Origin of the sequence: Lwoffella lincolnii, assembly GCF_002014765.1 — a bacterium.
Classification (GTDB): Bacteria; Pseudomonadota; Gammaproteobacteria; order Pseudomonadales; family Moraxellaceae; genus Psychrobacter; species Psychrobacter lincolnii.
Genome location: NZ_MUYT01000015.1, coordinates 55,830 through 102,193 on the forward strand (window position 1 = coordinate 55,830; position 46,364 = coordinate 102,193).

General features: G+C 44.9%; 32 protein-coding genes (1 of these 32 only partly in view). 14 read left to right on the forward strand and 18 right to left on the reverse strand.

Annotation, left to right across the window (positions count from 1 at the left end; translation table 11 throughout):
* Positions 1–2,641 carry the 5' portion of an excinuclease ABC subunit UvrA gene (uvrA, locus tag B0682_RS08630; RefSeq protein WP_078308274.1) on the reverse strand. 248 nt of this gene lie to the left of the window's left edge, so the window shows 2,641 of its 2,889 coding nt (coding positions 1–2,641); the start codon lies at positions 2,639–2,641; its stop codon lies off the left edge, out of view.
* Positions 2,642–2,754: 113 nt separating this feature from the next.
* On the reverse strand, positions 2,755–2,898 hold the full coding sequence (locus B0682_RS09530; RefSeq protein ID WP_158077890.1) for a hypothetical protein: 144 nt from the start codon (positions 2,896–2,898) through the stop codon (positions 2,755–2,757).
* A gap of 162 nt (positions 2,899–3,060) precedes the next feature.
* Here B0682_RS09530 and B0682_RS08635 point away from each other — a divergent pair, with 162 nt between their 5' ends.
* The 3 genes from B0682_RS08635 to smpB all read left to right on the forward strand — a co-directional run bounded on the left by B0682_RS08635 (position 3,061) and on the right by smpB (position 5,472).
* Positions 3,061–4,164: an RNA-guided endonuclease InsQ/TnpB family protein gene (locus B0682_RS08635; RefSeq protein WP_078308275.1), complete on the forward strand. Its 1,104-nt coding sequence runs from the start codon at positions 3,061–3,063 to the stop codon at positions 4,162–4,164.
* Between the two features lie 144 nt (positions 4,165–4,308).
* Positions 4,309–4,974 carry a single-stranded DNA-binding protein gene (gene ssb, locus B0682_RS08640; protein WP_078308276.1) on the forward strand — a complete coding sequence of 222 codons (666 nt, stop codon included), beginning with the start codon at positions 4,309–4,311 and terminating at the stop codon, positions 4,972–4,974.
* 27 nt (positions 4,975–5,001) lie between these two features.
* On the forward strand, positions 5,002–5,472 hold the full coding sequence (smpB, locus tag B0682_RS08645; protein ID WP_078308278.1) for an SsrA-binding protein SmpB: 471 nt from the start codon (positions 5,002–5,004) through the stop codon (positions 5,470–5,472).
* Between the two features lie 6 nt (positions 5,473–5,478).
* On the opposite strand, the gene B0682_RS08650 is transcribed toward smpB, so the two are convergent.
* The 3 genes from B0682_RS08650 to B0682_RS08660 form a co-directional block, all read right to left on the reverse strand.
* A complete protein-coding gene (locus B0682_RS08650; protein ID WP_143823342.1) occupies positions 5,479–5,838 on the reverse strand; it encodes a DUF423 domain-containing protein in 360 nt (119 codons plus the stop codon).
* Positions 5,839–5,848: 10 nt separating this feature from the next.
* Positions 5,849–6,838, reverse strand: coding sequence for an RNA polymerase sigma factor RpoH (gene rpoH / locus B0682_RS08655; RefSeq protein WP_240494950.1), 990 nt, complete (start codon positions 6,836–6,838; stop codon positions 5,849–5,851).
* A gap of 181 nt (positions 6,839–7,019) precedes the next feature.
* Positions 7,020–7,424 carry a sulfurtransferase TusA family protein gene (locus B0682_RS08660; RefSeq protein WP_143823343.1) on the reverse strand — a complete coding sequence of 135 codons (405 nt, stop codon included), beginning with the start codon at positions 7,422–7,424 and terminating at the stop codon, positions 7,020–7,022.
* A 349-nt stretch (positions 7,425–7,773) separates the two neighbouring features.
* Here B0682_RS08660 and B0682_RS08665 point away from each other — a divergent pair, with 349 nt between their 5' ends.
* Together B0682_RS08665 and B0682_RS08670 are read left to right on the forward strand one after the other, a co-directional pair.
* Positions 7,774–9,318: an outer membrane protein transport protein gene (locus B0682_RS08665; protein WP_078308281.1), complete on the forward strand. Its 1,545-nt coding sequence runs from the start codon at positions 7,774–7,776 to the stop codon at positions 9,316–9,318.
* Between the two features lie 155 nt (positions 9,319–9,473).
* Complete coding sequence (locus B0682_RS08670; RefSeq protein ID WP_078308283.1) at positions 9,474–10,379, forward strand: LysR family transcriptional regulator; 906 nt, start codon at positions 9,474–9,476, stop codon at positions 10,377–10,379.
* Positions 10,380–10,463: 84 nt separating this feature from the next.
* Here B0682_RS08670 and tsaD read toward each other — a convergent pair whose 3' ends face one another.
* Positions 10,464–11,507: a tRNA (adenosine(37)-N6)-threonylcarbamoyltransferase complex transferase subunit TsaD gene (gene tsaD, locus B0682_RS08675; protein WP_078308284.1), complete on the reverse strand. Its 1,044-nt coding sequence runs from the start codon at positions 11,505–11,507 to the stop codon at positions 10,464–10,466.
* Between the two features lie 212 nt (positions 11,508–11,719).
* Positions 11,720–12,286, reverse strand: coding sequence for a c-type cytochrome (locus B0682_RS08685; RefSeq protein WP_078308286.1), 567 nt, complete (start codon positions 12,284–12,286; stop codon positions 11,720–11,722).
* A 199-nt stretch (positions 12,287–12,485) separates the two neighbouring features.
* On the opposite strand from B0682_RS08685, the gene B0682_RS08690 reads away from it, so the two are divergent.
* Positions 12,486–13,379, forward strand: a complete 894-nt coding sequence (locus tag B0682_RS08690; RefSeq protein WP_143823344.1) for a DNA/RNA non-specific endonuclease — start codon at positions 12,486–12,488, stop codon at positions 13,377–13,379.
* A gap of 10 nt (positions 13,380–13,389) precedes the next feature.
* A complete protein-coding gene (locus B0682_RS08695; RefSeq protein WP_240494951.1) occupies positions 13,390–13,725 on the forward strand; it encodes a hypothetical protein in 336 nt (111 codons plus the stop codon).
* Positions 13,726–13,820: 95 nt separating this feature from the next.
* On the opposite strand, the gene B0682_RS08700 is transcribed toward B0682_RS08695, so the two are convergent.
* Positions 13,821–15,482, reverse strand: a complete 1,662-nt coding sequence (locus tag B0682_RS08700) for an electron transfer flavoprotein-ubiquinone oxidoreductase (RefSeq protein WP_078308288.1) — start codon at positions 15,480–15,482, stop codon at positions 13,821–13,823.
* Positions 15,483–15,717: 235 nt separating this feature from the next.
* Between B0682_RS08700 and murI the strand changes: the two genes are divergently transcribed.
* The 3 genes from murI (at position 15,718) to B0682_RS08715 (ending at position 18,427) form a co-directional block, all read left to right on the forward strand.
* Complete coding sequence (murI, locus tag B0682_RS08705) at positions 15,718–16,701, forward strand: glutamate racemase (RefSeq protein ID WP_240494952.1); 984 nt, start codon at positions 15,718–15,720, stop codon at positions 16,699–16,701.
* Positions 16,702–17,017: 316 nt separating this feature from the next.
* Positions 17,018–18,055, forward strand: coding sequence for a DUF4062 domain-containing protein (locus B0682_RS08710; RefSeq protein WP_078308291.1), 1,038 nt, complete (start codon positions 17,018–17,020; stop codon positions 18,053–18,055).
* A gap of 81 nt (positions 18,056–18,136) precedes the next feature.
* The gene (locus tag B0682_RS08715) at positions 18,137–18,427 is read left to right on the forward strand and encodes a hypothetical protein (protein WP_078308292.1); all 291 of its coding nucleotides are present in this window, start codon (positions 18,137–18,139) and stop codon (positions 18,425–18,427) included.
* Positions 18,428–18,652: 225 nt separating this feature from the next.
* On the opposite strand, the gene B0682_RS08720 is transcribed toward B0682_RS08715, so the two are convergent.
* The 3 genes from B0682_RS08720 to plsB all read right to left on the reverse strand — a co-directional run bounded on the left by B0682_RS08720 (position 18,653) and on the right by plsB (position 24,612).
* Positions 18,653–19,930, reverse strand: coding sequence for a lytic murein transglycosylase (locus B0682_RS08720; protein ID WP_078308320.1), 1,278 nt, complete (start codon positions 19,928–19,930; stop codon positions 18,653–18,655).
* Positions 19,931–20,043: 113 nt separating this feature from the next.
* A complete protein-coding gene (locus B0682_RS08725; protein WP_078308293.1) occupies positions 20,044–21,597 on the reverse strand; it encodes a DEAD/DEAH box helicase in 1,554 nt (517 codons plus the stop codon).
* A 369-nt stretch (positions 21,598–21,966) separates the two neighbouring features.
* A complete protein-coding gene (gene plsB / locus B0682_RS08730) occupies positions 21,967–24,612 on the reverse strand; it encodes a glycerol-3-phosphate 1-O-acyltransferase PlsB (RefSeq protein ID WP_205760131.1) in 2,646 nt (881 codons plus the stop codon).
* Positions 24,613–24,967: 355 nt separating this feature from the next.
* Between plsB and B0682_RS08735 the strand changes: the two genes are divergently transcribed.
* Positions 24,968–26,026: an acyl-CoA thioesterase gene (locus B0682_RS08735; protein WP_420845518.1), complete on the forward strand. Its 1,059-nt coding sequence runs from the start codon at positions 24,968–24,970 to the stop codon at positions 26,024–26,026.
* A gap of 29 nt (positions 26,027–26,055) precedes the next feature.
* On the opposite strand, the gene B0682_RS08740 is transcribed toward B0682_RS08735, so the two are convergent.
* Together B0682_RS08740 and B0682_RS08745 are read right to left on the reverse strand one after the other, a co-directional pair.
* Complete coding sequence (locus B0682_RS08740; RefSeq protein WP_078308296.1) at positions 26,056–26,832, reverse strand: PAP2 family lipid A phosphatase; 777 nt, start codon at positions 26,830–26,832, stop codon at positions 26,056–26,058.
* Between the two features lie 48 nt (positions 26,833–26,880).
* Positions 26,881–28,617 carry a phosphoethanolamine transferase gene (locus tag B0682_RS08745; RefSeq protein ID WP_078308297.1) on the reverse strand — a complete coding sequence of 579 codons (1,737 nt, stop codon included), beginning with the start codon at positions 28,615–28,617 and terminating at the stop codon, positions 26,881–26,883.
* A 197-nt stretch (positions 28,618–28,814) separates the two neighbouring features.
* Between B0682_RS08745 and B0682_RS08750 the strand changes: the two genes are divergently transcribed.
* Positions 28,815–29,267 (forward strand): diacylglycerol kinase, encoded by a 453-nt coding sequence (locus B0682_RS08750; protein ID WP_078308299.1) that lies wholly within the window; start codon positions 28,815–28,817, stop codon positions 29,265–29,267.
* A 13-nt stretch (positions 29,268–29,280) separates the two neighbouring features.
* Here B0682_RS08750 and B0682_RS08755 read toward each other — a convergent pair whose 3' ends face one another.
* The 4 genes from B0682_RS08755 to B0682_RS08770 form a co-directional block, all read right to left on the reverse strand.
* Positions 29,281–31,161, reverse strand: coding sequence for an amino acid ABC transporter ATP-binding/permease protein (locus tag B0682_RS08755; RefSeq protein ID WP_078308300.1), 1,881 nt, complete (start codon positions 31,159–31,161; stop codon positions 29,281–29,283).
* Positions 31,158–33,032 carry a thiol reductant ABC exporter subunit CydD gene (cydD, locus tag B0682_RS08760; RefSeq protein ID WP_078308302.1) on the reverse strand — a complete coding sequence of 625 codons (1,875 nt, stop codon included), beginning with the start codon at positions 33,030–33,032 and terminating at the stop codon, positions 31,158–31,160. Before cydD ends, B0682_RS08755 begins: the two co-directional genes overlap by 4 nt.
* 217 nt (positions 33,033–33,249) lie before the next feature.
* The gene (mutY, locus tag B0682_RS08765) at positions 33,250–34,485 is read right to left on the reverse strand and encodes an A/G-specific adenine glycosylase (protein ID WP_240494954.1); all 1,236 of its coding nucleotides are present in this window, start codon (positions 34,483–34,485) and stop codon (positions 33,250–33,252) included.
* A gap of 304 nt (positions 34,486–34,789) precedes the next feature.
* Entirely contained in the window at positions 34,790–42,148 is a 7,359-nt protein-coding gene (locus B0682_RS08770; protein ID WP_078308303.1) for a YadA-like family protein, read from the reverse strand.
* A 520-nt stretch (positions 42,149–42,668) separates the two neighbouring features.
* Between B0682_RS08770 and B0682_RS08775 the strand changes: the two genes are divergently transcribed.
* Both B0682_RS08775 and B0682_RS08780 read left to right on the forward strand, forming a co-directional pair.
* Positions 42,669–43,523: a thymidylate synthase gene (locus B0682_RS08775; RefSeq protein WP_078308305.1), complete on the forward strand. Its 855-nt coding sequence runs from the start codon at positions 42,669–42,671 to the stop codon at positions 43,521–43,523.
* Positions 43,524–43,638: 115 nt separating this feature from the next.
* Complete coding sequence (locus B0682_RS08780) at positions 43,639–44,253, forward strand: dihydrofolate reductase (protein ID WP_078308306.1); 615 nt, start codon at positions 43,639–43,641, stop codon at positions 44,251–44,253.
* A 51-nt stretch (positions 44,254–44,304) separates the two neighbouring features.
* Here B0682_RS08780 and B0682_RS08785 read toward each other — a convergent pair whose 3' ends face one another.
* Positions 44,305–46,206 carry an aminopeptidase P family protein gene (locus tag B0682_RS08785; protein ID WP_078308308.1) on the reverse strand — a complete coding sequence of 634 codons (1,902 nt, stop codon included), beginning with the start codon at positions 46,204–46,206 and terminating at the stop codon, positions 44,305–44,307.
* Between the last annotated feature and the right edge of the window lie 158 nt (positions 46,207–46,364).

Below are 46,364 nucleotides of genomic sequence, written 5' to 3' on the forward strand. Positions count from 1 at the left end.
TGGGCTCATCAAGAATATACAGCGTTTGCCCTGTGTCACGTTTGGCAAGTTCTCGAGCCAGCTTGACACGTTGGGCTTCGCCTCCTGATAACGTTGGGGCAGATTGTCCTAGACGGACATAGCTTAGTCCTACGTCTGTTAAAGCTTGTAGACGGCGATGAATGGCAGGAATGGCGGCAAAAAATTCAGTTGCATCTTCCACCGTCATCTCCAACACATCGCTGATGGTCTTGCCTTTATAATGGATTTCTAGCGTTTCACGGTTGTAGCGTTTGCCATGACAGCTGTCACATGGTACGTACATATCAGGTAAAAAGTGCATTTCTACTTTAATCAGCCCATCACCTTGGCAAGTTTCACAGCGACCACCTTTGACATTAAAACTAAAACGCCCCGCTTGATACCCCCTTGCTCTGGCTTCTGGCACTTGGGCGAACAGTTCACGAATGGGTGTGAACACGCCTGTGTAAGTGGCGGGGTTGGAGCGTGGGGTACGCCCAATGGGACTTTGGTCAATGTCTACCATTTTGTCCAAATGCTCAAGCCCTGTGATGCTCTCGTACTGTTCGGGAACGAGCGTGCTGGCGTTGTTGAGTTGGGTGGCAGATATTGGCATTAAGGTGCGATTAATCAAGGTGGACTTACCAGAGCCTGATACACCAGTGACACAAGTCATGACTCCGATGGGTAATTTTAAATCCACAGATTTTAAGTTATTACCCATCGCACCTTTGAGTTCAATGTACATTGGCTGTTGTTTGGTTGCTTTTTGTTTGCCTGTGCCAATCTGTTGCTCTTGAGTTTTGGCAGAATGACGCACTTTGGGAACAGCGATTGATTTTTCTCCAGACAAATATTGTCCTGTTAAAGATTCTTTGACCTTAGCGATTTGTTTGGCATTGCCTTCGGCAATCACTCGCCCTCCATGCACGCCTGCCCCCACACCAATGTCAATAATATGGTCAGCTTGGCGAATGGCGTCTTCGTCGTGCTCCACCACCAACACCGTATTGCCCAAATCTCTTAATCGAGTTAAGGTCTTAAGCAGGCGGTCGTTGTCTCGCTGATGCAGACCAATGGACGGCTCATCAAGCACATACATCACTCCCATCAATCCTGCCCCAATCTGACTGGCTAAGCGGATACGTTGAGCTTCACCACCTGATAAGGTTTCAGCACTTCTTGCCATGGTTAAATAATCCAACCCCACACTGACCAAAAAACCCAAGCGTTCGTTTATCTCCTTAATGATTTTATCGGCAATCTCACCACGATGGCCATCAAGCTTAAGGTTGGCATGGTGGTTTTTGGCATCACCAATCGATAATTTCACAATATCGGCGATGGTGCGACCATCTACTTTCACATTGCGGGCAATTTCGTTCAGTCTTGACCCATCACAGACGTTACAGGTGGTGTCAGCCAAATATTTTGCCAACTCATCACGCACCAAATTGCTGGTGGTTTTGACATAACGACGCTCAAGATAAGGCAAAATACCTTCAAATGGTACGGTTTTATCCGTTTTGCGTCCACGTTCGTCGGTGAATTTAAAAGCAATTTTATCTTTACCAGAGCCTTGTAAAATGATGTTTTGCTGTTTTTTGGATAACTCTTGCCAAGGCTTGTCCATACTGATGTCATAATGCTGACAGACAGTGGTTAATAGCCCAAAATAATAGGCATGGCGTTTGTCCCAACCATGAATTGCCCCTTGGTTTAGGCTTTTTTCTACATGGGTAATGAGCTTATCGGCACTAAAATATTGACGTTTGCCCAAACCATCACAGGCAGGACATGCCCCATAAGGGTTGTTAAAACTAAACAATCGTGGCTCAAGCTCACCCACCGCACGGTCACAAATGGGACAAGAATGTTTGGCAGATAACAACTGGTCGCCCCCATCAGCGTCATCAGCCCTGTCCATATGGTGCAATATCGCCAAATCTTGCCCCAACCGCAGGGCGGTCTCTAAGCTTTCTGCCACTCGGTTGCCCAAATCTTCACGCACCTTAAAGCGGTCAATCACCACTTCGATGCGGTGCTTTTTATTCTTCTGTAAGACTGGCAAGTTATCCATGTCATAGATATGACCATCAATACGCACTCGCACAAAACCTTGACCCATCAATTGTTCTAACAACAGCGTATGTTCTCCTTTGCGGTCTTGTACCACAGGTGCCAATATCATCAGCTTACTGTCGATTGGTAACGCCATGATGTCATCTACCATCTCACTGATGGTCTGTGCCACCATCGGCTCGCCATGCTCAGGACAGTATGGGGTGCCTACACGGGCATACAACAGGCGTAAATAGTCATAAATCTCAGTAATTGTCCCTACCGTAGAACGTGGATTGTGGTTGGTGGATTTTTGTTCAATGGCAATGGCGGGTGATAAGCCCTCAATGCTGTCCACTTCTGGCTTTTCCATTTGTGATAAAAACTGGCGTGCATAGGCTGACAAACTCTCGACATAACGGCGTTGCCCTTCAGCATACAGGGTATCAAAGGCAAGTGAGGACTTGCCAGACCCTGACAGGCCAGTGATGACCACAAACTTATCTCGTGGAATGTCAAGGTCAATGTTTTTTAGATTATGGGTGCGCGCCCCACGGATTTTGATGTGTTCATGTGCCATAAGAGAATCTTTTGTTGGGTGTTTTGTTCATTTTGTTCAGTGAGCCATTGGGCAGATATGGGGTTAATGGGGGTAAACTCTGTTGCTTCAAGCAAAAAAAATAGATGACAAACCTAGGGCGTGCCTGTCATTGACATTTTATCCAGCGTTGCCGTAAAACCACCCACTTCAGGGGGTGGATATAAGGCAACTCCGTAACCATGCTTACGCATCGACCGCTGTTTAGTGTGGCGTCCTTGCGTGTCAGCGACACTCATGTTCAATATACTGGCGGATAATCTCTACCTCCGCATCGCCACAACTGCCTACAAAATAAAATGCACATAAAGATTGTACATAACTTGCCTACCACGTCTTAAATCGTTTGATACATAATTAGACCAATGTATAATTAAAATACTACAACCATACCTAAACCCATGAAAACCCTCAAGCTACGCATCAAAGACAAACACGCAAATCAGCTAAACAAAATAGCTGGCAGTGTTAACCATGTGTGGAACTACGTTAATGAATTAAGTTACAAGCACCTACAACGCACAGGCAAATTCTTTAGTGCCTATGACCTAAATCAATACACCAAAGGCAGCGGTGAGTTATTGGGCTTACACTCCCAAACCATTCAAGCCATCAACGAAACCCATGCCAAAAGCCGTAAGCAATTTAAAAAGGCTAAACTTAACTGGCGAACCAATAACCCAAAAGCCAAACGCAAATCACTCGGTTGGCTACCATTTAAACAATCCGCCATTAAACACATCGCTACCCACCAAACAGGCAAAAAAGGATTAAAATCAACCCTACAGCTTAGTTTAGCCAAAGGGCAAAAGCTAATCATTGACCTATGGGACAGCCACAACCTATCACCATACCAAATCAACACCCTTGAGATAGTACAAGACAGCCGTAACCGTTGGTATGCCTGTATCACCGTCAAAGACTACCCAAAACAGCCTTGTGGAACAGCCAGCGTTGGCATTGACCTAGGACTAAAAGACAGTGCCACCACCTCAAACGGTGACAAGCTGATAACCAAACAAACGCAAAAATGGGCTAAAAAGCTTGCCATCGCCCAGCGTGCTAACAATAAAAAACGTATCAAAGCAATCCATGCCAAAATCAAAAACACAAGATTAGACTTAATTCATAAATTCACCACCCAATTAGTCAAAGACAATGCCCTAATTGTGGTCGGTGATGTTAAATCACGCTCATTCACGAACAAGAAAACCAAACTCGCTAAATCAACATACGATGCAGGTTGGTTTGAACTTAAACGACAGCTGGATTATAAATGCAAGCATGCAGGTTGTCGTTTTGAAATCGTAAATGAGAAATACACTACCCAAACCTGTTCGCACTGTGGCGATATGTCCAGTAGTCCGAAAGGTAGAGCAGGTTTGCGAATAAGAGAATGGACTTGTGCAAAGTGTGGCACATGGCATGATAGAGACATCAATGCCAGTCGGAACATTCTTGCGGTGGGGCTTCACCGTCTTGCAGAAGGAATCCCCGAACGATAGGGAGGGGAGGAAGTCAACAGCACCAAAACATCATCACACACCGCTAGATTTTCATGTCAATTTGCGTTAAAGTGAGGGTATATTTTTGATAATTTTTTTTGATAAACTTTTGATAAATTACTTTTGATAAATTAAGGAAATTTTATGCGAGGCGTTAATAAAGTCATCATCGTTGGCAACCTTGGGGCTGACCCAGAAGTACGTCAGTTTAATAATGGAGGCAATGTTACCAACATATCCGTTGCCACCAGTGAGCAATGGAATGACAAACAAACAGGAGAGCCTCGTGAAGCCACCGAATGGCATCGCATCAGTCTGTTTAACCGTCTGGGTGAAGTCGCTGCTCAATATTTGCGTAAAGGCAGTAAAGTGTATATCGAAGGCAGTCTGCGTACTCGTAAATATCAAGACCAAAATGGACAGGAGCGTTACATCACCGAAATCCGTGCTGACAACATGCAAATGCTTGACAGTGCCAACAGTGCCAGAGGCGGAGTCGCTAACCAAAATCATCAAGGCGGTTATCAAAGTGGTTATCAAGGCGGCCATCAAGGCTATGGTAACTTCCAAAACCAAAATGGCAACCCAAATGGCAATCAAAGTGGATTTCAAAACCATCAAAACACTGCCAATGCCTATCAAAATAACAATAACAATAACAACTTTAACAACAACAATAACAATAACAACTTTAACAACACCGACAATCACTCAGCCCAACAAGCAGGGCAAAACAATCAAAATCAACCCAAACCCAATAACGCCGTTGCCATGCAGCCAGCACCTGCCGATGAAGACATTCCGTTTTAATGGTGGGTGTTAAGCGAGGATAATATCATGGCAAAAAAGCCAGACAATCAGATTTGTGCCAATAAAAAAGCTCGGCACGAATATTTTATTGAAGAGAAGTTTGAGGCGGGGATTGCCCTACAAGGTTGGGAAGTCAAAGCCATTCGAGCAGGTAAGATGAGCATCACAGAAGCGTATGTGGTCTTCCGTGATGGTGAGGCATTTTTATTTGGGGCACATATTCAGCCGCTGTTATCCAGCTCTACCCACATCAACCCTGATAGCATTCGTACCCGTAAGCTGTTACTTCACCGTAAAGAGATTGATAAGCTGTTTGGTGCAGTCAATCAAAAGGGGTTTGCCTGTGTGCCGTTATCTTGCTACTGGAAAAAATCCATGGTCAAATGCCAAATTGCCTTGGCCAAAGGCAAAAAATTGCACGACAAACGCAAAACCCTAAAAGACAGAGACTGGGAACGCAGTAAAGAGCGTGGCTTTAAACAGCATTTGAATGGATGACTTGATTTAACCGTTTTGAATTGCTGCCCACGCCAACCACAACCACGCACCCATCATCAGTATGCCTCCGATGGGGGTGATTGCCCCCAACCACCTTGGCAAGCCTAAGGTCATGGCAAATAAACTGCCTGAAAAAATCAACATGCCCAGCTGCATCATCCACGCCATGCCCTGTGGATAATGCCAGCCCTTTATCAGTATGCCCATCATAAGCAAGCCTAAGGCATGAAAAAACAGATACAGCGTGCCTGTGTGCCACCATGCTAACTGCTCTGAGTTGACGATGGATTTTAGCCCATGAGCCCCAAATGCCCCAAGAGCGACAGCAACGCTAAGATTGATGCCAGCGATGGCAATCCAGTTCATCAGTTGCCCCTTAATAATCTGGCATGACCAAGCTGTCGATGGTCATGGCATCACGGATTTTATCCATGGCGTTTTTTTCGATTTGGCGAACTCGTTCAGCAGAAATGTCATAGACTGCTGCCAGTTCGTGTAACGTTGATTTTTGCTCAGACAACCACCGCTGTTCAACGATGTCTCGTGAGCGGTCGTCTAGGGTATCCATGGCTGCCATCAGTGCATTGGTGTTATTGGCTTCCCAATCAGCCTCTTCAACCAACTCAGCAGGGTCAACACCATCTTCTAAAAATAACTGGGGGGCGTAGCGTCCTTCATCATCATCGTCATTTTGGGTTTCAAAAGATGCGTCATACGACGTCAGGCGAGATTCCATTTCCAGCACCTGTTTGCGAGTCACGCCTAAGTCTTTGGCGATGGCATCGGCTTCGTCTAGGGTAAGTTGGTTGTTGCTTTTTTTTAGGCTTCTAAGGTTAAAAAACAGTTTACGGTGAGCCTTGGTGGTGGCAACCTTGACAATCCGCCAGTTGCGAATGACAAATTCATGGATTTCAGCTTTTATCCAATGTACAGCAAAGGACACCAGACGCACGCCTTTATTAGGGTCAAAACGTTTGACCGCTTTCATCAGTCCTAGGTTGCCTTCTTGGATAAGGTCGGCTTGTGGCAGTCCATAGCCTGAATAACTGCGGGCAATGTGAATGACAAAGCGTAAATGGGACATGACCAACATACGAGCAGCCTCAACATCGCCGTCATCATAATAGCGGTGAGCCAACTCTTGCTCTTGCTCTGGGGTCAGTATGGGGATTTGATGCACCGTATTGATGTACGCACCAAGATTAACCCCAGGGGCAGTCAAGTGCATGGGAATGGCAGGCACAACGGCATGGGTGGGCGTGCCTGCATAATCAATCTCATCTGTATCAATCTTTTGAACGTCTTTGTGATGGTCTTTGTGATGGTCTTTGTTATGTCTGGTGTCGATGGGGTGGATGCGTGCCATGGCGTAACCTTTAGGTAGGGGTTGATTGGGTTTTTAATATTGAGCATTGAATGTTGGGCGTTTTTTGGTTGTCAGGCCATTGGTTGGGTTATTGTGTTGATTGTCAATGAGATTTTGTCATTATATGAATTTGATGAATGGATGTTAAGTGTTGTCGTGTAAGTAAATTGTGATGATGTGATTACCATAAGATAAAGTGGTATTGGCTGGTGTCAGTGTTGTTGCCGATGTCTATGTCGCTGTCTATGTTGTCATTGTCCATGCCATTGCCATGGGCTTGCCAAAGCTGTCGGTTGGCATGTTTGGCAAAGGCAGCAATGTCGTGGATAGAATTTTTATCAGACGCAAGTAAATAAACCGCCTGTCCTTGTGGGGTGTGTTTAAGTGCCATTTTGGCTTTTAGAAGTGGCATGGGACAAGCCAAACCTTGAGCATCAATCACCTGATAAATGGTGATGGCATCGGTCGCTTGACCGTTAATGATTAACTGCTTTTTGGCAAGCAAATCAGTTGCCAGTTGTGGCAGATGTTGTGATTGTTCGGACAAAGTAATGGTTAAGGTATTTTTGGTTAAGGTATTTGGCATGAGTGTGCTTAATTTGTGGGCAGTAACATAAATAAAGCATGATAGCAAGGTCATTTGATGCTGGCAAGCCATCTTATCTTTGACTGTGTCAATATGAAAAATTAGGATTTTTATCCATGATACTGAATATGTTATTTTTACAATAACCAAACAATGTATGACATTAAGGTCATTTTTTATGCAATTTTGTTGGTTTTTTTATTGCCATTACAACCAAATTTGTTTAAGATAATTCATATTAATGATTGCAAGTTCCTTGCTAATCCATCACGTCAAGTAAACCAACTTGATTTTTCATCAATCAAATATCCCACAACGTTTCATTTTATCCATTTATCAAGGAAGACCCATGTCTCACTTCTCACTGACCAAACTTACCCTTGGTGTTACCACCGCTTTAACATCATCTTTGAGCTTTGCCGCTGCCATGGACCGCTCAGGGCAAGATGTGACCGCTTTTTTACAAGATGGCACTTACGCCGAAGCCGTTTATACTCATATCGATGCCAATGTTACAGGTCATGATAATGCTCACTTAACAATTGACGACCTAAAAAAATACACAAAAGGCAATCCTGTGAATGATGCCGCCAAAGAATATGATTTTTTTCGTTACGGCGTTAAAGCAGATGTGAATGACACCTTTAGCGTGGGTGTCTTATATGACGAGCCGTTTGGTGCAGCGGCTCAATATGAAGGTAATAGTAATTTTGTCACTGAAAGCGCTGATTCAACTTATGCTGCCTTGGTTGCAGGCACACCTTTGGCACTTAAACCCAGAGCTGAAATCGTTCAGACTGCTCAACAATACCAAAATGCTGGTAGTCTGATTAAGCGACAAATTGCCAGTTTTGTCAAAAAAGAATTAACCGAAGCTGTCAAACTACAAATCCGTGCCCAAAATTCAAACTTACCTGCTAATCAAGTCAATGAATTGGCTAGAAAGGCGGTTACTGAGAAAGTTGTTGACGATGCATTGAACAAAATCGTCGCTGTCGGCAATATTGCAAAAACTGCTGAAACTCACGAAGGTCAAGGTACCAATGTTGAAATTCGCACCAACAACCTAACCATGTTAGTCGGTGCCAAATTTGGTGCTAATAAAAATTTGCAAATCTATGGCGGTCCTGCCCTACAACAAGTCAAAGCAGATGTGGCGTTACGTGGGCCTGCCTATCTGACTTCAGCTGGCTACGATGCTCACGTCAGCCCACAAACAAAGCTCGGCTGGGTGGCAGGTGCCGCTTATAGCATTCCTGAGATTGCCTTTAGAGCCGCTGTGACGTATCGTTCTGAAATTGATTATGAAGCACCGATTGGTGAAAGCTTACCTTCTTTAAATTATCTGTCTCCCACCATGAAATCAGGCATTGAGGCAAATGTGGTGAATGCAGATAAAGTCAAAATCACCACGCCACAATCAGTGAACTTCAACCTACAGACTGGCATCAGTCGTGAACATCAATTATTAGGTACGCTTGATGTGCGTTGGGTACCTTGGAGTGACTTTAAAATCACTCCGCCTTTATATCATGCCGCATCTAAAGTCCAATATCCTAAAGGGTTAAATTTGGTTCAATACAGCAAAGACCAATGGAAAGTGGATTTGGGACTGGGCAAACGCTTTAATGACAAACTCTCAGGCTCGGTTAATGTGGGCTGGGACTCTGGTGCTGGTAACCCTGTCAGTTCATTAGGTCCTGTCAATGGCTATTACAGCGTTGGTGGTGGGGTGAAGTACAATTTCACACCTGAGTGGGCATTATCTGTTGGTGGCAAATACTTAAAATTTGGTGATGCCACTGCCGAATTACCTAATGGTAAAGTCGTGGGTGAATTTAAAGATAACGATGGCTATGCCGTGGGTGTGAAGCTTGCTTATCAAGGCAAATAGCTTATCAAGATAAATGATTTATTAAGATAAATAACTGCCCATTTGTCTAAAAACAGCTCATTATTGAGCTGTTTTTTTGTCTGTTATTTAAAAATATTATTGTATAATAACACCATTCATACCTTGTCTTAACCATCAGCATCATCAGGCATTTTATGCTAGAGTTACGCCACTTATACACTTTAACCGCATTGCGTTCTCATGGCTCTTTGGCAGCTGCTGCTGATGAGCTACATGTAACGGCTTCGGCGGTTTCGCATCAACTCAAAGAACTTGAAGGTTATTATGGTGTCAACCTGATCAACCGCAGTCGCCCTGTCAGCTTTACCCCTGCTGGCAATGAAGTATTAAAGCTTGCTGATAAAATTTTACCGCATGTTACCAAGACCAAAACCGCCATTCATCGATTGGCACATGGACAGACAGGACGGTTACGTTTGGCATCAGAATGCCACAGCTGTTTTGATTGGCTAATGCCAATATTAAATGCCTATCGACAAACGTGGACAGATGTGGAGTTGGATTTTGCCAGTGGTTTTGAGCCAGACCCACATCAGCTATTATTAGATGAAGAAATTGACGTACTGATTACCACACACAACGCCCCGATAACAGGCATTCAATATCAGTTTTTGTTTGAATACGAAAGCCGTTTGACACTCGCCCCCACCCATTCATTGGCAGATAAGTCTGACATACAGCCCAATGATTTATCAGACCAAACACTCATCGCCTATCCTGTTGATAGCAACCGCTTAGATGTGATTGCTCATTTTTTGAACCCTGCTCAAGTAACACCAGCCCATATCCGTACCACAGAGTTAACGCCCATGCTCATACAGTTGGTTGCCAGTGAGCGAGGCGTGGCGGCACTGCCTGACTGGGTGGTGAAAGATTATGAAAAAAAAGGTTGGGTGGTCTCAAAACCTTTAGGCAAAGGAGTCATGTGTCAGTTGTATGCTGCCACTCGCAGTCATAGCCAAGAAGTTCCTTATATGCAAGGGTTTGCTGAGTTGTTGACTTCAATGGTAGGCCACACCCTAGCAAATGCCACACTCTAGCATTGGCTTATTTGTGTTGATGTCATGCTGGTTCATTGACACTTAAACATTGGCACTTAAACATTGGCACTTAAACATTGGCACTTAAACATTGACACTTGGCAAATCACTGATGGGCCAGCGTGGAACACAACTGACGGCTAATCCATCTTGTTGCCCTGCTTGTAAGCGTTTATAACCAGCATAGGCAATCATTGCCCCATTGTCGGTACACAAGGCAGGCGGTGCATAATGTACTTGTGCGTTTATTTTGTTAAGGGCTTTTGTCAACTGCTCTTGTAGATACGTATTGGCACTGACTCCGCCAGCGATGACCAAATGGGTTAAGCCAGTTTGTTTAAGGGCTTTGACGCATTTTTGTGTTAAGGTATCGACCATTGCCTGCTCAAAACTTGCGGCGATGTCTGCCCTGATTTTGCAGTCGTGGTTAGCTCCTTTGGTGTCTTTAATCAGATTATGCACAGCGGTTTTCATGCCACTAAATGAAAAATCCAATCCCTTATGTTGCATGGGTCTGGGCAAATCATAGGCGTGTCGATTGCCATTGTTTGCCAATTTGGCGATATTAGGTCCACCCGGATAAGGTAAACCCAACATTTTGGCAGTTTTATCAAAACATTCACCTGCCGCATCATCTATGGACTCGCCAAGCAGTTCATATTTACCCAAACCATGAGCCGCCAGCAGTTGTGTGTGTCCACCAGAGACCAATAAGCAGACAAACGGAAAGTTTAAGTTTGGGTTAGCGATGAGCGGAGCAAGCAGGTGTCCTTCCATGTGATGCACACCGATGGCAGGCACGCCCAAACCATACGCCAAACTGCGACCAAATAACGCCCCTGTCATCAATGCCCCTATCAGCCCCGGCCCTTTGGTAAAGGCAACGGCATCAATATCAGACTTGTTTAGCTCACAGTGTGCTAATAACTCATTTAACAGTGGCACAAGCTTGCGAATGTGGTCACGACTGGCAAGCTCAGGCACAACGCCACCATAAATGGCATGTAGCTCCACTTGTGAATACAGCACCTGCCCAAGCAGTCCGTGATGTGGCTTGCTCATCTGCTCACTGTCAAAAATTGCCAGTCCTGTCTCATCACAAGATGTCTCTAATCCCAGTACTTTCATGCTATCCACACACTCTTTTTGTCCACACAATCTGTCTTTATCCACACAATTTTTGCCCAAATGGCTGCATCAGCCGTTATGCAAAAAGTCGCCAGTGCTGACACAATGGCGACCTTACTTGCAACCAAAGAACACAACCAAAGAACAATCAACCAAATAACAACCAATGTTTGGCTGACCGTTTGATTCATTCAGTGGCATTATCTGACCAATTACTTGATGACCTGACCAGTCATATAGTCAACCGCTGCTTTTAACTCTGCGTCTGTTGCATCGTTGGCAGTGGCACGAGGTGGCATCGCCCCTTTGCCATTGATGACGCTTTGATATAAGACATCTTGACCTTGTGCCAAGCGAGCTTGCCAAGCAGCTGCGTCATCTAGCTTAGGAGCACCTGCCACACCAGCGTTATGACATACTGAACATTTGCTGTCGTATAGCTCTTTACCCACGCCTGCTGCCGCTGCTTGTACATCACCCCCTGCATCGGTAGCGGTGGGTTCGGTGGTGGCTGCTGATTCTGGCGGTTCACTTACGGTATCAGCTGTTGCCACGGCAGTGTCAGCAGGTGGGGTGTTGGCAGTGATGGTGGCAGGTTCATCAAGCACTGGCTCTGGGGTGGCTTCACGAGCGGCGGCGGCGGCTTCATCAACTTTATCAACGGCGGCGGTATGTTCATTACTGCCACCACATGCAGTCAATGCCAATATCATTGCCAATGTACCACTTTTACAGGCTAAGGCAAGTTTATTTGATTGGGTGGGTTGCGTTGTTTTCATAACTTTATCCTTTTATCTACATAAGCATTTTATGCACATAAGCATTTATTAAAATCACAATTTATTAAAACCACAATGTTTATATTGCTATCATAACATAATTTATCAGATGCTACCAATGCTTGGGATAAGGCGTGTTATACTACTTGTTATAATGTGATACCTGAAGTTTGCAATGTAATATTTACAATGTGATACGATGATGATGTTGATAAATAAGATATGCCAAGTGGGGGCGGTTTTTGGGTGTGTGTTGTTCATGCTGGTGTTGCCCATGATTGCCCATGCCCAGCCGTTTGCTGATTGTCAAAAGATGTTTGCCATGGGGCAACCACCAGCTTATTCACAGGATAAGTTGACTGTACAGACTGTACCGCTTTGTTTTTCTGGCTTTGCGGTGATGTATTCAGGGGTGGCACGCACGCCGTTATGGTCTGCAGAGTATCTTGACCGTCGGCGATTGACAGCGGCTGGCAAGCTTGAGCGTCGTGATAACTTCCATGCAGAAAGCCGTCTACCGATTAACAAGCAAGCAACTTTGGCTGACTATAAAGGCAGTGGTTATGACAGGGGGCATATGGCACCCAATGCAGACATGGCAACGCTGACCCAACAATATGAAAGCTTTAGCCTTGCCAACATCACCCCACAAACGCCTGAGTTAAACCGTTATGTTTGGCGAGATGTTGAGAGCCATACCCGTTATCTGACCCAAAAGCATGGCTCAGCGTATGTGGTAACAGGTGTGGGCTATGCCACAGCAAACTTGACCCAGATTAATGGGCGTGTGCTTGTTCCCAGTCATTTATTTAAAGCCGTTTATGTGCCAGAATTGAACCAAGCAGCCGCTTATTATGCCAGTAATGATGCGTCTGGGCGGGTGGTGGTCGTTAGCCTTGATGAGCTGGCGATGCTGACAGGCATAGATGCCATGCCTGCACTGGATAAAGCGGTGAAAGCTCAAGCGATGCTGTTGTCATTGTCCAATCAACATTCAGACGCACAACATGATGACATGACAGCTCAAGATGCCCCTTGGTGGATCATTGTCATCACCAAAGTGGTGCGGTGGCTATTGCACCAGTTGGGTTAATCCGTGGGTTTTGTTCAATATTTTTAGCCATCTGCTCAGTATTTTGGGCATCAAATGTCAGTCAGGTTGGTGGAGAGATGCCATGATAGACCCTTATCAAAACAATGCCCAAAGCATGCAGGTGGGCAACCTTATCATTGAAAATCAAGAAGACAAAATCAGCATCTATGGTGATATTGACTTGTACCAAAATGCCCAAGGATTAAAAGATGCCAAAACGCTACAGACATTGATAAACCGCATTGTGCAGGTGTTAGGAACACAGCATTTTACCACCAATCATGAGCCACAGAGTCAAACTACTCTGTCCTTAAACACCCAACAAGTCAGCAATCCTTTTTTGTAATCTACAGGGTTAACTTGACAAAAAATCCAATAAATAAATAATTTGAAAGGTTCAATCATTGGGTTTTTGATGTCATGTCAAATTTTATATAAATTTTACATGTTAGGATAGTTCGGTCCACCACCCCCTTCTGGCGTTACCCAAGTGATGTTTTGTGATGGGTCTTTGATGTCGCATGTTTTGCAATGCACGCAGTTTTGGGCATTGATGACAAATTCAGCACCATCTGCTTTTTGTACCACTTCATACACCCCAGCAGGGCAGTAACGCTGGGCAGGCTCAGCATAAATAGGTAAGTTTACTCCAATCGGCACACTCGAATCGGTTAATTTTAGATGCACAGGCTGGTCTTCGGCATGGTTGGTGTTGGATATGAACACCGAAGACAGCTTATCAAAGGTCAGCTTGCCATCAGATTTGGGATATTTTGGTATAAACGCATGTGCTGAGCGTTCTAGTTGAGAATAATCTGGCGTGGTGTCATTGATGGTCAATGGCATCTTACCACCCAAAAGGTTATGCTCAACAAACGTAAAACCACCGCCCATAAACATTCCCATGCGGTGCGTGGCAGCGGCAAAGTTGCGAGCTTCATAATTATCTTGATACAACCAAGAGTCTTGATACAGTGTGGTATAAGCGATGACTTCGTCATGCTGGCGACCAGCACTGACCGCTTCATAAATGGCTTCAGCCGCCAACATGCCTGATTTCATTGACGTGTGTGTGCCTTTAATTTTGGCGGCGTTTAAAAATCCTGCATCATCACCAACCAGTACCCCACCAGGGAAGGTCAGTTTGGGCAGTGAGTTTAACCCACCTTTGACCAATGCCCTTGCACCATAGGACACCCGTGTGCCTCCTTGTAAAATATCACGGATAACAGGGTGGGTTTTTAGTCGTTGTAGTTCGTCAAAGGGGGACATGTATGGGTTATGGTAAGACAAATCGATGACCATGCCAAAGCTGACTTGGTTGTTTTCATCATGATACAACCACCAGCCTCCTGTTGAACCAGTCTCGGTCAATGGCCAGCCCAAGCCGTGCATCACCAAACCTTCTTGATGTTTTTCAGGTTTGATGTCCCACAGCTCTTTAAGTCCGATGCCATAATGTTGCGGGTCGGTGTCTTTATCCAGATGAAAACGACTGATTAAGCGTTTGCCCAGATGCCCACGGCAACCTTCGGCAAATACCGTATATTTGGCAAGTAGCTCATAGCCGGGTTCATAGCCAGCTTTATGTGAGCCGTCTGCTGCCACCCCCATATCACCTGTCAACACACCTTTGACTGAGCCATCATCGTTATACAATATTTCAGCAGCAGCAAACCCAGGGAACATCATCACGTCAAGTTCTTCGGCTTGCTCCGCCAGCCAACGCACCACATTGCCCAATGAAACAATGTAGTTGCCTTCATTGTGCATGGGTTTGGGTATCAAAGCATCAGGCACTCGGGTGGCTTTGGTGGCAGAACGTAAATAGTAAAATTGGTCTTCGGTTGCTGTTACACGCACAGGGGCATTTTTGCTTTTCCAATCTGGGATAAGCTCGTCTAATGCCCTTGGCTCAATCACCGCACCTGACAAAATATGAGCCCCAAACTCAGAACCTTTTTCAACCACACAAACCATAAACTCTTCATTGCCTGCTTGTTGTGCCAGCTGACGTAAGCGAATGGCAGTAGACAATCCAGCAGGTCCACCACCGACGACGACAACATCGAATTCCATCGACTCTCGTTCTATAGCCTGCATAATAACTCCTTATAATTTATAATCAATTTTCTGTATATGGTTGTTAAAACGTTTGGTAAATTTAATAAAAACATCACATTCATCAGCTATTATAAAAGATAAACATCATTTTCACGAAAAATATGCTATAAAAGCGTGACTAAAGGGTTACTGAATTTTTAGATGACATATTTTCTTTATCAACATCAGCAATAAACATGAATGCCATCAACCATAACAGGGTATGTCCTTAGCCATGTCAAAAACCAACCTTTTGCTTGATGCTCACCTATTACGTATCGCATGCACAACACCGACAGCAGATAGCCCCATCGGTGTGTTTGATTCGGGGGTAGGTGGTCTATCGGTATATCGACACTTACGCCAACAACTGCCTTACGAGCGTTATCTGTATTATGCCGATACCAAGCATGTCCCCTATGGCAGTCGCACCGCCGAAGACATCAACCATTTGACCTTAACTGGCATTGATTGGTTAATAGCGCAGGGGTGCAAGCTGGTGGTGGTGGCGTGTAACAGTGCTTCTGCCCATGCGTTGAATCAAGCACGCTTGCGATATCTAACCATACCCATCGTGGGTCTTGTGCCAGCATTAAAACCTGCTTTGGCTTATGTGCAAGCCAAAAACGCCCAACTGACCCAAGCATCTGCCAACTTGAGCAACCACTTGAGCAGCCATGTGGCAGTATTGGCAACCATGGCAACCTTGCATGGACAACTACTTAATGATGTGATGGCTCAATTTGCCACACCCTATGGCATCAGGGTGAGTAGATGGTATGAACCAGCGTTAGTGCCTTGGGTAGAGAGGGGCATGCCACCGACAGATGCCACCGCTGAGCGACTTCGTAAGATGCTGATGCAATTTGCCAAACAAGGGGTACAAGCCATTGTGCTGGGCTGTACGCATTATCCATTTTTTAAGGAATTTTTATTAAATCAAATGGTGGTTCAAGGACATGACATGGCGTTGTTTGACTCTGGCGATGCCGTCGCACGGCGAGTGAAGCAATTATTGGCTGAGCAAGGCTTATTGATAGCACAAAAAAACATACCACAAAAAAACACCTTAGCGGTCAGCAACCACTTTGGCAATCGACACAGCAAACCCAATCCACATCAGTTGCAATTTTTTGCCACGGCAATGACGCAAGGCTTGAGTGAATTGGTGATAAAGCTCTGTGGTGAAGAGGTGATGGTTGATGCCATTGATGGTTGATAAAAATGATGGTTGATAAAATTAGGATTAAATAAGAATGATGGGTCGATTAAAAAAGTGACACAAAACAAATGATACAAAAAAATTGATAAATGTTTGTCATTTGCCATTCGCATTTTGCTGGGGCTATGTTAGAATTTTATATTTAACTTAATAACAGTACGGTATTGATAAATAACACGGTTTGTTTTATTTATCGTTTTTTATCGTCTTTGTTTTTTGGGCATGGTGTACCATTTAGCCATTTGAAAATGGCCATTTAAAAATTTAGCACCTTGCCAATCTCGCTAACTGCTTTTTGTTTCCATCAGTCACCATGCTTGAGGTTACTTTGCCAAACCGCCGTTATCATATTCATGTCATATGTGCCAATGATGACCAATCATCATCATTGGACGCATTGGTGTTGTATTTTGAACACCGAGCATTTTTGACTTTTGATTTGGCGTTGGGTGATGTGCTGGCAAGCAATCACAGTCGCCGTCGCATTGATGAGTGTGATTATGTGTTGCTGTTAATCGGTGACAGCTATGGCAAGCCGAATAATACAGGTGTCAGCCAACTGCACTTAAGCTACATCAATGCCAGAACCAAAAATAAATCCATGCTGATTTTGCGAAAAATCCACAGTGGTCGTGGCACACAAAAAGGTCTGTCACGCCAGCTGACAGATTTAATCCGCTTGATTGAACAACAAAATTCAGGGAAAATCTTGTACTATGATGACCAAACAGACCTTGAACAACTGCTTGAATTCCCTTATTTACAAATGCTTTCTGAACACCCTGCCAAAGGTTGGATAAGAACAGAAAACATCATCGAAGAGACGCTATTAACCACCTTTAATGCCATCAAAAAAAGCGAAGCACCACCGACCCAAAGCTTCATCTTTGATGTCAAGACACTTAATGGCAAAATGACAGACCATGATGATCAAGCCCAAGATCTGTCATCTGAACTCTCTGACATCGTCATTGATTTGAGTGATGACATCATGCTTAACTTCTCCACCCATGCTTATGAAGGTGGCAATCTAAGCGAAGTGTCATTTTTAGCGGTGGTGGCGTGGCGAGACATTGTCACAGCGTTGAATGACCTACAGACGCAATTCACCAGCACAGGCATTCAACGGTGTGTTAATGACTTAGTGCATGAACAAGCCTTAGATTTGGTTCAAGATGTCAGACCCAATGCTCATGCGGTGTCACGCACGCAAGTTGCCACGGCTGAGCAGGAATGGGTAAAATCGCAACTATTGGCGGCAGGTTGGATTGTGGTTGCTCAAATGGGTGGGCGTGGCAAACGCAACTTTTATCAAGTGACAGATAAAGCCAAAAAGGCTTTGGCTGAGTAAAAGATTGATTATCATCACCATGACCATCATCATTGGTACGGTTATTGGTGCGGTTATTGGTACGGTTATCGGAGAAACATCATGACAAATACACAAAACACTGACACACAAAATACTGACGCACGCATTCAAAAGCTTGATGAGTTGGCAGAGACCATGCGTCAAGCTGACCAATATCATACCTTAGAAGAACAAACCGCTGACATGAAGCGTCGTGGAATTAATGCCACTGAACAATACGCCGAATGGGACGACGAAGACGCCACCAAAGACGATTGGGGCGATGCGACTTGGCAAGAAAATGGCAAATGGGAATCCAAAACCCCAGCAGATTTAGATGATGATAATGTGACACCACCGCCAATCGTTTAATATTCAGTGTTGAATGTTAAGATGAACTGCTAATTTGGCTAAAACAGTACCCAAACAAAAAACCCCCAACTGATTATTTGGGGGTTTTTTGTTTGGGAATTTTGTCATTGGGTATTTTTTAGACATTTGTCTAATGGTTGTCTAAGTATTGTTGATTTTAAGCATGGTTAATCATGATTTAATGGGATTACCTTGGCTTGTGTGTGGTTGGTGATTGAATTGTGGCTATCGAAGCGAACTTTTATCAGACCAATCAGATGAGTTGCCCATTATCAGTTGATAAAATTTTTGCCCAGCCCGACCATCAGCAGGCATCACCCCATGACGGCGTTGGTAATCTTGGATAGCACGGCGGGTATTGTCACCAATGATGCCATCAACGTCACCAATGTCATGGCCTGCATTTAATAACGCTTGTTGAATTTCTCTGGCTTGGCGACGGCTGATGCCAGCATCATCAGTTGGCCATGCACGGACAAAGCCAGTTGAATTTGGGTGGACATTGGTCTGCCCTGTTTTAATCAAATGTGATAGCTGAGCGATGCCTAAGGCATAATTCTCTGACGCATTATAAGAATAAAAAGTGTCAAAGTTTTTGCCCACCAAAAACGCAGGACCATTCAATCCAGCAGGCAACAACAACCCTGCATGGTTTAAGTCATTGGGTAAAGGGCGACCATCGGCCAGGGTGATGCCTTGATTACGCCAGTGACTCATGGGTTTTTTGTTTTTACGGTTACTGACTGCCCAATAGCCAGCTGGCAATTTGACTTCATAGCCCCACGGCTCGCCATAACGATAGCCCCGTTTTGCCAAAAAGTTAGCGGTAGAAGCCAGTGCGTCAGGCACGCTGTTGACCAAATCTTTGCGACCATCACCATCAAAGTCAACCGCCAATTCCAAAAAAGTGCTGGGCATGAATTGCGTTTGCCCAAATGCCCCTGCCCAAGAACCTGTCATGTCATGTATGTGAATGTCGCCACGCTCAAGGATTTTTAACGCATTGGCATACTCACCCCGAAAATATGACTGACGGCGATCAAAGCAAGATAAGGTTGCTAAAGATTTAATCAATGGTTTTTTACCCAAAGTTTTGCCAAAATTGGATTCCACACCCCACACGCCCAGCACGTCTTCAGCCTTAACCCCATAACGCTGTTCAATTTGGCTTAAGGTGTTTGCCCACTGACGGCGGGCTTGAACGCCATCTTGTACCCGCTCTGCGTCGACCAATGCAGACAAATAATCCCAAACATTCTTTTGAAACTCTGGCTGATGGTTAAGCGACTGTATGACGCTGGGGTCAGGTTGGCTTGGGCGATAACGAGCAAAGCTTGAGCGGACGCTGGCAAACTGATTGCTGTTTTGTAAACGGCTCAAGCACTGCTGAAACTCGGCATTGGACAGATTGGGAGCAGGCGGTTTGGCGGCGGCGTGGCTGGTCAGCATCATCGCCGTGATTGCTGTGATTGCCATGGGCAAAACAGCAACATGGACATTGATATATTGACGCTTAGGGCGAACATCAAAGTGAGCGTCATTGGTGTGAGAATGAATAGACATGACAAAATCCTTCAGTACAAAATAAATGGGCCATGGGTAATGTCGATTGGTTTTTAATGATGTTGTTTACCAAATTTTGCCTTAGCTGATTTTCTGCCTTTGGCAGCCAATTCTTTGGTAAAAAATGGCACATCACCAAACTTGTCAGATTTGCCATTTCTGCTGACTTTGTTTGGACGGTTCAGATGATTGTGGCGTTTGAATTGTGAGCCATCTTGCCTGTTGTTGGTTTTTTTTGTGTTAAAAGTTTGTTCGTTTCTGTTGTCGCTTTTGCTGTTGTTATTGCTTTTGCTATGGTTGTTGCCATGACTGCCACGACTGTCATTGGCAAAGCGGTTTCGTTGACTGGCACGGCGACCACGGTTACGCCCTTTTTTTTCTTCATCAAAACGGCGGTCAGCGGTGTTGATACTCGGTTCTAAGCCGTCTATTTTGGCGATGGTCATATGACGTTTTAAATAACGATTGATGGCATCGAGCTGTTTGCGGTCATCAATGCCACATAAGTTCATGGCGATGCCTGTACGACCAGCACGCCCACTGCGTCCGATGCGATGGACATAGTCTTCAACTTGACGGGGCATGTCATAATTGATGACGTGGGTGATGCCACTGATGTCGATACCACGGGCGGCCACATCGGTGGCGACCAAAATGTCCACTTTACCTGCTTTAACATCGCTTGTGATGTGGTTGCGTTTGGATTGTGGTAGGTCTCCATGCAAGTAGCGGACTTTATGCCCTTTTTCGTTTAAGCGATTGGCAAGGGTTTCACTGCTGTGTTTTGTGGCAGTGAAAATGATGGTTTGCCCACGATTTTTGTCATTGAGCAGGGCATCTAGTAAGTTGTTTTTATGATGCAAATCATCACAATAATAGGCGAACTCTTCAATATGAGCAGACTGCACCTTAATGGCGATGCGTTTAGGGTCAGTGGTGAAGCTTTCGGCGATTTTCCCCACCGCTCCGTCCCAAGTGGCAGAAGACATGATGGTTTGACGGCTGGTAGGTGTGGCGGTCATAATGGCTTTGATGTCATCGGCAAAACCCATGTCTAACATGCGGTCAGCCTCATCGAGTATCAACATGTTAAGAGCAGATAAATCGATGCGACCAGCGTTCATATGGTCAATAAACCGCCCTGGGGTGGCGATGATGATTTGTACGCCTTTTTTTAAGGCTCGGATTTGTCCATGATAAGGAGCACCACCAACCAATGGCACGCTGAACACATCTTTCATCTGTGAGCTATAACGGCGTACGCTGTCACTCACTTGGTTGGCAAGTTCACGAGTGGGGGTTAAGATGACGGTATGTACCTGAGATTTTTTGGGTTGGTTACGGATAATGGTGTCCAAAACAGGTAACACAAATGCTGCTGTTTTACCACTGCCTGTTTGGGCAGACAACAGCAAGTCCTTACCTGCCAGGGCAAGGGGAATGGCTTGGGCTTGAATGGGTGTGGGCGCATCATATCCACTGTGATTCAATGCTTTGAGTAGTTGCTTTGACAATGCCAAATCAGCAAAGCTTATGCAGTCTGTTGGGTTAGCATTGGCATTGGTATGGATTGTGGGGTTGCTATTTATGGTTTGGGTGTTGTGCATGATATGTCCATGATGGGGTTTGCCAGCTGATATTGGCAAAAAATAATGGCACAACAGCGATAAGCGTCAATTCACAAGAAGCTTGTTTGATTTAAAAAAGCTTAAATAAAAAACTTAAACTAAGGACAAGCAAGCATAAATCAAGACAAAAACAACGGACATTCCTTGGATAATTTGTCGTTGTTTTAAGACGTATTTTGAGTGTTGTTACCAAAGAATGGTTGGCAAACTGCCAACAGCAAAATCATCGGCAACAATTATTAAGGCTTGTGCAGGCGTGTGAGCCTGACAAATCAAGCCAATAGGTCGTCTCCAGACCCAATCGGTGGCGATGTTATCAATCAGCAAAAACAGATTATAACACAGACATCACCGCTTTAAGGCAAATTTCTTTTGTTTTTTTGCCGTCATCTCATTGATGGCGTATTCAATCTCGCTGTCATCTAAATCAGAGATTTGATGCAACATTTGCATGGTGTCCGCCTTTAGCACATAACGGGCATAGTGGGCGATGTTCTTGATGCGTTGGTCAAATTGCAAACACTGGCTGTCGGCATCAGTGTGTAGATAGTTTAGGCGGATAAGGGCATTGATAAAACTGGTGAACAAGGAGCGGTCAAAGGCATCAGGAATGTCATCGGCATGTAACACTGATAGGCGTTGCCCCAGTAGCTGGCTTAAATCAACCACCTGCTCAGCACTGAGCTTACCTGAGCCTTGCTGTGCCAGTAATGCCAAGGTCATAAAATAGCGTTCAAGGCTTTGCTCCACAGGTGAGCCAAGCAGTTTCAGCTGTTGGTATGGCTCACTGTGCTGTTCAGGGGCTGCCAATATGTCTGTTCCCAAATCCACCATCAAGCCCAGCTCAATTAGGTTATCCAGCTGGCAATCAATGGTTTTGTTAAGATTGCGAGAAGAATATTTTAAAAACAGTTCACTTTGTAAAAATGGATACAACAAACTGGTGATGTCATGTACCAGTGTTCTGCTTAAGCGTCCATTGCCTGCCATCAATGCTGCTAAAAATGAGGGCAAAATGAACACATGCAAAATGTTGTTCCGAAAGTAGCTTAATAAAGCCGCTTGATTGTTCGCCACTTGTATCATATCGCCTAAGATGTGCGGTGTCCGCTCAATCAGCTTAAGTTTGATGCCATAATCAATGATGGCTTTTGGGGTCATTTGGGTAATGGTGGTGTCGGCATCATAAGGCATTTCCCTTGCAAGGCGTTGATACAATGCAAGCTGTTTTTGACAACTGTCTTCGTCCAGTGCTGATTTTGGGGTGGATAACAGCACCAGCCCAAGCAGTGATACTGGCGTAACCACGGCGGCTTTGTTGATGTTTTGTAAGATTTTTACCCCAATATTTTCAACCATTTGAGTGATGGTGTTTGTTAACACAATGATGTCAGCATCATCAGTGTCTTTGTTGGTTCGAGCATGGTTTGCTTGAACATTAAATTTATCCATAAAGTCTTGCAAATACAGTGGGCTACCAAAGCTCAGATGTACCGTGCCAAAGATGCGTTCTATCTTACGGCTGACCTTTAACAACCCAAGTAGGGACTCGCTTTCTTTGGGCTTGCCTTTGAGTTCTCCCACATAAGTTGCCCCTTCCATGATGCGTTCATAGCCAATATAGGTGGGGATAAACACAATCGGCTTGCTTGCTTGACGCAAGTGACTTTGCACTGTCATTGATATCATGCCAAGCTTGGGTGGCAGTAATCGACCTGTGCGTGAGCGACCCCCTTCAATAAAGTATTCAATGGGCTGATTGCGACAGATGATGCTGTGTACGTATTCTTTAAACACAGTGGCGTATAATTCATTGCCTTTAAAGCTACGACGCATAAAAAACGCCCCAGCACTTCTGAGTATTTTACCCAAAATAGGAATGTTTAGGTTATTGCCTGCCGCCACATAAGGAATGGATAAGCCATGTTTATAGATGATAAAGGACAATAGTAGATAGTCAATGTGGCTGCGATGGCATGGTACATAGATGATTTCATGGTCATCTGCCAATTCACGAATCCGTTCAAAATGCTGTACCTGCACACCATCATATAGTTGCGTCCATAGCCAATTTAAAAAATGCTCAAAAAAACGGATAACAGGATAAGAATAGTCGGTGGCAATTTCATTAAGATAACTGCGGGCCTTTTGGCGGACGCTGGCGATGGGTTTGTCTGTTTTTTGGCTTTCTTGCTCAATGGCGTGGCGAATGGCAGGCGAGTATAACAGCTTGTCAATGACATTGCGTTTGTCTGATAAGTCAGGGCCTAAGATGCTGGCACGGCGTTTATCCAAAAAGACAGTCAGCTGATGATGAATACTAAGGGTTAATGACTGTTGGGCTTGTTGTGTGGTTAATAGAGCTGTGCTGGCAGATGGCTTATGTGGTTGGGTTGCGTTGTCGGTATTGCCGTGTGTGCCACTTTGGGCAATCAAGTCCTTAAGGTACATGGGCTTGTGAAACTGCACATAAGTGTCTCGCCCCATGATGCCAATGTTAAACAGCTGTTTGCTGATGCTAGGCTCTTGCCAGTTATCAGCCACCAACAGCTTAAACAGTGAGTCTTCTTTTTCAGGTGCTCTTCCCCAAATGATGGTAACAGGCACCAAACGAATGGTCAGCTCTGGGTGAGCCAAACTTGCCGCCACCAATCTTGCCAGTCTTGGTGATAATTTGCCTGATGCCAAGTTAGCTTTGCTGGTATTATTGCCATTATTAGCATTGGGGTGATGTAAAAACAAAATTCCTGCATGTTCATCAATGCCAAAACGGGCATCTTGCACCCCCACCAATGCGGGAGGCAAATGATGTTCTTGGGTTTGTAAATCAATCAACACGCTGTTTGAGCGAGAATAGTCCTTTAGCACATAAAAGGTTAGGGTATCTTTGTTGGGGCTTAAATCAGGCAATTCACCAACCAGTTGCGGTTTGACCGCCACCGCCAATGCCTGCCCAGATGCCTTTCGGTATAGGTTTTTAAATAAAGATGGCATAAAGACAGATGAACGGTCATCTGATTTTGATTGGCTTGATGATGGGGAAAGGTGTCTGTTACGTCGGCGATTCAGCATGGGTTACCTAAAAATGTGTTCACAACATGATATGATGCTATGATGCCATAATTGCAATAAAAATCCCAACAAAAAAGGCAGACGCAGACCTATCACGGTAAAACGTTGGTTTCCGATTAGCCACATTCACAGACCTAATTCACAGACCTAGTCAAAAATGGCATATTTGGTTAATATGACCACGTTAGACCATGTGAATAAGCCCATTTCAATAAGCCCATGTATCAACAAACGTAGCGATATTTCTATGAACAGCACTCACCCCCACGCCAATAAAATGTCCAGACAAGCCAAACTGGTCAAACAGCTGATAGACACACTGACGCTGATGGAAATTGAGCGGACAGCGGACAACACAACAGCAGACGTTGATGCTCCTGTGCATCTGTTGCCAGAGCATGATGCTCATCATCACCGCTTATTCATCGGACAAAGCCGTGATTTTGTCGGCCCACGGATTTTTGGTGGGCAAGTCTTGGGGCAAGCCTTGATGGCAGCGGCGTTAAGTTTACATCAGCCTTTACATCGGCTCACCACTCAAACCCAAACAGCACCATCTGATGATAAGTTGCGTCCTTGCCATTCTTTGCATGGGTATTTTTTAAGGGGTGGCGATGTTCGTTTGCCTGTGTATTACCATGTGCAGACTCTAAGAGATGGACGCAGTCTGTCTGCCAGACGAGTCACTGCCATTCAGATTAAACACAACAAAGACAATCAGCCCATCGAACAGATTATCTTTTCGATGATAGCGTCATTTGCCCCAATGGAAGGCGGATTGGAATTTCAACCGCCCATGCCCGCATACCCACCACCAGAAGACTTGTTGAGTGAGCAAGAACTCAAAGACCAAGTGATTGGTAAAATCCCCGATGCCTTACAAGAGCGGTTTATGCGAGAGCGTCATATTCATATTAAGCCTGTTACGCCACGAGACCCCATTGACCCACAACCCATGCCACCCAAGCAAGCCAACTGGCTGTGCGTGCCACAACTGGGGGCATTAGACCAGTTGGGCATTGCCCCCATTTATGTTCAGCAGGCATTGTTGGCATTTTCGTCAGATTTTTATTTGGTGGGAACAGGGCTGATGGCTCACGGCATCAGCTTTATGACCAAAGGCTTGCAAGTTGCCAGCATTGACCATAGCATGCACTTTCATCGCCCATTTGACATGAATGATTGGTTGCTTTATGACATGTGGAGCGACAACACCGCCAATGCCAAAGGGCTAAATCATGGGCAGTTTTGGCAACATGGTCAGCTGATTGCCACCACCCAACAAGAAGGGTTGATGCGGTTAAGACAAAGCGACAGCACACCTGCTCATCTATAGCAGGCATGATTGTCTTAATACCGAAGCACTCAATCAGAGATGGCCGATTTTGCAAAAAACACCGCTGACAAACCGCTTGCCACAAACCAAGCCAATGCCATCGATACCAAAGTATGGCTAAAAAAATGATCGCCTACCATCATTTTATAAAGCCCCATTGTCCAGCCGATGGCACTGACCAAAATCACATAACGCCAGCGTTTGTGTTGTAACGCAGGCACAAACGCCAAACCATATAAACCAAAGCCAGAGCTGGCATGAGCCGCAGGGAAGCATTTGGCACGCTGTTGGCTTAGTATGTCTTGCCATAAAGACAAATAAGGCTTATCACCAGCAAAAATGAGCAGTTCATGGGGGCAAGGCACATGCGTCAGCGATTTTAATGTTGCCACCAACAGCGGTGTTAATGCCAAAACAGCAAACACATATAAAATATCAGATTGCCCAAAGTTAGCCAAAGGAGCATAAATGGGGGCATCTCTCCGCCCAAACAGCGATTTTGCTGAGTTGTCTGTTTTATCAGCAATGAATTTTGTATCAGCAATGAATTGACGCCATGCCAAAGTAGCAAGCAGATACACCCCAAACACAATCAACAACCATTTGGGTAATTTATAAAACAGCATGGAAAAGACAAATTGGTCTTTGCTTAATAACCAGCGGCCTTGCTCCACATAAAACCATGAACTGATGGTAACATCGACCGAACCATGCTCAATAAACACAGCAGTCATCATGATGACTGCCAATGCAAGCAGGGCTTGGTTGATGGGGCTGATGGGAGACACAGGGCGTAAACTTGACATTTGATGATTCTACCTATTATTGGTTGGAAAGCTCCATTGGAAAGCTTATCAATCCAAAGGATTAACAAACGCTGTTTTATCTGCCGTGGCTTGCGTGCTGACATCAAATAAGTTGAGCAGTGTCGGGGTGATGGCATCGTGGCTAAAGCCAGCCGTTGGCGAATTTGCCACAGCAAATGGAGTGTCTGCTCCCAACCAAAGTAACGCAGGAATGCTCAATTGTTCTTTTGGGGCAAACGCCTTAGGCATGCCATGTAAATAAACGCCTTTTTCTCCTAAGCTTTCACCATGGTCGCTTAAATATAACATGGCGGTGTCAGCGTGTGTTTGTGCTGCCAACCAATCGATGGTTTGTTTTAAAAAGTCATCAGTCGCCAATAACGCATTGTCATAAGCATTAATGACCGTTTGTCGCTCACATTGCGCCAACTCGCTACTTGTACAAACAGGCAAAAACTGAGCAAATTCATCATCATAACGTTTATAATAAGCAGGGCCATGGTTGCCCATTTGATGCAACACTATCAATATGTCTTGATTGGCATGAGCCTTGACATGGTCATCTAAATCCACCAACATGCCCACATCACGGCATTCATCATAAGGGTTGGTGTGGCAAATGGTGTTATTGCCACCTTGAAGAGGGCTGTTTTTGTAGTCTTGATACTGTTTGGCAGGCAGGCGATTCATAACGCCTTTTGAATCAGAGTTATTATCTCGCCACAATATCGCCACACCCAAGCGGTCTAAGGTGTCAATGACATTTTCATGGTAATCGGCGGTATCAACATCGTATTTTTCTGCTCCCAAATAACTGAACATACATGGGACAGAATATGCCGTTGATGTGCCACAAGAAATGGCATTACCAAAATTATGCACTTGCCCTAAGCCAATGAGTTTGTCCATATGGGGAAAAGTGGCTCGCTGATAACCATTAAAAGACGCATGGTCAGCACGGGCTGTCTCACCCACCACCATCACCACCAATCTGGGCTTGCGAGTGGAAGCGGTGGTTTTTTGTATGGCATCATTGGCGTGCATGATGGTTTCGGTGGGTTTGGTGGCGTTTTTATAACTCATGTTGGCAAGCTTGCCCGCTGAATACATCACCGTAACAGGATTGGTAAAAAATCGCAACGGTTTATGTTCCCTAAAAAAACTGGCGTATTGACTGCTCAATGCCAAAATGGGCAACCCAACCAATGCCAAAGCCACAAGATAGGTAACCAGCCGCTTCATTAAACTGACTTTGAGTGTGCCAAATGACAATGGCTGCCCAATAATCCAACAGATGGGCAAACCAGCCAACAACACAACACGGATTAAAAGCTTCATGCTTAATAAATCTTTGGTTTCTGCCGTGTCAGTTTGTAAGGCATTTTGTAGCATGGTGGTGTCGTAGACAGTGCCATAGGTGTCCGTAAAATGACCAGCAAAAGCAGCGATTAAAATAAAACAAATTGCCACCGTTTTTAAGGTATGCCGATAGCCAAGCAACACCAATAAAAGTAACAAAATGCCTGTTAAGACCACCGCCAATGAAGCGATAAAAAGTGCGTGATTTGCCAATGGGTATACTGACATGACTTGTTGAAAAAATGTTACATTGGCAGTTGTGGTCAAAAATATCGCCACAATTGCCATAAACAGATAAGCATCTAACCCTTTTAAATCTTTGGTGCGGTGATGGCGGTTAGACCAAAAGCCCTTAGACCAAAAGCTGTTGGACTTTAAAAATTTGGTAAAAGTGGTGTTGTGGGTTTGGTTGTGTTTAAGGGACATGGTGTGGTGTCTTATATCAGATGTCTAAAATGAAATGCTTCAAATAACATATTTGAGATGACATATTTGGGATAAAATATCTTTAAATGACATGGTTTAGTCACATCATCAGTGGTGATATTATACTGAATATGACACTGAATATTATATGGTAAGTTGTTGTAAAGCCTTAAGTTTCTCAAGCATAGGATTGCCTCATGTCTGCACAAAAACCCACACAGTCTTCCAACCCACGTTCTTCTAACACACGTTCTTCTAACACACGGAGCAACAGCTATGCCCAAGAGTATAAGGGTAAGACAGGCATTTCACGCATCATCAAGGCGGTGGGTTACTCAATAGATGGGTTTGTGGCGGCGTATAAAAATGAACCCGCTTTTCGGCAGGTGCTGTTGATAAATGTGGTGTTACTTGGGCTATTGATACCATGCCCTTTTACCATGACAGTCAAGATGATACTGGTATTTGCGTCGGTATTTTCGCTGGTGGTTGAGCTGATTAACACAGGCATCGAAGCTGCCATTGACCACACGTCCACAGAACGCCACCCTCTTGCCAAAATTGCCAAAGATGTTGGCTCAGCGGCTCAGTTTTTGGCATTGGGGCTGTTGTTGGTGTTATGGGCAATGGCGGTGGTAACCGTGAGCTGATGCGTTTTGGTTTTTAGCGTTTGGTCATTTGCTTGCCCACCACCAATTTATCCACACCACGATTTGCCCCATTCATCTGCCAATCATCTTGATGATGGCTGATAATCACCAACAGTCCATTGGCTTGGTGTGCCTTGAGCTGTTGCCAGACATATTGACGAGTGTGGGCATCTAGCCCTGCAAATGGTTCATCTAATAACAGCACTTTACGGGGTTTTAATAGCAGTCTAGCCAAGGCGATACGCCGAGCCTGCCCACCAGATACCAGTGTGCCATATTCGCCCAGTTGCGTCTCTAGCCCTTGTGGTTGTGAGGCAATCCAATCACTCAATGCCACTTTGTCCAAGGCGGTCAGAAGCTCATCATCAGTGGCATTTGGGTTGCCCAATCGCAGATTATTGGCAAGACTTTGGTCAAAGATATCCAACCGTTGCCCCAAATAACCCAACTGGTCTGCCCAATCATAATCATACCAGTTCACACCGTTTAATGTGATGTTGCCAGTTTGTGGCAGCAACTCCCCCGCCAAACACGCCAGTAAGGTGGATTTACCTGCTCCTGATGCACCACTGATGATTAGGGGTATGCCTGAGCGTATGGTGGCATTGATGTTGCTTGCGCCCACTAAGGCTTGTGGCAGTTTGGCGGTAACGTTGGTGAGTTGTGCTGTTAGTGGGGCATTGGGCATATTGGGCAGTGGGGTATGTGGTGATGGGGTCGTGGGCAAAAATGTTGTTTGCTGTTGATTTAATAAATCATTGAGACGTTGCTTGGCCACGGTGGCATTACCATACGCCAGATAATGCTGAGCAAGGGGCAATACCACTTCGTTTAAGCCAAATAACCCCAATACCAAACCCACAACTAAGGGGATATTAAAAGGCACATGAGTTAAGTTGACATGAGCTAAGTTTGATGGGGTGGTTAATGCAGTAGGGGTTGCCATGTCATTGATGGATTCATGCCCATGTCCCATGCTCAAGCCAATCGCCAACAACATCAATAACAGCACGCTCATGATGCCCCATTGCATGATAAGCATGGCGATGCTTCGGTGTTTTTGGGCTTGCCAATGTTGTTGTTGTGCGTTTTTATCCAGATTGATAAAGGGTTGCGTTTGTTTTTGCCACTGTCCCCACAATAGCAATGGCGTGATGATGGATAAGGGATTTATCAACGCCAATCGGCGATTTTCATTGTTTTGGGCCAAGCGTTTGGCATGGGCAAGACCTTGGCGATTTAGCACCATAGGCACAAATAACACACCAATTAAACCACCAGCCAGTGGCGTAACCACCGCCCAATGTAAACTGCCAATTCCTGCCAGCACCCAACACAAAAACCCTGCCATCACCAGCACGGTTAACGTTCCCATCAACCAAGGGGAAACAAAACGTAGGTTAAACTCATTTAATGTGTCAATATCACTGACCAAGCGGTGCATGTGTTGCCCTGACTGTAGGGCAGTGCGTTGTTGGGTCAATGGCTTGGCAGATAACGCAACAAAAAACTTAACTCGTAAGACTTTAAGCAGATGAAATATTGCATGATGTGAGACCATCAGCTCACCATAACGCCCTGCTGTGCGAGTGATGGCAAGGGTGCGGATAATTGCTGCTGGCAACAGATAATTAAACGTATGTGCCCCCAATGCCGTCATGCCTGCCAGTGCCGCTGCACTCAAAAACCAACCAGAGAGCATCAGTAAGATAAGCACCGAAAACACGGTAACCAAACCCAAAACCCACGCCAACAGCCACAAATCCAATGATGGTTTGATAAGGTCTTGTAGGGCAAAAGCGCTCATGTTTAAGTCATTGGTATCAGTACCAACATCAGTTGGTTGGTTGGTTGGTTTGGCATTTAAGCGTGTGTTTACTGGCTGTTTTCTCATGACATCTTATCCATGTATATCTTATCCATGTGTACCACTTTATCTAGCCATGGCAACTGCTTGACATCATGCGTTACCCAAATGACGGTTTTGCCATGGCTAATTTGTCCAAGTAATTGATGAATGGCATCTTTGGTATCTGAGTCAAGGTGTTCGGTGGGCTCGTCCAACAGCCAAAGTGGGGCATCTTGTAATAGCAACTGTGCCAGCCCCAATCTTTGTGCCTGCCCACCTGACAAACCACTGCCACGCTCACCAAGTAGGGTATGAATGCCTTCAGGCAACTGTTTAACCAAATCCCATAACTGCACCTGCTCTAATGCGGTCATCAGCTCGTCATCAGTGGCATCAGGTTTCGCCAAGCGTAGATTATCGGCAATGCTCATTGGCAATAACGCCACCGTTTGTGCCAGATGGCTAAGATTATCTCGCCATGTGGCCAGCTCCTCAGCAGATAATTGACTGAGTTCATGGGTGATATTGATGGGGCTGTTGTTGTTATGGGTGCTGTTATGGGTATTGTTATGGGTGCTGCTATGTTTGTCATTATGGGTGTCATGGTCATTATCGCTCTTATTAGCGTCAGACCAACCAATCTGTATTTGCCCTTGATAATCGCTAAAGCCCATCAATGCTTGTAATAGGCTGGACTTACCACTGCCACTTTGCCCCATTAAAGCGATGCGTTCTTGGGGGGCAATGTGTAGGCTTATTGGCGTTAGGCGGGTACGCACTGTGTCATCAGTTTGGCTGATGATGCCAACTTCTGTCAATGTTAAGCTGGGGGCTTGATTTGGGTGGTAGCAAAATGGGGGAGAAGACGGATTGACCTGCACACTTAAAGGCGGTGATGCCTGCAATTTCTTAGCTTGATGTAACAGGGGCAATAGACTTTTAACCGCCCCTTCAGCTTGGGCTTTGGCATGATAGTCTGAGCCAAGCTGTCGTAATGGGGCGTAAAACTCTGGCACAAGCAACAAAATAAACAAGGACGCAAAATAATCAACAGGCACATGCCCCTTTGCCCATGGCAATACCCCCATTAAGCCAAAACCCAAATACACTGCCACCAAAGCAATGCACAAAGCGGACAACAGCTCTAATACCGCCCCATTTAAAAAGGCAATCTTAAGCACATTCATGGTACGGTGGCGATAGTCTTCGCTGGCGTGTGATAAATCCACTTGGGCAAAGGGCGTGGCCTGCAGGCGTTTGAGCGTGGGCATGCCTCTTACCCAATCCAAAAACCGCCCTGACAGTTGCGACAAAGCATCAAACTGCTCAGCTGATTTATTGGCAGTCATGCGACCAATTAAAATCATAAACACAGGCACAAGCGGAGCGGTCAGTAACAAAATTCCTGCCACCATCAGACTTTGTGATGCCACCGCAATCAGTAAAATCAGTGGTGTGCTGGCAACCACTTTTTTTTGTACCGCAAAGCGACTGATAAAGCCATCTAACGCATCAGTTTGTTCAATGACTTGTGTTGACAGACTGCCATCGCTACCAAACTGAGTGCGAGCAGGACCAAGACTCGCCAAGGCGGACAATAACCGCTCTTTAAGCATGGTCTTGACTGTCAGACTGGCATTGGCACTGATAAGCTCACGTAATGTTTGCAAAGCAGGGCGGGCAAACACACACACAGCCAACCAAGGCAAGTATCGCCATAACACATCAACGTGTGGTGTCTGATTGGCAAAATAGTGATGAAGCCACACCGAAAAGATACTTGCCAATGCCCATGCCTGAAACACAAACAGCACTGTTGAGATGACGGTCATCAACCATGACAGTTGTAATTTTTTGGTAACAGGGGTAAGCAGTTGGTTTAAAAACAGCTTTTCTTGTGAGTTGAGTTTTGCCATATTTCTGCCTTGTGAGCAATTCACCGAACAACTTTTTATGTGTCTTGTGTGTCTTTTGACAGCAACGATGGATAAAATTTGGAAATAAAAGACATCAAAAAGCAAGTTTAACACATTTAAATCTGATGACAGATTGCTTGTTGTAAAATGGGCATCAGCCTAGACATCAGCTTAGGTATCAACACTAAGGTGTGTTGCTAATTTGCCACAACAGCCACTAAACATGGGTGAACAGCTTAACCATCGCCTTAGGCACACCCAATGTCAAGGCGGTGGGGGCATCTAACCACTGATACACACAACCTGCCATTTGTAGAACATCAGACAACTGAGCCACCTGCTCATCATTTAATGTTATGTGTTTGTGGTTGATGTGCCAATGAAAATGCGTCAAAGTGTGTTTAATGCCTGTTGCGTTTGCGTCTGTTGTGTTTGCTTGCAAAACAGCAGGTTCATCACTTTTTTGTTGTTCTTGCTGTTTTAAAAACTCAAGAATAACCTGCTCAGCCAACGTGTGTTCTTGTTCATAAGTAACATCATCTTGCCCATCAGTCAGCAACTCATCACCTTTGGCTTTTTGAATGGCGTTGGTTTTTTGAATAATGTTGGTTTTTTTAATAAATTGCAATGGCAAACACCACAACCCACCCCAAATGCCTGAGTTGGGGCGTTGTAACCATAGTAACTTACCATCGGCATCACTTAACAGCAGAGCATGACTGTGTTTGCTGGGCTTTGGCTTTTTTTTTGCTTTAACAGGATAAGCGGTGGGATTGCTTTGAGCCTTTGCCACACAGTCGCTTTGTAATGGGCAACGTTGGCAAGCAGGTTTGTTACGGGTACAGACGGTTGCCCCCATGTCCATCATGGCTTGAGCAAAATGGCCACTTTGCTGTTTGGGAGTAAGCTTGGTTGCTAATTGCCATAATTGCTGGGTGGTGGCGGTTTTGTTAATGTCTGCATCAATGCCTGCCCAACGTGTCAGTACTCGCTTGACATTACCATCACAGATAACCCCATGGCCATGCAGTCCCATCGCCACAATTGCCCCGGCGGTTGAGCGTCCCACACCAGCGATTTGTTCCCAGTCGTCCACGTTTTGGGGCAGTTGCCCTGTGGTATTGATGATATCAACCAGCTGTTTTGCTCCTTTGTGTAGATTTCTGGCACGCGCGTAATAGCCAAGCCCTGCCCAATGCTCAGCAACTTCATTCCAACTGGCATCAGCCAAAGCATGAACGGTGGGAAATGACGTGATGAATCGCTCAAAATAAGCCATGACCGTAACCACTTGTGTCTGCTGCAGCATGACTTCAGAAACCCACACCCAATAAGCGTTTGGCGTGTCGGTGTGGTGTTGTTGCCAAGGTAAGTCATGGCGACCGTGTTTGGCAAACCATGTTAATAAACGTTCAGAAAAGTTGTTACTTTGTGTTTGAGTTGGCATTGGCATAAACATTGGCATAAGCATTGATATCAATATATTGTCGTGGGTGGTGGTGTTGTATTGTTGTGGTGGTGTTGTATTGTTGTCGTAGGTGGTGTCGTGGGTATTGTTGTCATCATTTTTGTGGGCAGTAGGGCCGTTGTGGGCATGTTGGGTTACTGACCGTTAATCATATCTAAAAATCAAACAACAAAAAAGCAGTCAGTGTTCTGACTGCTTTTTTGTTGGCGTGTCTGATACCTTAAAGACAAGCATCAGACATGTTGGGGCAGGTTATCTTAAAAAACCATCTTAGAAAACCCATCTTAGATTACCAGTGAAAACCTGCACCAACTGCTGCCCCTGCATTGCCCTGGGTGTCGGCTGAACCATTGATTTTAAATATCCATTGACCATTATCCGACAGCTTAGACAGTCCCACTGCCACCGCACCTTGACCGTTGTAGGTGGCAATGCCCCCTGTAACCATGGATCTGCCAGGAATGTAGGCTTGTGGCATGGACGCCATCGCCATCGCTGATGAAATCCCTGCATTGGCTTTGTTTTCGTTTTGGTGGATACGATGACCAAGCTCATTGGTTGCATTGGCAAGACCTTGGGTGGCTTTGTACAACTGGCTACCATTGACCGCATCGGTACTGGTGGCACTGACCTCACCTGCCGCCACATTTTGGATACGGCGTTCAGCCCCTGAGGCACCCACGGAGACCGCACCAACTGCCGTTTGTCCAGCAAAGCCTTTGACAGTGCCTGTTGCACCTGCTGTGGTGGTTGCACCTGCTGTACCGTCAGATTTTTTGGCTTGTGTGCCTGCTTGTGTGCCTGCACTGATGGCAGAGTTTGAACCTAAGGCAACCGAGTTACTTTCGGTCACGGTGATGTTATTCCCCACACCAAAGACATCGGTTTGAGTGGCATCGGTAAACTGGTTGTTATTACCCACACTGTAACTGTTATCAGCCTTAACAGTACTTGGGTCACCGATGGCACCAGAGTGCTTACCTGTTACCACATTGCCTGTACCGATGGCGATGGATTGATTGCCTGTGGCTTGTGCTTTATCACCGATGGCAATGGACTGGTTGCCTGCTTGGGTTTGTCTGCCCACGGCAACGGCGGCTTCACCATTTGCCTTGGCCTGATAACCGACCGCCGCTGAATACCTGCCAGAGGCGCTTGAATCAATGCTGTTACGCCCTTGTACCACAGGTTCTTGATTGCCATCGTTGACATGGAAGAAGCGAATGCCTTGCTCGTTCATTCTGTCAATGGCTTCTGCGGGGTTGTTGGTAATATAGTTAGTTTGGTCTTGGACGTTATAAGTAGTGAGCAGGGCTTTTTTACTGCCATCTTTTTGGGTTTTGACCCAAACATTGTTTAAATCACCGTTAGCCTTACCGTCTTTATCCACGCCCACTTGTACGCCACCATTGGCAAGTTTTTCGGTATTGTTATTGCCTTTACCACCAAGTACCGTGCCTGCTTTGATGGCAGGGCTGTTAGATGATGAGCTTGAGCCTGAATTTGGGTCTTTTTTGATGTCAGCAATGTTCACCTGACCATTGCCAGCGTTGCCACCACCAGAGTTGCCAAGACCCAACAAGCTGCGTACTTCGTTCAGCTGTTGCATGTTGGCAGCATCGGTGTCTTTTGTGCCTTTGCCCACATTGCTGATGACCTTACCGCCCATGTCCAGCCCATTGGCACTTAGCACAGGGGTATTTGCTTTTGCTTGACCGTTGCGGTCTACAAAAGACACACCTTTTTCATCAATTTTGGTGCTACCTGCGCTAACGCTGTTAAGATCTTTTAGGTCTTTGGCAAGTTTAAACTGTACACCATCTGGCTGTGAGACCACGCCAATGTTTTTGCCGTCGCTAAGGTTTTTATAATCAGCACCGCCTGTCATGGCAAAGGTGTCGCCCAAATTGACCTGACTGTGTACGCCATCATCTGATTTAAAGGTAAGGGGCGTGCTTGCCACCTGATGTAAGTCATTGACGGTAACGGCGGCGTTTTTGGTTTTGTTATTGGAAGCGGCTTTTTCAAGTCCTTTGACAAAGGCGTTGTCTTCATTGATGCCTTGCTTTTTACTGGCATCATTTACTTGCTTTTTGTTAATAACTGACTTGACATTCATTTGAGCCAATGTGCCATCTGGGGTTTGGGCTTGAGCGACCAGTTTGTCTTTGGCGACTTCTTTGGTTTTATCAGCTGTGCCATCATTTTTGGCTTGATAGTACTTATCATTGGTACTGTCATAGATGACCTTGTTGCCATTATTATCAACATAGCCTGATGATTTGTTATGACCTGATAATTTGTTGCCTTGGCTTGCTCCTTTGGCTCTTTGGATATCGCCAGATAAGGTGTTTAGATGAGTAACGATATCACTGGCCTTGACAAGCGCATCGCCAGTACCTTGATTACTTAGGGCAAATTTATTAGCACCTGTGCCAGTACTGGTAAGTGTGGTGGTCTTCACGCCAAGTTGTTTACTGCCATTAGCACCTGTCAGATTGATGGTTTTATTGTCCACATTGACATCATAAGTGACTGTGCTGGTTTTTTTGCTGTGATCATAAGTAACGTTGGCGGTGGTGGCGTTGCCATTAGCAAAGTTGATGGTGTCATAAGTTGACACAAAATCTTTGGCGATACCATTACCTTGTAGGTTAAAGCCTGCATTTAGCACATCACCGATGCTGGCGGCACGGGTTTTGTCTGCATCTTGTGCCAAGCCCTTGATTTCGCTGACATGCCCTGTGTTCGGATTGGTGGCATCAGTTAGGGTGTGAGTTAGCCCTGTGATGGTGTTTTGACCATTTTTGCTGTCAATCACAATTCCTTTGTTTTGACCTTGACCACCATTACCTACGGTCAATTTAGAGCTGGTTAGTCCTTTATTTTGATCAATGCCAAAGGTAACAGTACCATTTTTGTTGGTGGTAATGTTGATGCCATTATCCCCTTTGAGTTTTAAGGTGTTGACTTTATCTTGACCTACATTTTTACCAACGGTGATTTTATTATCATTGCTGGTTTCGCCTTCTTTTTCTACAGTAAAGGTCTGTAGGGCATTTGCGACATTGTTTAATGTGCTCTTATCTATATTTTTGAGCTTTTCAGCAATTTCTTTGTTTTGTTTTAGTGCCTCTGGATCTAGACCTTTTATCTGCTCAGCAATTTGTTTATGTTGTTTATAGCTGACGGCATCGGTATCATCTGTGCCATCGGCAATGTTGGTAATTTTTTGATTGCCTGCATTGATGCCATTTTTGTCAATGATTACTTTATTGCCACCAGTATGATCACCTACGGTGAGTTTGGAGGTGGTTAAACCTTGGTTTTGGTCAATGCCAACTTTGACTTTACCTGTGGCTTTATCACTGCTAATTTTGATGCCATTTTCACCTGTAAAGGTAACTTTGTTAAATTGATTGGTGGCAGCTTTTTCATTTTTGCCAACGGTAAAGTTATTGGCATCTGTACCATCACTGACGGTAAAGGTTTGTAGAGCATTGTTTGCTGTGTCTTCAGCTGATTTGGCAGATATGGCGGCGTTTTGGGCTTCCTCCGAAGAGGCTTTGGCTTCTTCCGCTGCTGTTTTGGCTTCAGCTTTGGCTGCCATACTTTGTGCTATGGCATTATCAGCTTTGCGTTTTGTTGTATCGATAGACTGGTCAAGTTCATTTAGGTACGTACTTAAGTCTTCAGCGGCAACAAAGCCTTTTTTATCCTCATTCCTAACCTCAAATCTATTCTTGACTTGGGCTCCACCAACGGAGTTGTTATTGACAGTTAACCTAACAGATTTGACCTTATCTTGTATCAGTTGGTTAACTTGTTTTTTATTGACCGCATCGGTGTCAGCTTGACCATCAGCAAGCTTAGTGATTTTTTGATTGCCTGCATCAATACCGCTGTCTTTGGTAATTGTGATATCGCCAATTTTAAGTTGTTTTTTATCTAAATGTGGTAAGGTTTTATCAACCGCACCATCAGAGCCAGCAAAACCAATAGTGTCTTTATTAATGCGAGTACTGCCTACAATTGCTGTACCATTGCCATCAGTAAACTTCACGCCATCAATGCCATAGTGAGTTTTGGTATTGATGGTTGAGTTGGCTTTCTTGTTAAAGGTTAGACCAGCACCCAATAGTTCAGAGGTATTGTTGCCACTGCCTGCTGTGATTTTATCGGTGGCAGTTAGGGTTTTGGTGTTAACCGCTTCAAGACCAGTTAAAGTTTTAGCAAGTTTGACGGTTAAGCCATTGGCACTATCAGCTACGACACCAATATTACCGTCAGTTAGCTTACCAGTGTTAGCCTCACCGCCTTTGACAGTTAAGGTATCCCCCAGTTTTTTAGTAACATTACTGCCTGTATCCCCTGCAAAGGTCAGCGGTGATTGTGATAGGCTGTATAAGTCTTTAACCGTGGCAGCAGAGTTTTGTTTGTTGGTATATTTATTTGCATTTCCCAAATCAGTGATAAAGTTTTGTGGTTGTCCGTTGTCAATGGCAGATTTCACCATTTTGATGGTTTGACCACCTGCGTCAATGCCGTCTTTGGTCAGATGTGGTTTGTTTTCATCAACTTGACCAGCACTATTTGCAAAGCCGATTTTATCTTTGGTGATGCGAGTTGTGCTTTCATTAGTATTTGTCATACCAGCGTTAACATTAGCAAATGTAATGCCATCAGTATCCACTTGGATTTGTTCGTTCATCTGCTGATTGCTAACAGACAGGCTGCCATCTTTAAGAGAGGTTTTGCCAACGGTCAGACCTTTGCTGGTGTCAATACCAACCGTGATTTTTCTGTCAGTGGTATTAGATTTAACGGTGATACCATTGCTGCCTGCCAAGGTCATTTCGCTGTTGGTGCTGTCTAGCGTGATGCCATTATTGTTAGGTGCTGTATCATCACCAGCTTTAATGGTCAGTGTGCTGGTGGCAGAGCCTCCAGAGCCTCCTTTTGCGTTTTTGGCGGTATTAATCTCTTTGGCTAAGGCATTTAGGTTATCTTTGATGTCTTTGGCTTTGATAAGCGCATCGTCATCTTTAGAATTAACGCTAAAGTTAGTCGGCATGTGACCATTGGCATCTGTTTTGGTCAGTGTGGTGGTTTTCACGCTAAGCTGTTTATTACCACTATTATCTGTCAGATTGATGGTTTTATTGTCCACATTGACATCGTAAGTGACTTTATTGGTGTCTCCAGTATAAGTAACGTTGGCGGTGGTGCCATTGCCATTGACAAAGTCGATGGTGTCGTAAGCTGACACAAAATCAATTGATCTGCCATTATTTTTTAGGTTAAAGCCTGCGTTTAGCACATCTTTGACACTGGCAGCGTTGGATTTTTCTTGGTCTTTGGTGATTGTATTGCCCTGTTCTATGGTGTGTGTAGTGCCTGTATTGATGATATCTATTAGTGTTGATTTTACACCTGTGATGGCTTGATTACCTGCACTGATGCCATCTTTGGTGATGGCAGGGGCATTCATGTCTTTATGATTGCCATTTTTGCTTAAAAAGTGAATGCCATTGTCTTTGTCAATGCTTAATTTATTACCATTATCATCGGTATTGTTACCTACGGTTAATTTAGGGGTGGTTAGACCATTGCTTTGGTCAATGCCAAAGGTAATCGTGCCGTTTTTATTGGTGGTAACATTGATGCCATTCTCACCTTTGAGTTTTAGGGTATTGACATTATTGCCTTGTTTGTCTTTAGCAACGGTGATTTTATTCTCTTCTTCAGTTTCGCCTTCTTTTTCTACTTTAAAGGTTTGTAAGGCTTTATTTGCTATGTCTTCGACAGCTTGGGCAGATGTGGCGGCTTTTTTGGCTTCCTCCGAAGAGGTTTTGGCCTCTTCCGCTGCTTGTTCCGCTTGTGCCTTGGCTTCTGCACTTTGTGTTACCGCACCTTGTGCTGTGGTTCTGGTTATATCGATAGATTGGTCAAGTTCATTTAGATACTTGCTTAAGTCTTCAGCGTTAACAAAGCCTTTTTTATCTTGACCTTCAGCTTCAAATCTGGGCTTAGGTATTGACATAGGATCATTGGGATCAGAACTGGAATTATCGTTGACGGTTAACTTAGTAGATTTGACTTTCTTGTCTATCAGGTCGCCAACCTGTTTTTTATTGACCGCATCGGTATCAGCTTGACCATCAGCAACCTTAGTGATTTTCTGATTGCCTGCATTGATGCCTGTGTTTGTGATGTGGGCTTTATCTGTATCAAATGTGCCATCAATTTTACTAAAGCCAATGCCACTGTTGGTGATGCGCGTTGCTCCATTTTTTGGGGTATTACTGTTATCAGTGAATCTTAATCCATCTGCTCCCAATAGTAGTTTTTCTTCTTGATTAGTGTTTTTGAGTGTCAAACCACCGTGATTTAGGGTGCTATTCCCCACAGACAGATAGCCATTAGAACCCAGTTTGATGGTGTCACTTAAATCAAATTCAACTTTTTTATCCGTTCGGGTGATTTTGATGTTTTGATTTTGAGAGGGACCATTACCTGTTTTTTTACCAGCGAAGTCCACTTCGTCGTTGTTGTTGATTGTTTCTGAGTTACCACCATCGGCTTTGAGTTTCCATGTGCTGCTTTTCTTGGCGATTTCTTCCACCGCTTTTAGCTGTGCTATATTGACCGCATCGGTGTCATCTTTACCTGCACCGACATTGATGATTTTACGCTTGATACTGCTGCTGCCCACGGACAATGCCCCTGTGGTGGCTTTGTGGTTATCTATCGAACCACCTTGTGGTACATAGGCATCGGTGCTGTTATTAGAGCTGGTAACTTCAGATCCAGCACCTAGGGCAATGCCTTTGGCTATATCGACTTTGGTGTCTGCACCAAGGGCTAGGGCATTATCCTGATTAGCCTTTGCACTTGAGCCAACAGCAACTGCAGATTCACCAGAGGCTTTAGAGGTGAGTCCCATTGCCAAAGAAAATGCCCCTTCAGCCTCTGCTCGTGTGCCAAAGGCATTGGCAAAATCCCCTGATGATTTTGACATGGTACCGACCGCCACACTGGCATGTCCTGTTGCTTGTGTGCGTTGGTACATTGAGGCGCCATTCATTGAATCTTGAATTTGTTTTAACTCTTTATGTTTGTTGATATAATTCTGGGTAACACTAGTAAGTGTTGAATTATCTTGTTTGTTCACATATAAATCATCACTACCAATGGCAATCGAAGCATGACCTTGGGCAGTTACATCACCACCGATGGCAATGGATTCTTTACCTTTTGCCTTAGCACCTGAATTATCGTCTTTTTTTTCACTGCTACCGATGGCGATGGATTGATCACCATCTGCAGTTGAATTTTCTCCAAGAGCGATGGATTTTTGACCATTTGCAGACGCACTACCATTTATTGGATACTTGGAATTACTACCTGAGCCCATACCACCAATGGCAATAGCACCAGAACCAGCAGCATAAGCACTGGCATTAAACATGGCAGCGATGGAGAGTATGGCAAGTGTTGCAACTCGAGTAAAGGAGACTGTACATAGGTTACCAACCTGCCCTGAAGTGCTGATATCCCCCCCCCCTGTGTGGGATTTGGCATACTCTGCCACCGCCGTAAACGTACCTGTGGCTTTGTTAAAGACGACTTTATAGATGTGGTTCATAGAGAACTCCTAAATGGGCATGTTGCTAAGTTCTTAACCCATGTTAAAACAAGATAAAAGGTTGTTTTTGCACATTCATATGTATATATGTACAAATTAGTGGTAAAAAATGCATAAATCATGCCTTTTTTGGCTTTTTGATGAATAAAAGACGATAAAAGTTGATAAAAACTGACAAAATGCAGAAAACGTGCAGAAATGGTATGACAATTGCCAGCCAACTACCCATTTGTTTGTCCATCGATGAACATTTATTGACAAAAATTAACAAATAATTCATTCAATTTATTGATTTTATGTTATTATTTCTTACAGTAAAGTAAAGTAAAGTACAGGATATTGACAAATTATGACCATGTGTCATGCCTTTTTTTTATGAGATGGGCTTGTGGGGACAAAAAATGTCATCATCATGGCATAAATGTGCCATAATCATCAGCTTTCATATGATGCTCATGCGATGCCATCAAATCAAAACATCACATAAAAAACGTCTGTCAATAAAAGAGTACCGTCTGTCATGAAAAAAAACGAACAAGCCTATCTTGACCTTATCCGCCATGTCAAAGACCACGGCACGCCAAAGAGCGACCGCACAGGTGTCGGCACGCTAAGCCACTTTGGGGCTCAGATGCGTTTTGATTTAAGCGATGGCTTTGCACTGTTGACCAGCAAAAAAGTGCATTTTAAATCGGTGGTCTATGAGTTGTTGTGGTTTTTACGGGGCGATACCCATGTGCGATATTTGCAAAATCATGGCGTGCGTATTTGGAACGAATGGGCAACCGCTGAGCAGACTGCCAAATTTAACCGAGCTGAAGGGGATTTGGGCCCCATCTATGGGCATCAATGGCGAAATTATGGGGCAAGTCAAGATGAGCATGGCAACCATCGTCAAGATGGCATCGACCAAATCACCGAGGTGATTAATGCCATTCGCCACACGCCAGATTCTCGCCGTTTAATCGTCTCTGGCTGGAATCCTGCCGAAGCCACCCAAGTGGCGTTGCCACCTTGCCATACGTTGTTTCAATTTTTTGTGGCAAATGGCCGCTTGTCATGTCAGTTATATCAACGCTCAGCAGATTTGTTTTTGGGTGTGCCGTTTAACATCGCAAGCTATGCCTTGCTGACCCACATGATTGCCCATGTGTGCGATTTAAAGGTGGGTGAATTCATTTGGACAGGGGGTGATTGTCATCTGTATGTCAATCACTTAGCACAAGTTGAAGAGCAATTAAGTCGCACGCCTTATGCCCCTCCCACTTTGACGCTTAACCCAAGCGTAACGGATATTTTTGCCTTTGGTTATGATGATATTTACCTAACCAATTATCAATGCCACCCTGCCATTAAGGCGGTTGTGGCGGTGTGATGCGTGTTTGTTGCATGTTTGTTGCATTGTTATCAAGAACTTGGTTTTGTTTGTTTTAGTGCCATTCAGATGACTGTTTAGATGTTTTTAAAAGACCATTTTTGAGAGACCACCCATGAGTTATGCCAATATCCAAGTTGCCCAAATTGTCGCCATCAGTCATGACCGCTGTATCGGTAAAGCCAATCAACTGCCATGGCATTTGCCTGCTGATTTAAAGCACTTTAAAGCCATCACAACCGAAAGCAAAGACAACAGACATGGCAACCAAGATGCCATCAAAGACAGCATCAGCATCAATGACAGCATTAAAGGCATCGTCATCATGGGTCGTAAGACCTATGAATCCATTGGCAAGCCATTGCCAAAACGAATGAACTTTATCATCACCAGCCAAATGGATTATGCCAGCAAACACGGCTTGTCTGAGCGAGATGATGTGTGTGTGGTGCATCATCTTGACCATGCGTTGGCTCAGGCTGCCAGCCTTGCCCATGCCATCAAGCTTAGCACCATTTGGGTCATCGGTGGTGAGAAGATTTTTGGGCAAGCGATGACAGTGACCGACCGCATTGAGATTACCGAAGTGGATATGACGGTTGATGCTGGCGATGCGTTTTATCCTAAGTTGCCTGATGGGTTTGTGGCAGTGGCTCACTCTCAATGGCAAACCGACACAGACAGCAATCTTGCCTATCGGTTTGTCCGTTATGAAAAAGATGACGCCTAAAACCTAAAAAGACGTCAAACCGCTTTTTTATCAAATTAAAATTTCATGGCATCATATCGCTTGCGTTCTTTGCGTTAGCCATGCCAACGCATCGCCTTGCACCATCTCGTTCAGCTCATCAAAGACGGTTTTGTGATAATCATTCAGCCATGAGATTTCCTGTTCGGTTAATAACTGCTTATCCACCAAGCGAGTATCAATCGGGCATAACGTCAAGGTTTCAAAGCACAGATAGTCACCAAATTGATGCTCTTTTGGCTTGGCAACTGGCACATTGGCGACCAAGTTTTCAATGCGAATGCCCCATTGACCTTCTCGGTACAGTCCAGGCTCATTACTCGATATCATGCCTGCTTTCATGGCACGTTCAGCAGGGTTGCTGGCAGCATATGCGATGACTTGTGGGCCTTCATGCACATTCAAAAAATAGCCCACACCATGCCCTGTGCCATGCCCATAATCCATCTGCTGTTGCCACATCGGTGCTCGGCAAATGGCATCAATCAAGGGGGACGCAATGCCATCAGGGAAGGATGCCACGGCCAGAGCAATATGGGCTTTTAACACCATGGTAAAATCACGTTTGTGCGCATCGCTGACCGTGCCAATGGGGACAACACGAGTGATGTCGGTCGTGCCATTTTGATATTGTCCGCCTGAATCAATCAACAGCAAGCCATTGCCATCAAGATAACTAAAATCATCTGGCAACGCTCGGTAATGTGGCAACGCCCCATTGGCATTAAAGCCTGCAATGGTGGCAAAGCTTGGCGACACATAATTGGGTTGGCGACTTCTGGCATCAATCAACATGGTATCCACGTCCAATTCACTTAAGCGTTCACCATCAGCCAACCGCTTCTCAAATTGGGCAAAAAACTCACACAACGCCGCCCCATCTTGTCGCATGGCATCTTTGACATGAGCCAAGTCATCTTTGGATTTGACTGACTTAAGTAAGGTGCTGGGGGCTATTTGCTCAATGACCATCACCGCATCTGACAGTGTCGATAACGTACCAACCGCCACTTTATTGGGGTCATACAACAAAGCATCACCATCACTGAGTAAGCCCAAATCTGCTTGCACCAAAGCATAATCCGCCACGGCAATGCCTGCTTGCTCTAAGTGGGCGACGATGGCAGGCGTGAGTTTATTGACATCGACATATAAGGTGGTAACCAGTTTGTTGGCATCATCGGTATCGGCATTGTCATTGGTATTGCCATCATTGCCATCTTGCACAATCAACAAATGTGCTAAAAATACAGGATTATATTCCACATCACTGCCACGCAAATTGGTCAGCCACGCAATGTCATCTAAAGCAGACAGCAAATGGTGGCTGGCGTGTTTGTCTTGTAGGTGTTTTTTGACTTGTGCCAGTTTGTCTTTGGCTGATGTGTCCACAAACTGAGCATCATGGGCATACAAAGGAGCGGTGGGCAGGGCAGGGCGGTCTTGCCATAGCGTTTGCCAAATGGGGGCAAGTAGGGCAGGGTCGGTGATGAGCTTGATGTCCTTGGTGGCAAAGGCTTGGGTGAGTTTGGTTTTTTCTGCCACTGACAGCATGTTACCGTCCACAGCCACTCGACTGCCTTTGGCTAAGTTTGTCAGCCAATCAATGTGATTGGGGGTGTTGGCAGTCAGCTTTTGTAGCTCAATGCCTGTGCCATTTAATTGATTGCCAGCTTGTACCCAATAGCGACTGTCTACCCAAAGCCCAGCAAAATCCGCCGTTACCACCAACGTACCAACCGAGCCAGTAAAGCCAGACAGATATTGACGAAGTTGCCAATGCTCAGGCAAATATTCGGACAGATGTGGGTCAGCAGAAGGCACGATTAAAGCATCAATGCCCTGATTATCGCCTTGTTTATCTTGAGTGAGCTGGGTGTTAAATTGGCGAAGTTGCTCTCGTAAAGCATGAATACGCTCAGCGATGTTTGGCATAAATTTTCTGTTCCTTAAAACCCATCTAAACCTACCCAAAGGCAAATTTAGCGTTTAATTTCTACTTCAACGTTGTTTGCCTTATTCATTTGAACTTGGACTTACATCAACTCCATAGACTAACACGGTAGAACCTACCGCTTGTTTATATTAAGATA

What these genes read in the sequence shown, in the direction of transcription:
- B0682_RS09530 (WP_158077890.1), bottom strand. Translation starts at nt 2,898, where the DNA reads ATGAGTGTCGCTGACACGCAAGGACGCCACACTAAACAGCGGTCGATG.
- B0682_RS08635 (WP_078308275.1), top strand. Translation starts at nt 3,061, where the DNA reads ATGAAAACCCTCAAGCTACGCATCAAAGACAAACACGCAAATCAGCTA.
- ssb (WP_078308276.1), top strand. Translation starts at nt 4,309, where the DNA reads ATGCGAGGCGTTAATAAAGTCATCATCGTTGGCAACCTTGGGGCTGAC.
- smpB (WP_078308278.1), top strand. Translation starts at nt 5,002, where the DNA reads ATGGCAAAAAAGCCAGACAATCAGATTTGTGCCAATAAAAAAGCTCGG.
- B0682_RS08650 (WP_143823342.1), bottom strand. Translation starts at nt 5,838, where the DNA reads ATGAACTGGATTGCCATCGCTGGCATCAATCTTAGCGTTGCTGTCGCT.
- rpoH (WP_240494950.1), bottom strand. Translation starts at nt 6,838, where the DNA reads ATGGCACGCATCCACCCCATCGACACCAGACATAACAAAGACCATCAC.
- B0682_RS08660 (WP_143823343.1), bottom strand. Translation starts at nt 7,424, where the DNA reads ATGCCAAATACCTTAACCAAAAATACCTTAACCATTACTTTGTCCGAA.
- B0682_RS08665 (WP_078308281.1), top strand. Translation starts at nt 7,774, where the DNA reads ATGTCTCACTTCTCACTGACCAAACTTACCCTTGGTGTTACCACCGCT.
- B0682_RS08670 (WP_078308283.1), top strand. Translation starts at nt 9,474, where the DNA reads ATGCTAGAGTTACGCCACTTATACACTTTAACCGCATTGCGTTCTCAT.
- tsaD (WP_078308284.1), bottom strand. Translation starts at nt 11,507, where the DNA reads ATGAAAGTACTGGGATTAGAGACATCTTGTGATGAGACAGGACTGGCA.
- B0682_RS08685 (WP_078308286.1), bottom strand. Translation starts at nt 12,286, where the DNA reads ATGAAAACAACGCAACCCACCCAATCAAATAAACTTGCCTTAGCCTGT.
- B0682_RS08690 (WP_143823344.1), top strand. Translation starts at nt 12,486, where the DNA reads ATGATGATGTTGATAAATAAGATATGCCAAGTGGGGGCGGTTTTTGGG.
- B0682_RS08700 (WP_078308288.1), bottom strand. Translation starts at nt 15,482, where the DNA reads ATGCAGGCTATAGAACGAGAGTCGATGGAATTCGATGTTGTCGTCGTC.
- murI (WP_240494952.1), top strand. Translation starts at nt 15,718, where the DNA reads ATGTCAAAAACCAACCTTTTGCTTGATGCTCACCTATTACGTATCGCA.
- B0682_RS08710 (WP_078308291.1), top strand. Translation starts at nt 17,018, where the DNA reads ATGCTTGAGGTTACTTTGCCAAACCGCCGTTATCATATTCATGTCATA.
- B0682_RS08715 (WP_078308292.1), top strand. Translation starts at nt 18,137, where the DNA reads ATGACAAATACACAAAACACTGACACACAAAATACTGACGCACGCATT.
- B0682_RS08725 (WP_078308293.1), bottom strand. Translation starts at nt 21,597, where the DNA reads ATGCACAACACCCAAACCATAAATAGCAACCCCACAATCCATACCAAT.
- plsB (WP_205760131.1), bottom strand. Translation starts at nt 24,612, where the DNA reads ATGCCATCTTTATTTAAAAACCTATACCGAAAGGCATCTGGGCAGGCA.
- B0682_RS08735 (WP_420845518.1), top strand. Translation starts at nt 24,968, where the DNA reads ATGTCCAGACAAGCCAAACTGGTCAAACAGCTGATAGACACACTGACG.
- B0682_RS08740 (WP_078308296.1), bottom strand. Translation starts at nt 26,832, where the DNA reads ATGTCAAGTTTACGCCCTGTGTCTCCCATCAGCCCCATCAACCAAGCC.
- B0682_RS08745 (WP_078308297.1), bottom strand. Translation starts at nt 28,617, where the DNA reads ATGTCCCTTAAACACAACCAAACCCACAACACCACTTTTACCAAATTT.
- B0682_RS08750 (WP_078308299.1), top strand. Translation starts at nt 28,815, where the DNA reads ATGTCTGCACAAAAACCCACACAGTCTTCCAACCCACGTTCTTCTAAC.
- B0682_RS08755 (WP_078308300.1), bottom strand. Translation starts at nt 31,161, where the DNA reads ATGAGAAAACAGCCAGTAAACACACGCTTAAATGCCAAACCAACCAAC.
- cydD (WP_078308302.1), bottom strand. Translation starts at nt 33,032, where the DNA reads ATGGCAAAACTCAACTCACAAGAAAAGCTGTTTTTAAACCAACTGCTT.
- mutY (WP_240494954.1), bottom strand. Translation starts at nt 34,485, where the DNA reads ATGCCAATGCCAACTCAAACACAAAGTAACAACTTTTCTGAACGTTTA.
- B0682_RS08770 (WP_078308303.1), bottom strand. Translation starts at nt 42,148, where the DNA reads ATGAACCACATCTATAAAGTCGTCTTTAACAAAGCCACAGGTACGTTT.
- B0682_RS08775 (WP_078308305.1), top strand. Translation starts at nt 42,669, where the DNA reads ATGAAAAAAAACGAACAAGCCTATCTTGACCTTATCCGCCATGTCAAA.
- B0682_RS08780 (WP_078308306.1), top strand. Translation starts at nt 43,639, where the DNA reads ATGAGTTATGCCAATATCCAAGTTGCCCAAATTGTCGCCATCAGTCAT.
- B0682_RS08785 (WP_078308308.1), bottom strand. Translation starts at nt 46,206, where the DNA reads ATGCCAAACATCGCTGAGCGTATTCATGCTTTACGAGAGCAACTTCGC.